Source organism: Bacillus sp. SN32 (assembly GCF_002837495.1).
GTDB lineage: Bacteria > Bacillota > Bacilli > Bacillales > Bacillaceae > Bacillus > Bacillus subtilis.
Genome location: NZ_PJCT01000002.1, coordinates 921,265 through 978,935 on the forward strand (window position 1 = coordinate 921,265; position 57,671 = coordinate 978,935).

At 43.7% G+C, this 57,671-nt stretch carries 57 protein-coding genes and 1 pseudogene (2 of these 58 only partly in view); 24 read left to right on the forward strand and 34 right to left on the reverse strand.

Annotated elements, in window-relative coordinates:
• The 6 genes from iolF to iolA all read right to left on the reverse strand — a co-directional run.
• Positions 1-160: the start of a myo-inositol transporter IolF gene (gene iolF, locus CW370_RS13010; RefSeq protein ID WP_032676943.1), read on the reverse strand. It extends 1,157 nt beyond the left edge of the window; the window shows 160 of its 1,317 coding nt (coding positions 1-160); it begins with the start codon at positions 158-160; its stop codon lies beyond the left edge, outside the window.
• A gap of 14 nt (positions 161-174) precedes the next feature.
• Entirely contained in the window at positions 175-1,068 is an 894-nt protein-coding gene (gene iolE, locus CW370_RS13015; protein WP_101169700.1) for a myo-inosose-2 dehydratase, read from the reverse strand.
• Between the two features lie 16 nt (positions 1,069-1,084).
• Positions 1,085-2,998 carry a 3D-(3,5/4)-trihydroxycyclohexane-1,2-dione acylhydrolase (decyclizing) gene (gene iolD, locus CW370_RS13020; protein WP_024572426.1) on the reverse strand — a complete coding sequence of 638 codons (1,914 nt, stop codon included), beginning with the start codon at positions 2,996-2,998 and terminating at the stop codon, positions 1,085-1,087.
• A 32-nt stretch (positions 2,999-3,030) separates the two neighbouring features.
• Entirely contained in the window at positions 3,031-4,008 is a 978-nt protein-coding gene (gene iolC / locus CW370_RS13025) for a 5-dehydro-2-deoxygluconokinase (protein ID WP_024572427.1), read from the reverse strand.
• Positions 4,009-4,031: 23 nt separating this feature from the next.
• The gene (gene iolB, locus CW370_RS13030; protein WP_024572428.1) at positions 4,032-4,847 is read right to left on the reverse strand and encodes a 5-deoxy-glucuronate isomerase; all 816 of its coding nucleotides are present in this window, start codon (positions 4,845-4,847) and stop codon (positions 4,032-4,034) included.
• 74 nt (positions 4,848-4,921) lie between these two features.
• Complete coding sequence (gene iolA / locus CW370_RS13035) at positions 4,922-6,385, reverse strand: methylmalonate-semialdehyde dehydrogenase (protein ID WP_003243682.1); 1,464 nt, start codon at positions 6,383-6,385, stop codon at positions 4,922-4,924.
• A 416-nt stretch (positions 6,386-6,801) separates the two neighbouring features.
• On the opposite strand from iolA, the gene iolR reads away from it, so the two are divergent.
• The 5 genes from iolR (at position 6,802) to CW370_RS13060 (ending at position 11,390) form a co-directional block, all read left to right on the forward strand.
• Positions 6,802-7,557 carry a myo-inositol utilization transcriptional regulator IolR gene (gene iolR / locus CW370_RS13040; RefSeq protein WP_003227050.1) on the forward strand — a complete coding sequence of 252 codons (756 nt, stop codon included), beginning with the start codon at positions 6,802-6,804 and terminating at the stop codon, positions 7,555-7,557.
• 53 nt (positions 7,558-7,610) lie between these two features.
• A complete protein-coding gene (locus CW370_RS13045; protein WP_003227049.1) occupies positions 7,611-8,543 on the forward strand; it encodes an aldo/keto reductase in 933 nt (310 codons plus the stop codon).
• 260 nt (positions 8,544-8,803) lie between these two features.
• Complete coding sequence (locus CW370_RS13050) at positions 8,804-9,454, forward strand: hypothetical protein (protein ID WP_024572429.1); 651 nt, start codon at positions 8,804-8,806, stop codon at positions 9,452-9,454.
• Between the two features lie 3 nt (positions 9,455-9,457).
• Positions 9,458-9,766, forward strand: a complete 309-nt coding sequence (locus CW370_RS13055) for a YxcD family protein (protein ID WP_003227046.1) — start codon at positions 9,458-9,460, stop codon at positions 9,764-9,766.
• 238 nt (positions 9,767-10,004) lie between these two features.
• A complete protein-coding gene (locus CW370_RS13060; RefSeq protein WP_024572430.1) occupies positions 10,005-11,390 on the forward strand; it encodes a sugar porter family MFS transporter in 1,386 nt (461 codons plus the stop codon).
• Between the two features lie 41 nt (positions 11,391-11,431).
• Here the strand turns inward: CW370_RS13060 and htpG are convergent, their stop codons facing one another.
• Both htpG and CW370_RS13070 read right to left on the reverse strand, forming a co-directional pair.
• On the reverse strand, positions 11,432-13,312 hold the full coding sequence (gene htpG, locus CW370_RS13065) for a molecular chaperone HtpG (protein ID WP_024572431.1): 1,881 nt from the start codon (positions 13,310-13,312) through the stop codon (positions 11,432-11,434).
• 167 nt (positions 13,313-13,479) lie between these two features.
• Positions 13,480-13,731, reverse strand: coding sequence for a hypothetical protein (locus CW370_RS13070; protein WP_014481429.1), 252 nt, complete (start codon positions 13,729-13,731; stop codon positions 13,480-13,482).
• A 116-nt stretch (positions 13,732-13,847) separates the two neighbouring features.
• Here CW370_RS13070 and CW370_RS13075 point away from each other — a divergent pair, with 116 nt between their 5' ends.
• A complete protein-coding gene (locus CW370_RS13075; protein WP_024572432.1) occupies positions 13,848-14,669 on the forward strand; it encodes an SDR family oxidoreductase in 822 nt (273 codons plus the stop codon).
• 29 nt (positions 14,670-14,698) lie between these two features.
• Here the strand turns inward: CW370_RS13075 and CW370_RS13080 are convergent, their stop codons facing one another.
• Positions 14,699-15,844: a TetR/AcrR family transcriptional regulator gene (locus CW370_RS13080; RefSeq protein ID WP_024572433.1), complete on the reverse strand. Its 1,146-nt coding sequence runs from the start codon at positions 15,842-15,844 to the stop codon at positions 14,699-14,701.
• A 142-nt stretch (positions 15,845-15,986) separates the two neighbouring features.
• Here CW370_RS13080 and CW370_RS13085 point away from each other — a divergent pair, with 142 nt between their 5' ends.
• Both CW370_RS13085 and CW370_RS13090 read left to right on the forward strand, forming a co-directional pair.
• Positions 15,987-17,324 carry an aldehyde dehydrogenase family protein gene (locus tag CW370_RS13085; RefSeq protein ID WP_101169701.1) on the forward strand — a complete coding sequence of 446 codons (1,338 nt, stop codon included), beginning with the start codon at positions 15,987-15,989 and terminating at the stop codon, positions 17,322-17,324.
• A 188-nt stretch (positions 17,325-17,512) separates the two neighbouring features.
• Positions 17,513-17,980, forward strand: coding sequence for an RDD family protein (locus CW370_RS13090; protein WP_024573137.1), 468 nt, complete (start codon positions 17,513-17,515; stop codon positions 17,978-17,980).
• A gap of 46 nt (positions 17,981-18,026) precedes the next feature.
• Here CW370_RS13090 and CW370_RS13095 read toward each other — a convergent pair whose 3' ends face one another.
• Positions 18,027-19,259 carry an outer membrane protein assembly factor BamB family protein gene (locus CW370_RS13095; protein ID WP_024572868.1) on the reverse strand — a complete coding sequence of 411 codons (1,233 nt, stop codon included), beginning with the start codon at positions 19,257-19,259 and terminating at the stop codon, positions 18,027-18,029.
• A gap of 100 nt (positions 19,260-19,359) precedes the next feature.
• Positions 19,360-19,785, reverse strand: a complete 426-nt coding sequence (locus tag CW370_RS13100; protein WP_024572867.1) for a DUF5391 family protein — start codon at positions 19,783-19,785, stop codon at positions 19,360-19,362.
• Positions 19,786-20,039: 254 nt separating this feature from the next.
• Between CW370_RS13100 and CW370_RS13105 the strand changes: the two genes are divergently transcribed.
• Entirely contained in the window at positions 20,040-20,495 is a 456-nt protein-coding gene (locus tag CW370_RS13105; protein ID WP_015250840.1) for an RDD family protein, read from the forward strand.
• A gap of 29 nt (positions 20,496-20,524) precedes the next feature.
• Here the strand turns inward: CW370_RS13105 and CW370_RS13110 are convergent, their stop codons facing one another.
• The 3 genes from CW370_RS13110 to yxaF all read right to left on the reverse strand — a co-directional run bounded on the left by CW370_RS13110 (position 20,525) and on the right by yxaF (position 23,522).
• Positions 20,525-21,733, reverse strand: a complete 1,209-nt coding sequence (locus CW370_RS13110; RefSeq protein WP_101169702.1) for a DUF418 domain-containing protein — start codon at positions 21,731-21,733, stop codon at positions 20,525-20,527.
• Between the two features lie 107 nt (positions 21,734-21,840).
• Positions 21,841-22,854, reverse strand: coding sequence for a quercetin 2,3-dioxygenase (gene qdoI, locus CW370_RS13115; protein WP_024572865.1), 1,014 nt, complete (start codon positions 22,852-22,854; stop codon positions 21,841-21,843).
• A 92-nt stretch (positions 22,855-22,946) separates the two neighbouring features.
• The gene (yxaF, locus tag CW370_RS13120) at positions 22,947-23,522 is read right to left on the reverse strand and encodes a transcriptional regulator YxaF (RefSeq protein ID WP_024572864.1); all 576 of its coding nucleotides are present in this window, start codon (positions 23,520-23,522) and stop codon (positions 22,947-22,949) included.
• Positions 23,523-23,652: 130 nt separating this feature from the next.
• Between yxaF and CW370_RS13125 the strand changes: the two genes are divergently transcribed.
• Positions 23,653-24,723 (forward strand): SDR family oxidoreductase, encoded by a 1,071-nt coding sequence (locus tag CW370_RS13125; protein WP_101169703.1) that lies wholly within the window; start codon positions 23,653-23,655, stop codon positions 24,721-24,723.
• Between the two features lie 56 nt (positions 24,724-24,779).
• Here CW370_RS13125 and CW370_RS13130 read toward each other — a convergent pair whose 3' ends face one another.
• Positions 24,780-25,211, reverse strand: coding sequence for a MarR family winged helix-turn-helix transcriptional regulator (locus CW370_RS13130; RefSeq protein ID WP_003243994.1), 432 nt, complete (start codon positions 25,209-25,211; stop codon positions 24,780-24,782).
• A gap of 226 nt (positions 25,212-25,437) precedes the next feature.
• On the opposite strand from CW370_RS13130, the gene CW370_RS13135 reads away from it, so the two are divergent.
• The gene (locus CW370_RS13135) at positions 25,438-25,842 is read left to right on the forward strand and encodes a CidA/LrgA family holin-like protein (RefSeq protein ID WP_009968420.1); all 405 of its coding nucleotides are present in this window, start codon (positions 25,438-25,440) and stop codon (positions 25,840-25,842) included.
• Positions 25,812-26,504: an LrgB family protein gene (locus CW370_RS13140; protein ID WP_024571490.1), complete on the forward strand. Its 693-nt coding sequence runs from the start codon at positions 25,812-25,814 to the stop codon at positions 26,502-26,504. The genes CW370_RS13135 and CW370_RS13140 overlap by 31 nt, the downstream gene beginning before the upstream one ends.
• Before the next feature lie 39 nt (positions 26,505-26,543).
• On the opposite strand, the gene CW370_RS13145 is transcribed toward CW370_RS13140, so the two are convergent.
• Positions 26,544-27,575, reverse strand: a complete 1,032-nt coding sequence (locus tag CW370_RS13145) for a polysaccharide pyruvyl transferase family protein (protein WP_024571489.1) — start codon at positions 27,573-27,575, stop codon at positions 26,544-26,546.
• Between the two features lie 92 nt (positions 27,576-27,667).
• Complete coding sequence (locus CW370_RS13150) at positions 27,668-28,816, reverse strand: glycerate kinase (protein ID WP_024571488.1); 1,149 nt, start codon at positions 28,814-28,816, stop codon at positions 27,668-27,670.
• Positions 28,817-29,011: 195 nt separating this feature from the next.
• On the opposite strand from CW370_RS13150, the gene gntR reads away from it, so the two are divergent.
• The 6 genes from gntR (at position 29,012) to ahpF (ending at position 36,650) form a co-directional block, all read left to right on the forward strand.
• Positions 29,012-29,743: a gluconate operon transcriptional repressor GntR gene (gene gntR / locus CW370_RS13155; protein WP_003243132.1), complete on the forward strand. Its 732-nt coding sequence runs from the start codon at positions 29,012-29,014 to the stop codon at positions 29,741-29,743.
• Positions 29,736-31,277 carry a gluconokinase gene (gntK, locus tag CW370_RS13160; RefSeq protein ID WP_024571487.1) on the forward strand — a complete coding sequence of 514 codons (1,542 nt, stop codon included), beginning with the start codon at positions 29,736-29,738 and terminating at the stop codon, positions 31,275-31,277. The genes gntR and gntK overlap by 8 nt, the downstream gene beginning before the upstream one ends.
• A 28-nt stretch (positions 31,278-31,305) precedes the next feature.
• A complete protein-coding gene (gene gntP / locus CW370_RS13165; protein ID WP_024571486.1) occupies positions 31,306-32,652 on the forward strand; it encodes a gluconate permease GntP in 1,347 nt (448 codons plus the stop codon).
• A 22-nt stretch (positions 32,653-32,674) separates the two neighbouring features.
• Positions 32,675-34,081 (forward strand): decarboxylating NADP(+)-dependent phosphogluconate dehydrogenase, encoded by a 1,407-nt coding sequence (gene gnd / locus CW370_RS13170; RefSeq protein ID WP_101169704.1) that lies wholly within the window; start codon positions 32,675-32,677, stop codon positions 34,079-34,081.
• A 462-nt stretch (positions 34,082-34,543) separates the two neighbouring features.
• Positions 34,544-35,107 (forward strand): alkyl hydroperoxide reductase subunit C, encoded by a 564-nt coding sequence (gene ahpC, locus CW370_RS13175; protein ID WP_015483942.1) that lies wholly within the window; start codon positions 34,544-34,546, stop codon positions 35,105-35,107.
• 13 nt (positions 35,108-35,120) lie between these two features.
• Positions 35,121-36,650, forward strand: coding sequence for an alkyl hydroperoxide reductase subunit F (gene ahpF / locus CW370_RS13180; protein WP_101169705.1), 1,530 nt, complete (start codon positions 35,121-35,123; stop codon positions 36,648-36,650).
• A gap of 111 nt (positions 36,651-36,761) precedes the next feature.
• Here the strand turns inward: ahpF and CW370_RS13185 are convergent, their stop codons facing one another.
• The 4 genes and pseudogenes from CW370_RS13185 to CW370_RS21575 form a co-directional block, all read right to left on the reverse strand.
• Positions 36,762-38,114 (reverse strand): polysaccharide pyruvyl transferase family protein, encoded by a 1,353-nt coding sequence (locus CW370_RS13185; RefSeq protein WP_101169706.1) that lies wholly within the window; start codon positions 38,112-38,114, stop codon positions 36,762-36,764.
• 287 nt (positions 38,115-38,401) lie between these two features.
• Positions 38,402-39,841 carry a 6-phospho-beta-glucosidase BglA gene (gene bglA / locus CW370_RS13190; protein ID WP_101169707.1) on the reverse strand — a complete coding sequence of 480 codons (1,440 nt, stop codon included), beginning with the start codon at positions 39,839-39,841 and terminating at the stop codon, positions 38,402-38,404.
• Positions 39,842-39,854: 13 nt separating this feature from the next.
• Entirely contained in the window at positions 39,855-40,157 is a 303-nt protein-coding gene (locus tag CW370_RS21570; protein ID WP_101169708.1) for a PTS sugar transporter subunit IIA, read from the reverse strand.
• Between the two features lie 106 nt (positions 40,158-40,263).
• Positions 40,264-40,344, reverse strand: a pseudogene (locus CW370_RS21575) (PTS sugar transporter subunit IIA); the annotation flags it as partial.
• Between the two features lie 155 nt (positions 40,345-40,499).
• On the opposite strand from CW370_RS21575, the gene CW370_RS13205 reads away from it, so the two are divergent.
• The 3 genes from CW370_RS13205 to fbp all read left to right on the forward strand — a co-directional run bounded on the left by CW370_RS13205 (position 40,500) and on the right by fbp (position 43,534).
• Entirely contained in the window at positions 40,500-41,210 is a 711-nt protein-coding gene (locus CW370_RS13205) for a GntR family transcriptional regulator (protein WP_101169710.1), read from the forward strand.
• Between the two features lie 28 nt (positions 41,211-41,238).
• On the forward strand, positions 41,239-41,400 hold the full coding sequence (locus tag CW370_RS13210; protein WP_101169711.1) for a hypothetical protein: 162 nt from the start codon (positions 41,239-41,241) through the stop codon (positions 41,398-41,400).
• A gap of 208 nt (positions 41,401-41,608) precedes the next feature.
• Positions 41,609-43,534 carry a fructose-1,6-bisphosphatase gene (fbp, locus tag CW370_RS13215; RefSeq protein WP_157829191.1) on the forward strand — a complete coding sequence of 642 codons (1,926 nt, stop codon included), beginning with the start codon at positions 41,609-41,611 and terminating at the stop codon, positions 43,532-43,534.
• 204 nt (positions 43,535-43,738) lie between these two features.
• On the opposite strand, the gene CW370_RS13220 is transcribed toward fbp, so the two are convergent.
• The 5 genes from CW370_RS13220 to CW370_RS13240 all read right to left on the reverse strand — a co-directional run bounded on the left by CW370_RS13220 (position 43,739) and on the right by CW370_RS13240 (position 49,455).
• A complete protein-coding gene (locus tag CW370_RS13220; RefSeq protein ID WP_101169713.1) occupies positions 43,739-45,508 on the reverse strand; it encodes an ATP-binding protein in 1,770 nt (589 codons plus the stop codon).
• Positions 45,501-46,709 (reverse strand): hypothetical protein, encoded by a 1,209-nt coding sequence (locus tag CW370_RS13225; protein ID WP_101169714.1) that lies wholly within the window; start codon positions 46,707-46,709, stop codon positions 45,501-45,503. The genes CW370_RS13220 and CW370_RS13225 overlap by 8 nt, the downstream gene beginning before the upstream one ends.
• A 20-nt stretch (positions 46,710-46,729) precedes the next feature.
• Positions 46,730-48,319, reverse strand: a complete 1,590-nt coding sequence (locus CW370_RS13230; RefSeq protein ID WP_101169715.1) for a hypothetical protein — start codon at positions 48,317-48,319, stop codon at positions 46,730-46,732.
• A 405-nt stretch (positions 48,320-48,724) separates the two neighbouring features.
• A complete protein-coding gene (gene rlmH, locus CW370_RS13235) occupies positions 48,725-49,204 on the reverse strand; it encodes a 23S rRNA (pseudouridine(1915)-N(3))-methyltransferase RlmH (RefSeq protein ID WP_085185321.1) in 480 nt (159 codons plus the stop codon).
• Positions 49,205-49,284: 80 nt separating this feature from the next.
• Positions 49,285-49,455, reverse strand: a complete 171-nt coding sequence (locus tag CW370_RS13240; protein ID WP_003236479.1) for a CxxH/CxxC protein — start codon at positions 49,453-49,455, stop codon at positions 49,285-49,287.
• 184 nt (positions 49,456-49,639) lie between these two features.
• On the opposite strand from CW370_RS13240, the gene CW370_RS13245 reads away from it, so the two are divergent.
• A complete protein-coding gene (locus CW370_RS13245; protein ID WP_024571980.1) occupies positions 49,640-50,050 on the forward strand; it encodes a hypothetical protein in 411 nt (136 codons plus the stop codon).
• Positions 50,051-50,083: 33 nt separating this feature from the next.
• Here the strand turns inward: CW370_RS13245 and fdhA are convergent, their stop codons facing one another.
• The 6 genes from fdhA to CW370_RS13275 all read right to left on the reverse strand — a co-directional run bounded on the left by fdhA (position 50,084) and on the right by CW370_RS13275 (position 54,434).
• Complete coding sequence (fdhA, locus tag CW370_RS13250) at positions 50,084-51,310, reverse strand: formaldehyde dehydrogenase, glutathione-independent (protein ID WP_101169716.1); 1,227 nt, start codon at positions 51,308-51,310, stop codon at positions 50,084-50,086.
• A 61-nt stretch (positions 51,311-51,371) separates the two neighbouring features.
• Positions 51,372-51,542, reverse strand: coding sequence for a hypothetical protein (locus CW370_RS13255; protein WP_041850289.1), 171 nt, complete (start codon positions 51,540-51,542; stop codon positions 51,372-51,374).
• 104 nt (positions 51,543-51,646) lie between these two features.
• Positions 51,647-51,895 (reverse strand): DUF2651 family protein, encoded by a 249-nt coding sequence (locus tag CW370_RS13260; RefSeq protein ID WP_101169717.1) that lies wholly within the window; start codon positions 51,893-51,895, stop codon positions 51,647-51,649.
• 15 nt (positions 51,896-51,910) lie between these two features.
• Entirely contained in the window at positions 51,911-53,074 is a 1,164-nt protein-coding gene (locus CW370_RS13265; RefSeq protein ID WP_101169718.1) for a hypothetical protein, read from the reverse strand.
• Positions 53,075-53,084: 10 nt separating this feature from the next.
• The gene (locus tag CW370_RS13270) at positions 53,085-53,822 is read right to left on the reverse strand and encodes a YiiX/YebB-like N1pC/P60 family cysteine hydrolase (RefSeq protein WP_101169719.1); all 738 of its coding nucleotides are present in this window, start codon (positions 53,820-53,822) and stop codon (positions 53,085-53,087) included.
• A 141-nt stretch (positions 53,823-53,963) separates the two neighbouring features.
• Positions 53,964-54,434, reverse strand: coding sequence for a GNAT family N-acetyltransferase (locus CW370_RS13275; RefSeq protein WP_101169720.1), 471 nt, complete (start codon positions 54,432-54,434; stop codon positions 53,964-53,966).
• 110 nt (positions 54,435-54,544) lie between these two features.
• On the opposite strand from CW370_RS13275, the gene rapG reads away from it, so the two are divergent.
• Together rapG and CW370_RS13285 are read left to right on the forward strand one after the other, a co-directional pair.
• Positions 54,545-55,642: a response regulator aspartate phosphatase RapG gene (rapG, locus tag CW370_RS13280; protein WP_017695778.1), complete on the forward strand. Its 1,098-nt coding sequence runs from the start codon at positions 54,545-54,547 to the stop codon at positions 55,640-55,642.
• Positions 55,643-55,759 carry a Phr family secreted Rap phosphatase inhibitor gene (locus tag CW370_RS13285; RefSeq protein ID WP_003226961.1) on the forward strand — a complete coding sequence of 39 codons (117 nt, stop codon included), beginning with the start codon at positions 55,643-55,645 and terminating at the stop codon, positions 55,757-55,759.
• Positions 55,760-55,793: 34 nt separating this feature from the next.
• On the opposite strand, the gene rocF is transcribed toward CW370_RS13285, so the two are convergent.
• Both rocF and CW370_RS13295 read right to left on the reverse strand, forming a co-directional pair.
• Positions 55,794-56,684, reverse strand: a complete 891-nt coding sequence (rocF, locus tag CW370_RS13290) for an arginase (RefSeq protein WP_003226959.1) — start codon at positions 56,682-56,684, stop codon at positions 55,794-55,796.
• A 73-nt stretch (positions 56,685-56,757) separates the two neighbouring features.
• Positions 56,758-57,671 carry the 3' portion of an amino acid permease gene (locus CW370_RS13295; protein WP_101169721.1) on the reverse strand. 490 nt of this gene lie beyond the right edge of the window, so only the last 914 of its 1,404 coding nucleotides appear in the window; the start codon falls outside the window, past its right edge; its stop codon occupies positions 56,758-56,760.

A 57,671-nucleotide genomic window follows, 5' to 3' on the forward strand; every position in this document is an offset into this window, starting at 1 on the left:
CGCCGAGCAGCCCGATTTGCGTATCGGATAGCTTAAGGTAACTGACCCATAATGATAAACCGGCGGAGCCTGCCACAATTGAACCGGCATCAATATAGTTGGCCAATGCTGCCGCGATTGTCCGTTTATTGAAGGCTGAATCTCCATTGGTATTGCCCATATGTTCATTCCCCATTAAGCCAGATCCAACAACTGCTGATCAATATAGTTTCTCGCAATCAATGCATACTCCAGCGGGTTTGCAACATCGGGGTCCTGTTCAGCTTCAATGACAATCCATCCGGAATAACTGTGCCTCAACAGCAGCTGATATACTTCTCTAAAGTCAATGCAGCCGTCACCGGGAACCGTAAACATGCCTTTTAAAAATGATTGCCGGAACGATTGTCCTTCGAGCCTGCATTGTTCCATGACATTCAGGCGGGCATCCTTAAAGTGCACATGCTTAATGCGGCCGATATGCTTCTCAAGCATCCCCATGTAATCGCCGTCAGAAATATACGCATGGCCTGTATCATAGAGGAGGTGTACATGCGCAGGGTCTGTTCCTGCCATCAGGCGGTCCACTTCTTCCGCTGTTTGGACACCAGTGCCGAGATGATGATGATAGACAAGCTTCAAGCCATGCTGAGCGGCAATTTCGCCAAGGTGATTCAGCCCTTCGCAAAGCCGCTCCCATTCATCATCCGTAAAGTGCGGCTTCTCTGTGAACACATTTTTCTCCAAGCCTTGCACGCTGTACGTTTGTTCAGAGACAACTGCGACATCCGCGTTTACTTGCTGCAAATACTCACAATGCAGGGTAAATGTCTTTGCCGCTTCACCAAGTCCGTCACGCAAAATAAAACTGCTGAACCATTTTCCTGCAATGCGTAAGTTCCGAAGCTTCAGCTCTTTGTTCAGGATGGCAGGTTCGGGGAAAAAGCCCCCGACCTCCGTGCCTTGAAAACGTGCGACAACGATATCACTTAACAAATGCTGAAGTGTATTTCCCGCTCCAATTTCAGGCATGTCATCATTCCGCCACCCAATGGGAGCGATTCCCCACAGGATTTCATTTTTGCCCATCTATGGTGCCTCCCCTCTAATACTGCTTCGCAGATTCCAGCTTTTTCTCTTTTGCTTCGTATGCTTTCTGAACGCTTTCTTGTTCAGATACCTCTGCCACCCCGACATGCCACCAGCTGTCATAGCCGTCCGTCATTGTTTTTGGCAGAACTTTCATTTCAATTAATGTTGATACATTCTGTTTCTTCGCATCCTCTAACGCCGCTTTTAATTCTTCTACTGTGTTTGCACGGTAGGTTTTCGCGCCGTATCCCTCAGCGACTTTCGCGTAATCGACATTCAGGATTTGGTTGTCATCTGTGCGGAACTCGCAATAGTAGCTGCCGCTGCCGTGATCCATTTGCAGGTTGTTGATGCATCCGAATCCTGAGTTGTCAAAGAGCAGCACATTGATTTTCTTGTTGTATTGAATCGCCGTGATCAATTCAGAATGAAGCATCAGGAAGCTGCCGTCTCCGACGATTGAATACACTTCTCTGTCAGGGTGGGCCAGTTTAAGACCGAGTGTCCCGGACACTTCATAGCCCATGCAAGAATACCCATACTCCAGGTGATACGTATTCGGAACATTAGAATGCCACAGACGCTGCAAATCTCCTGGGAGTGAGCCTGCTGAACAGATGATGACACTGTCTTCAGGAATCGTCTCGTTGATTGTCAGCAATGCCGTTGTTTGCGGAAGCTCCGTATTCAACGCGTCAGCATATTCATTCAGGACCTCTTGAGAAAAATGATTTTTGATTTCCGGATCAAATGCTTCCCGCTTAAACGTCACTTTGCTGAGACGCTCGCGTTCAGCTAGCCATTCGTCCTTCAGCTCCCGAATCGTTGTGCCGAACTCGCTCTCATAGCCTTCAAGCAAGCCATGCAGTTTGCCAAGCGTCACTTTCGCATCCGCTACCACTTGGAATGCATCAAGTTTATACGCCTGCATTCGGCTGACGTTAATGTTCAAAAACTTCGCTTTATCAAAATCAAAAGCGGTCTTAGAGGATGTCGCAAAATCCGTATACCTTGTGCCGATGCCGATAATCAAATCAGCTTGGCGGGCCGCTTTGTTTGCCGCAAGTGTACCTGTGATGCCCATTCCGCCAAGGTTGTTTGCAAAATCTGCCTCAACAGTAGACTTTCCTGCCTGCGTTTCAACTAACGGAATGTTATAGGCTTCAGAAATGGCAACCAATTCATCGCGCGCACCGGAATATTTTGCGCCTCCGCCGACGAGAATCACAGGTTTTTTGCTGGATTTAATCAGCTCCGCCGCACCTTGAAGCTCGCGCTCGCTCGGCTGCATGCGATCAATATAGTGAACCCGTTTGACGAAGAAACTTTCATCAAAATCGTATGCTTCCCCTTCAACATCCTGAGAAATACAAATCGTTGCCGGACCTGCTTTTGCCGGGTCAGTCATGACTTCAAACGCGCGCAGCAAACTGCTCATCAGCTGTTCAGGGCGCGTAATGCGGTCCCAATATCTCGATACAGGTTTCAATGCATCGTTTGTTGTAATCGCCGCACTGTATTCTTGCTCCATTTGCTGCAGTACAGGGTCTGGCTGTCTTGTCGCAAATGTGTCTGCCGGAATCAAAAGAACTGGGATATTGTTTGCCAATGCAGTGCCGGCTGCCGCCACTAAGTTAGCCGCTCCCGGTCCGACGGATGTAGACACCGCATATATTTTTCTTCTCAGCATTTGCTTGCTGTACGCCATGGCCGCATGCGCCATTCCTTGTTCATTTTTCCCTTGATAGACTTTCAAATGGCCTGCATCCTGCTCAAGCGCCTGCCCGATCCCTAATACGTTTCCATGACCGAAAATCGTGAAGATCCCTTCGACAAAAGGCTCTTCCTTTCCATCTACATGGATGTACTGCTGGTTTAAGAATTTAATCAGCGCCTGCGCAGTTGTTAAGCGAATTTTCTTACCCACAAACGATCCCACCTTTACTCGATCTTTTTCAATTATGACTGTGCTTCAATAAGCTGTACGATTTCATCCGCAGTCGGCATCGCTTCTGACGAACTGTGCTTGCTCACCACAATGGAAGCTGAAGCACTGCCGTATTTCAATGCCGTTTCGATGTCTTTTCCGGTGACAAGGCCATAGATAAAGGCTGACGCATAGGAGTCACCGGCTCCAAAAGTTTTCAGCACTTTTGTCTTGTACGCTTGAGCGCGGAATACCTCGCCGGATTTGCTGTATGCGTAAGAGCCTTCGACGCCGTGTTTGATGACAACGAGGTCGGCTGAATGGCCAAATAAATGATTGACGGATTCCTCATTGCTTCCGCCTGTGCGGTTTTCCATCACATCAAATTCATCGCGTGTGCCGATGACGATATCAGACTGCTCGGCAACCAAAGAATAATAAACGGCTGTTTCATCTGATGACTGCCACGTATACGGGCGGTAATCCAGTTCGAACACCACTTTAACCTGATGCTTCTTCGCGTATTGAACAGCTTTTAATACCGCTTCCCGTGACGGGCTTTTGGCGAGCGCTGTCCCGGAAACAAGCAGCATTTTCGCATTTGCGATGTAGTCCTCGCTTACCTCTGAAGGCGCAAGATAAAGATCCGCCACATCATCGCGATACATTAAAATGCTGCATTCTTCAGGGCTGAGGATTTCTGTAAATGCAAGGCCTGCTTTGTGTCCATCTTGATCAACAACCATCTGTGTTGTATCAACGCCGGTCTTTCTCATATAGGACTCTATGAATCTTCCATGCTGGTCATCCGGAATTTTGCCGATGAAGCCCGCTTTTAAGCCAAGCTTCGCGCTGCCGATCGCGATATTCGCAGGTGAACCCCCAACGTATTTGGAAAATGTCATCGTCTCTTCCATTGGGCGGTTGTATTCGACTGCGTTCAGGTCAATACATGCCCGGCCGATGGCAACAATGTCAAAAGCCTTCTCTTCATTGAATGTATACTTCATCGTAAACAGCCACTCCTCACTTGTTAGCGTTCTAAAATCCACTCATGCGCCGGGTCGTTATGAAACTTCCATTTTCGCGTCGGCCCTGCCATGACATTTAAATAGTAGGATGTGTATCCGTCCGGAACGCCTACCGGGTGGTATCCCGCAGGAACGATGACAACGTTTTCATTTTCTACAGTCATTGTCTCATCAATAGAACGGTCATCTGTGTATACGCGCTGAAACACAAAGCCCTGCCCCGGGTCTAACTCATGGTAGTACGTTTCTTCTAAGAAAGATTCTTCCGGCAAGTTGTCTTGATCATGTTTGTGAGGCGGGTAGCTGGACCAGTTGCCGCTGTCTGTATAGACTTCAACTACTAATAGGCTGTTAGCTGAAGGGTCTGAATCCGGAAGAATGTTATGAACAGTACGTTTGTTTGAAAACTTCCCGCGATGCTCAATTCCGTTGTCTTCCGCTTTGATTAGCTTTGTCGGCAGCTGTTTTTCCGATGGAGAATAGCAAAGCGCCACTCTTGCGTCGCTGACCGCTGTAATCTCAAATGCACGGTCATTTGACATATAGACGCTGTCTGTCGGTTTTCGTTCAAATACGCTTTCACGCGTACCGATATTCTCAAAAGTCGACTCATGGTCCGTCACTGTAATTTTTCCCGTTACCGCCACAATACAGATTTCTTGTTTATTCAATTCTTCTGCATAGCTGGAACCGGAAGCTAGATCTAACACCTTAAACTCTATATAATTGAGATCAGAGTTGGATTTCGTTACTTCGTGCACCAGTTTGACCCCATTAGACACTTCATGCGACTGCGGCTTACGCAACAAATAACTCATAGAGAAGCCCTCCTCTTTCTATTGGCAGAATGAGTCCGAACAGCGCACATGGACGCCGTTCGGCTGTTCGTCGTTTAGTTGAAATCAGGTGCCGGATATCTTGCCGTCACCACTTTTTTACGTGTATAGAAGTCGACGCTGTCTTTTCCGTTCGCATGCAGCGTTCCAAAGAATGAAGATTTCCAGCCTGAGAATGGGAAGAACGCCATTGGAGCCGGCACACCAAGGTTGATGCCTAGCATTCCCGCATCAATGTTTTCACGGAAATAGCGGATTGCGTTTGAGTTGGATGTGAACAAGCAGGCGCCGTTCGCAAACTCAGACTTATTGGCGATTTCAATCGCTTCTTTCAGGTTTTTCACACGGATGACAGATAAGACCGGAGCGAAAATTTCATCTTTCCAGATCGTCATTTCTGTTGTGACATTGTCAAAGATCGTCGGGCCGACAAAGTAGCCGTCGTCAGACACATTTTCACGTCCGTCACATACGAGTCTGGCACCTTCTTCAAGACCTTTTTCGATATAGCTGAGCGTGCGCTTCTTGTTGTCTTCGCGAATCACCGGTCCTAAGAACACGCCGTCATCAAGGCCGTTACCGATTTTAATGTCCGCCACTTTTTCCTGCAGCTTCGCCATAAATTCATCGGCGATTCCTTCTTCAACCGTCACAACCGCACAAGCCATGCAGCGTTCACCGGCAGAACCGAAGGCAGCTCCGACGATGTTTGTGACCGTGTCTTCAAGATTCGCATCGTTCAAGACAATCGTATGGTTTTTCGCACCAGTCAGAGATTGAACGCGTTTTAAGTTTTCGCTTCCTTTTTTGTAGACGTATTCGCCGACTGGCTTGGAGCCTACAAATGAAATCGCTTTAATTTCGGGATGCTCGAGGATGCCGTTCACAACGTCATGCGCACCGTATACGACGTTGAATACCCCTTTCGGAAGGCCCGCTTTTTCAAAAAGCTCAACCAATTTCTCTGTTAACAGCGGAGTCCGCTCAGATGGCTTTAAAATAAATGTGTTGCCGAGCGCGATCGCCATCGGGAACATCCAGCAGGGAACCATCATCGGGAAGTTGAATGGCGCGATTCCGCCGACAACTCCGATTGGGTAACGGTAGTTCGCCGCTTCAACGTCCGTTGCGATGGAAGCAAGTGAGTCACCCATCATCAGGGAAGGAGCTCCAGCGGCGAACTCTACGTTTTCAATCCCGCGTCCCACTTCACCTAAAGCTTCTTTTGTGTTTTTTCCGTTTTCAATGGTAATCAGATGAGCCAGTTCTTCTTTATGCTGAGACAGCAGCTGCTGGAAGTTAAATAGAATTCTGGCTCGGCGCGGAACCGCCACCTTTGACCATGTTTTAAATGCTTCAGCCGCCGTTTGCGCTGCGTAATCAATATCCTCTTTTGTAGAAATCGGCACTTGGCATAGCACTTCTTTCGTCGCCGGATTGACGACATCTTCATATTGATCTGTTTTGCTTTCAACCCATTCACCGTTGATATAGTTTTTTAATTTTCTGATTTCTGCCATTCTTATTGCCTCCTTCATTAGTAAACACATACACTTGTATGGATGGTTCAGGATAGATTCATATCAATATCCACTTTTCAGTAAGCCAAGAATTAAACGCTTTCAAAAAAACCAAAAAAATAAATGGCGGATGCATATTTACATACAAGCAACCATTTCATGCACAACAGGTTACTTTTTGGTCATTTCTTGGTTATATTCTAATCGCATAATACCCATAAGTCAATCATAAACACTAAATTTTTTCATTATTTTTATTATATTAATCTTTTAATCAAGTAAGAGAGGTAAGAGAAGGCCGTCCAATCTTGCAAAAGATATACACCGATGTTATCATTTTTTAAGCAACTATTGATTAACTTTTGGTTTTTATTATATATTTATGTTACGTAAAGATTCAAGAAGGAGTTTTTTATATGAAACTGATGCGGATTCAGGAAATGGAGGAGTACATTTTATCGCATGGCACTGTTTCCTTAGATGAGCTGTGCCAGGTGTTCAATGTCTCCAAAAACACAGTCAGACGTGATATCAACAAGCTAACAGAAAAGGGTGCGATTGAAAAAGTATACGGCGGCGTAACATCTATTGAAAAAACCGCATTAGTTCCTTTTGAAAATCGCACCATTCAGCACCAGGATGAAAAAACAAAAATCGCCCATTATGCTTCCCGATTTATTGAAGATCACGATTTGGTCTTCATTGATTCAGGAACGACGACAAAGTCTATTCTTGATACGCTTGATCCAGCCAAAAATGTCACCATCTTAACCAACAGTTTAGACATTATCAATGCGGCGTCAGCTTTGAAGAATATCAACTTAATCATTATCGGAAACAACTATAAGAGAAAAACCCGCTCCTTTGTCGGCATGGACGACCCGGCTATGCTTGATAAGTACAATATCAACAAAGCCTTTATGTCCGCTACCGGAACGACGCTGACTCACGGATTGACCAACTCGGATCTGCTGGAGTATGAAATTAAAAAGAGGATTTCGGAAAAAGCAAAAGAAGTGTATCTATTGGCTGACCATTCTAAATTCGGAAAATCAACGCTTCTGACGTATGCACCGTTTGACAGGCTGCATTGCATTGTGACCTCTCAGCCATTAGACGACGAGTACACGCAGTACTGCAATGAGCATCAAATCGGCATTCATCTGGCCTAACGTTTACAATAGTGTTGAGAGTCTATCATCCATTTTATTCTAGGAGGCAGATCATGAAAAAAGCGAAGCTCGGAAAATCAGACTTGCAGGTATTCCCTATCGGATTAGGAACAAATGCTGTCGGAGGACATAACCTCTACCCGAACCTAAATGAAGAAACCGGAAAAGAATTGGTGCGCGAGGCGATCCGTAATGGCGTGACAATGTTAGACACCGCTTATATTTACGGGATCGGCCGTTCCGAAGAATTAATTGGTGAAGTGCTGCGTGAATTCAACCGTGAAGATGTTGTCATCGCGACAAAAGCCGCTCACAGAAAACAAGGCAATGACTTTGTCTTTGATAATTCACCAGAATTTCTTAAAAAATCAGTTGATGAAAGCCTGAAGCGCTTGAATACCGATTATATCGATTTGTTCTACATTCACTTCCCTGACGAACATACGCCTAAGGATGAAGCTGTTAACGCGCTGAATGAGATGAAGAAAGCCGGAAAAATCCGCTCCATCGGTGTATCCAACTTCTCTTTAGAGCAATTGAAAGAAGCAAACAAAGACGGTTTGGTAGATGTATTGCAAGGCGAATACAACCTGTTAAACCGTGAAGCGGAAAAAACATTCTTCCCGTATACGAAGGAGCATAATATTTCATTTATCCCTTACTTCCCGCTCGTATCAGGTTTATTGGCAGGAAAGTATACAGAAGATACAACGTTCCCAGAAGGCGACCTGCGAAACGAACAGGAACACTTCAAGGGCGAGCGTTTCAAAGAAAATATCAGAAAGGTCAACAAGCTTGCGCCGATTGCCGAAAAACACAACGTGGATATCCCTCACATCGTATTGGCCTGGTATTTAGCAAGACCGGAAATTGATATTTTAATCCCGGGAGCAAAACGTGCCGATCAGCTGATTGATAACATCAAAACAGCTGACGTGACGCTTTCTCAAGAGGATATTTCATTTATTGATAAGCTGTTCGCATAAGAAGAAAACAGCCTTCTCCAATGGAGAAGGCTGTTTTTTTGTGCGATAAATTCCTAGAAGCAAAATCTTACAAAAAGAGCCATACATCCGATAAAATAAAGGTAGTTGAATCTCAGAAAGAAAGTGATGAAAAAGCAAAAGCATGCAATGTTAATCTCACCTAGAAATATAGACTCATATCAATCAAAAAAGCTGATCCAACTTCTTTGATTCGCAACTCAGAATAGCGGGCCGTTTCGGCGGTCTATGGAGGAAACAGAATGAAACTTAAATATGTAAAAGCCTTAGTCGCAGTAATTGTTGCTTTAGGTGTACTGCTGCCATCAACGATTTCTCATGCAAAGAGCTTTAGCGGCCGCTCATCATCTAGTTACAGCAGCCGAAGTTCAAGCTCGTCATACAGCGGAAGCTATAAATCAAGCCCGAAATCAAGCTACAGCTCAGGATCAAGCTCTTCTAGCAAGAAATCCAAGACGTCTGACGATTCATCATCATCGATTTCGCTTAAAAAGAAGCCTTCGGAAAAGGCAAGCTCATCAAGCTCTAAAAAATCGTCAGGGACCTTTTCCGGCGCTACATCAAAAGTAACCGGAAAGACATACAGCGGAAAAACGTCTAAAGCTTATGTTGGCGGACGTTATGTTTCAGTCAATCATTACTATCACGCAGGTTTCGCGCCATCAGGATGGTTTGGATATTATAGCGGATTTACAATGGGTATGTTCATGATCAGCATGATGCACCCATGGGGTTACACCTATCATCCAGTCGGAGGCCCAGGCTATGTTTCGTATGGCGCTTCACCCATTGCCTGGATCGTTGATATCATTGCTTTGATCATTATTTTAATCATTGTCATCGCGTTGATTCGCGCATTTAAAGCACCGAAGACGTACAGAAGGAGATTTTAGGCAATGAGATTAATATTAAATGAGCAAGAAATTGTAGACGGAATTTGCGTGTATATTTCCAATGAAGAAGATATCTACCCTGAAGACGTTGAAGTAAAAGAACTATCGTACAACAAGCGTACAGGGTTCTTCGCTGAAGCCACATTTGGCCTGCACCACAAGCAGCTTATGTCAGATGACATTTCAGAAGGCATTATTCAGTTCTTAGAGGAATACCACAACTTCAATCCGGACGTTACCGTCGTTGAATTGCAATTTGATAAGAAAAAAGGCTTCTCCGCCTTGGTTTTCGTCAACGAAGCAGAAGAATAAAAATGTCTTAATCAAAACCTTACTCCGCGCGGGTAAGGTTTTTTATAATGGTTTCTCTGAGCATAAAGTTATTTCGTTTTTCCCAAACTCAGCGGATCTGTGATCATCTCTTTTGGCTTTAATGTTTCCGTTTTTTCAAAACAAATGTTTCAAATGAGATAGGAAATGGGTACTAATCTATTAACTTTGTTACACATTTTAGATACTCATTGGCTCAACAACTGAGGAGGAGACATTTGTGAAGAAAGACACAAGGAAATATATGATCTACTTTTTCGGCGCTTTAGGGGGACTGCTATATGGTTACGATACAGGCGTTATCTCAGGAGCACTCCTGTTTATCAATAACGATATTCCTTTAACGACATTGACAGAAGGATTGGTTGTCAGCATGCTGCTCCTTGGCGCGATTTTCGGTTCTGCCTTGAGCGGCACATGCTCAGACCGCTGGGGCAGGAGAAAGGTTGTATTTGTCCTTTCCATCATTTTTATTATCGGTGCGCTCGCTTGTGCATTTTCTCAAACAATCGGCATGCTGATTGCATCTAGGGTGATACTCGGGTTGGCCGTCGGCGGTTCAACGGCACTTGTGCCCGTGTATCTTTCCGAAATGGCACCGACGAAAATTCGCGGGACACTCGGCACAATGAACAACTTAATGATTGTCACCGGGATTTTGCTCGCCTATATCGTTAACTACCTGTTCACACCGTTTGAAGCGTGGCGCTGGATGGTCGGTCTGGCCGCAGTGCCTGCCGTGCTTCTATTAATCGGCATCGCGTTCATGCCGGAATCGCCAAGATGGCTCGTGAAGCGCGGCCGTGAAGAAGAAGCGAGACGCATCATGAACATCACTCATGACCCCAAAGACATCGAAATGGAATTGGCAGAGATGAAGCAAGGGGAAGCGGAGAAAAAAGAAACGACACTCGGCGTGCTGAAAGCCAAATGGATTCGCCCCATGCTTCTGATTGGCGTCGGCCTTGCCATTTTCCAGCAGGCGGTCGGCATTAACACGGTCATCTACTACGCGCCAACCATTTTTACGAAGGCCGGTCTTGGCACATCAGCTTCGGCGCTCGGCACAATGGGAATCGGCATCCTCAACGTCATCATGTGTATCACTGCCATGATCTTAATTGACCGTGTCGGCCGCAAAAAACTTCTGATTTGGGGAAGTGTCGGCATCACACTGAGCCTTGCTGCTTTATCAGGCGTGCTCCTAACGCTCGGACTTTCCGCATCAACAGCGTGGATGACAGTAGTCTTTCTAGGTGTCTATATCGTCTTTTACCAGGCGACATGGGGTCCGGTAGTGTGGGTGCTCATGCCTGAGCTCTTCCCATCCAAAGCACGCGGAGCCGCGACAGGGTTCACGACTTTGGTGTTATCGGCGGCTAACCTGATCGTTTCGCTTGTCTTCCCGCTGATGCTAAGCGCAATGGGCATCGCATGGGTCTTTATTGTTTTCTCAGTCATTTGTCTTCTCTCATTTTTCTTCGCTTTCTACATGGTGCCGGAAACCAAAGGGCGAAGCTTGGAGGAAATTGAAGCAAGCCTGAAAAACCGGTTTAAAAAGAAGAAAAGCACACAAAACCAAATGCTGAATGAGCGTACATTATAAAAAAAGGAATCGTCTCCTTATGGGACGATTCCTTTTTCTGTTTACACCATGACCTTGCAAATATTGTTCGTAAATTCCACAGGGTCCTGAATCGGCAGGCCTTCGATGAGAAGCGCCTGATTGTACAGAAGGTTTGTGTACAGGCTCAGCTTCTCTTTATCTTGTTCAAACGCGTCCTGCAGCGTTTGGAATACCTCGTGATTCGGGTTGATTTCCAGCACTTTTTCCGCCTTCACATTTTGGCTGTCAGGCATCGCGTTTAAGATTTTTTCCATCTCAATTGTCACTTCGCCGTCAGCAGCAAGGCAGACTGGATGTGATTTAAGCCGTTTTGAGATTCTGACGTTTTTCACTTTGTCTGACAGAATGTTTTTCATTTCCTCAAACAGATCCTTATACTTGTTTTCCTCTTCCTCGGACTGCTTTTGATCCTCATCCGTGTCTATGCCAAGGTCTCCGCTTGATACGGACTTGAATTCTTTTTCCTGATAAGAAGCCAGCATTTTAATTGCAAACTCATCGATGTCCTCAGTAAAGTAGAGGATTTCATAGCCTTTGTCCGCCACCATTTCCGTTTGCGGCAGTTTCTCAATGCGGTCGTAAGAATCACCGGTCGCGTAATAAATGTATTTCTGCTCCTCTGGCATTCTGGAAACATACTCGTCTAAGCTGACCAGTTTTTTCTCTTTTGAAGAGTAGAATAATAGGAGATCCTTCAATTGATCCTTATTCGCGCCAAAATCATTGTACACGCCGAATTTCAGCTGTCTGCCGAACGACTTGTAGAACGTCTCGTATTTCTCGCGGTCTTTTTTCAACAGGCTTTGCAGCTCGCTTTTGATTTTCTTGCTGATGTTTTTCGCGATCAGCTTCAGCTGGCGGTCATGCTGCAGCATTTCTCTGGAAATATTCAGCGATAGATCCTCAGAATCGACCATGCCCTTCACAAAGCTGAAGTGGTCCGGTAGCAGGTCTGCGCACTTATTCATGATCAGCACGCCATTGGAATACAGCTCCAAGCCTTTCTCATATTCCTTGGAATAGTAGTCAAACGGCATGTTTTCAGGGATGAATAGAATCGCGTTGTAGCGAACGGCTCCATCCACACTGATATGAACGTGTGTGAGCGGTTTATCAAACCCGTAATGCTTTTCAGCATAGAATTTTTCATAATCCTCATCTGTCAGCTCGCTTTTGTTTTTTCTCCAGATTGGCACCATGCTGTTGACCGTCTGCTCTTCCTGCACCTCTTCAAATTCATTTTCGCTGCCTTCCTTCGGCTTATTAATGGTGGTATCCATTTTGATCGGGTAGCGAATGAAGTCGGAGTACTTCTTGATGATCGCTTTTAAACGATATTCCTCTAAAAACTCGTCATAGCTGTCATCTTCTGTGTTCTCTTTGATTTTCAGGATAATGTCTGTACCGACAGAATCCTTTTCACACGGCTCAATCGTATAGCCGTCTGCACCCGCAGACTCCCATTTATAAGCCTCTTCGCTGCCAAGCGCTTTACTGATGACTGTCACGACATCGGCAACCATAAATGCCGCGTAAAAACCGACACCGAACTGCCCGATAATGTCATGTCCGTCTTTCAGCTCGTTTTCCTTTTTAAACGCGAGGGAACCGCTTTTTGCAATTGTTCCAAGATGCTGTTCAAGCTCATCCTTTGTCATTCCGATCCCCGTATCAGAGATGGTTAATGTTCTCGCATCTTTGTCAGCTGCGACCTTTATGTAGTAACTGTCTTTATCAAACGTAAGCGCATCGTCCGTAAGCGCTTTGTAATAGATTTTGTCAATCGCATCACTCGAATTGGAGATTAACTCGCGCAGGAAAATTTCTTTTTGGGTATAAATGGAGTTAATCATCATATCCAGCAAGCGTTTAGACTCTGCTTTAAACTCTTTTTTCGCCACTCTTGATCGCTCCTTTACCATTATGTAAACCCTTTTCAGCATCTATTTATCACATAAGATGACAATTGTCAATTAGATTGATAGATGCATATATATGTAAATTTAACATTAGTTGGATTTGTTTTCACTCTTTTTCTCACTCATTCTCATAAAAAAGAGAGGCTTCATCATCCTCTCTTTTTTTCTGTGTCATTCCAGCGGCCAAACTCCCGCTTCATCCATATATGCACCGGGTAGAAAAACAAACCGAACGGTATTAAAAACAATAGATTATGCCATGAAGCATTCAGAAATGCGCTTGCAGTCACCGGAAACGTAATCTCTTGCAATAAAAAAGAGATGACAGTCAGCACAACAAATGCAGATGGAATGGTAATGAAGCAATAAAACTTGAGCTCCTTCTTATGCTGTACCTTCAAACATACAAACCTCCCAACAATTTCTAATTCATCTTAACATATGCTGGCCTTTCTTTTCTCGCATGTTTATCACTGCACATAGCGGGAAGACAAATAGAAAAAGGAGGTCTCGTATCATGGGAAGACTTGAAAACAAAACAGCAGTGATCACAGGCGCCGCGACCGGCATTGGTCAAGCGACGGCAGAGGTTTTTGCCAATGAAGGCGCGCGCGTGATCATCGGAGATATCAATACAGATCAAATGGAAGAAACAGTGGACGCAATCAGAAAAAACGGAGGACAGGCCGAATCCTTTCACCTCGATGTGTCAAATGAAAACAGTGTGAAAGCTTTTGCTGATCAAATCAAGGATGCATGCGGAACGATTGATATACTGTTTAATAATGCCGGCGTTGATCAGGAGGGCGGAAAGGTGCATGAATATCCGGTTGACCTGTTTGACCGCATTATCGCCGTCGACCTGCGCGGTACGTTCCTTTGCAGCAAATATCTGATTCCGCTCATGCTCGAAAATGGAGGCTCCATCATCAACACCTCCTCCATGTCAGGCCGTGCCGCGGACCTTGACCGCTCCGGCTACAACGCAGCAAAAGGCGGCATCACCAACCTGACAAAGGCAATGGCAATCGACTACGCACGAAACGGCATCCGCGTCAATTCCATTTCACCGGGTACGATCGAAACCCCGCTGATTGACAAACTAGCAGGCACCAAAGAACAAGAAATGGGTGAAAAATTCCGCGAAGCCAACAAATGGGTCACGCCGCTCGGCCGTCTCGGCCAGCCGAAGGAAATGGCAACAGTGGCCCTGTTCCTCGCGTCAGACGACAGCTCATACGTCACAGGAGAGGACATCACCGCAGACGGCGGCATCATGGCATACACATGGCCAGGGAAAATGCTGATTGATGAGAAATGGAAGAAAGAAACGAAATAAGAGAGGGGATGTCCCTCTCTTTTTGTCTTTCAAAGCAATACAACCTTATACTTTTTCACATCCAAAAACTGCAAAAATTCCCTCGCCAGCACTTCAGGCGGATGCGTCTTTCCTTCATCCAGCCGATACAAAAGCAACCCGATAATCATTGCGGATACATAATGGGCATAAAGCTTTTTCTCTGCGTGAATATCAGTTTGCTGATGCAGATAAAACGATTCCAGCGCTTTGAACATATCAGGTATCACATGAGGAACACCCCATTCCCGATTGAGAAAATGGACAATGGGCATGCGTTCCGATAAAGCAGAAAGCAGACTGGTGAGCGCTGTCTCTGCTTCCTCTAAGGAAAGCTCATTCGGATTGGATGCAATCGTCAGGTGTTCAATGATCTCTGTACACGACTGCTGAATCATGGTTTGCAGCAGTTCCTCTTTACTGGCATAGTGATCATAAAAGGTTGCACGGCGGATATTGCTTTTCCGGGTAATGTCAGAAATCGTGATGGCCGTGTAGTCTTTTTTCTCCTCCAACACGTCCAGCAAAGCCTTCTGCAGCGCCTCTCTCGTTCGAACCACCCGCCTGTCGATTTGCTTCTCCTTCTCTCGCTCTCCTGGCACAGCTTTTCCAAACAGCCAATAAAACCGCTTTTGAGAAACAAGCTCCCATACCTTCTGGCTGATGGCTTCAGGAGACGCGGCCGCATCCTCATTCAGCCAATACAGGATAATCGCGTACGTGTACAAGGCCCGATAATGTCCATAAATGTCCCGTTCAATCGGCGTTAAATTCACATGGATCGGAGCCAGCAGCACATCCTGCTGAAACACATCCTTAAAAAAACGATGAAAATGTCCTCTGTTCATCATCACAGAAAAAAAGGAACGATGCTCATGAACAAAGGACAGCGTCGGATGCACCGTTTGCCGTTTTTTGTTCAAATGAAGGGTATCCATATGACTGAAGGCGTCAAAAAGCGCTTTGCCCAGTCCTTCCCTCATGTCTTCGATCACATCCTCAATGATTGAAAACTTATCCTCATAATAAAGGTAGAGCGATCCGCGGCTAACTTTGGCCTTCTCAGCGATTTCTTTCATTGTGATGTGTTGAATATCTCTTTCTTTCAATAAAGCCAGCAGCGCCTCTTTCACTTGAGCTTCGGCAGATTCCGGCACAAAAGACACCTCCAATCATTAGACAGATCTTAGATATATGTACGGTAACGTATAGATGGTTCACCGTTGTCTTTCTTACAGAAAAGGTACCACCTTATAATAGGTCCGAGAAAAGAAGAAAGCAAATGAGGGGGATTTTACAATGGAACAGCAAGTAAAGGACGACATCCAGCGTGTCTTTCAGCTTCAGAAAAAACAGCAAAAAGCCTTGCGCGCTTCAACAGCGGAACAGCGGAGAGAAAAGCTTCAACGCTTTTTAGATTCCGTCATCGCCCATGAAGAAGAAATCATCGAAGCGATCCGCAAAGACGTCCGCAAACCATATCACGAAGTCAAAAAAGCGGAAATCGAAGGAACAAAAAAAGCGATTAGAGATAATATGAATAACCTGGAACAATGGATGGCGCCTAAAGAAGTCGGTTCATCGTTAAGCCCTGACGCAAACGGAATTCTTATGTACGAGCCTAAAGGCGTCACACTCATCCTCGGCCCGTGGAACTATCCGTTTATGCTGACGATGGCGCCGCTTGCCGCTTCTCTCGCAGCCGGAAACAGCGCGATTGTGAAGCTGTCCGATTTCACGATGAACACGAGCAACATTGCCGCTAAAGTGATAAGAGACGCTTTTGATGAAAAAGAAGTCGCGATTTTTGAAGGAGAGGTTGAGGTGGCAACCGAACTACTTGATCAGCCGTTCGACCATATTTTCTTCACTGGAAGCACAAATGTCGGGAAAATCGTCATGACAGCGGCTGCCAAACACTTGGCATCTGTCACACTTGAGCTTGGCGGCAAGAGCCCGACGATTATTGACAGTGAATACGATCTGATGGACGCAGCGAAAAAGATCGCCATCGGGAAATTCGTAAACGCCGGCCAAACCTGCATCGCACCTGATTACCTGTTCATTAAAAAAGACGTTCAGGACAGGTTCGCGGGGATTTTACAAACAGTCGTCAACGCTGGATTTATGGAGGATGATCATACCCCAGACCGCAGCAAATTTACGCAGATCGTCAATGACCGCAACTTCAACCGCGTCAAAGATCTGTTCGACGATGCCATCAAAAAAGGGGCGGAAGTGGTGTTCGGCGGCGTATTTGATGCCAGCGACCGCACGATCTCGCCAACCGTTTTGAAAAACGTCACGCCTGACATGAAAATCATGCAGGAGGAAATCTTCGCACCGATTCTGCCAATGATGAACTATGAAGACATCGACGAGGTCATCGATTACGTAAATGACCGCGATAAACCGCTTGCACTTTATGTGTTCAGCAAAAACCAAGACCTGATTGACAACGTCCTTCAGCACACGACATCAGGAAATGCCGCCATCAATGATGTCGTCGTCCATTTCAGTGACGTCAACCTGCCATTCGGCGGCGTCAACACAAGCGGAATCGGCTCCTATCATGGGGTATACGGATTCAAAGAGTTTTCTCATGAGAAGGGTGTATTTATTCAAGCCTTTAAATAATCGTAATGAAGAGAATCTGCATCATCTTGCAGGTTCTTTTTTTATCTTTATAACACCTAAATAAAGTGATTAAAAGTGATAAAATACCATTTTTATTACGAGACCAAATTCCTCTAGTCTATCTCATTGAAACCCTGCAGCCTCTAACGTATAATATCCCAGAAAACTTCAAAGGAGTAAAATGATACATGGAAAAACCGCAGGGTTTTTTGAATCGGGCAGCAGCCTCTATTATTGATGTATTCATTATAGCTATATTCTCTTTCATTATGATTTTCATTAACACCTTCATTGTGTTGCCACTCATTGATGCAGCAGGTACACACATGTCAGAAGCCCAATATGAGTTTTTCATGTTGATCATTGGCACAATCCCTGTTTTGGCCATCATATTTATTTTCGCTATTCTTTACTATAGCTTGCTGACTTCCTCAAACATGCAAGCAACATTGGGAAAAAAACTCAGGGGCATCATCGTTGTCAATCAGTATGGCGAGCGTATTTCTTTTTGGCACAGCTTCTGCCGTTTCTTCGCTTACACATTATCTAAGATCTTATATATCGGTTTTATCATGGCGGCCTTTCCCTCTAAACTGGCATTACATGATTATATTTGCGGGACAAAGGTTCTCTATAAAAATAAATATCTTGATTGATCAAAAAAAAACAGGCTGGCGAGGTTAACCTCGCCAGCCTGTTTTACTATTTCCCAAAAGCCATCAGCTTCGTATAACTTCCAATATAAAGCGTTCCGTCCTCAGCGAGCTGAGGAGAAGACACGACGTTGCTGTCGGTTTGATAGTTCCATAATTCATTGCCGTTTGCGTCTGCCGCATAAACCTTCATATCATCTGACCCGAAATACACCGTTCCCTTCGCGTCAATCAGCGGCGCCGTTCTGACAGGGCCGTCTGTATAGAATGACCAGTTCATATCCCCGTTTTTGCTGATGGAAAACAGCTCGCCGCTTCCTGAGCCGATGTAGATATTGCCATTATGATCAATCGCAGGAGATGAGCTGGAGAACCCGTTTAGCGGGAATGTCCATTTCAAACTGCCTGTTGATGTATAAGCATACAGCTGTCCATCTTGGTTGCCGGCATAAATGTTTCCGTCCTTATCAATCACCGGATATCCTTTAAACGCATTTGACGTCGTTCTGGACCATTTCACCTGTCCGGTTCCGGAGTTGATCGCATAAAACACGTAATTATATGTGCCGACATACACGGTGCCGTTTTTGGCAAGCACCGGCACAGAGCTGACGACACCATTTGTTTTCAACTTCCAGCGCTCTGTCCAAGTTGATTTTGACGTCGGTTTGATCGCGTGAACATAATTATCAAGTGTTGAGAAATACAACGTCCCGTCTGAACCGATCACCGTTTCAGAGCTTGGCCCGCCGCTTAACGGAACCGTTGTTAAAATTTCTCCCGTTTCTTTGTCAATAAAATAAATCTTTTTGTCATAGGATGCCAAATAGATAACGCCGTTGGTCCCAAGTACAGGAGATTGCGTATATGTTTTTCCAAGATTGCCCGTCACCCATTTGACTGAGCCGTCTGGATTAAAGGCTTTCATTTCCCCGTCTCTGGAATGAAGATATACTGTGCCGTCTCCGTCAATCACAGCCCCCGCTCCATTTTGCGGAGTCGTTCTGATGTCGTTTTGCCATTTCAGCGTCCCGTCTGTATTTCCGGCGAACCGGCTTTCGCGTGACCAGTTAAACATGGCAGGCGCCATCGCTTGTACATCATATCTTCCTGTCAAAAAGCCAGATGCTCCATTATTTTGAGAAAATACCGTTTCCGCCGCATAAGCAGCTGTCGGCTGAAGCACTTTGGCAGCGGGCACATCAGAAACAGCGCCGGCCAAAACAGCCGCCGCCACCGCAGCTCCCGCAATCAAAGCTTTCATACGAAATGACTTGACCATCATTGAGACCCCCATTATATGTAACTTCTAATTTGTGATCATCATAACATATTCATCCATTTTATAAATCTATTTCACAAAAACATCACAAACTAGAAAACTATGTAAGAGTATTCACGGACGTTTTTTCAGCACCCGGCCGAAATGCAGCCACGAACCAAATGACGTTGACAGCAGCCGCAGCGAGACTAATTCCGAAAACAAAGATCACCTCAGAAAGCAGATGGTCACTAAAGAAACTAAACATCAAGATAAAACCGGCCGAAGACAAATGAATCAAAAGCCCGAAGCCGCAAAGCACCGCCATGACATACCTCATTGCATCGACTCCGAGCATATAAACGAGAAATGGAATGAAATACAATACAAGGATCATACCGACAGCTGACCACATGCCAACCGAATTAAACTGATTGGCCGCCGCTCCCGTTCCGGCCAGCGGCGAAAGTGAAGCCGCCACAATCACGGCGCAAAAAAGAAACGCAGAAATGGTTGTCATGATCGCCACGCTATTTTTTTTAGACATCAAACTCCTCCTTTAATAGAAATATTAACCTTTTTTATTATAAGTAAGTTGAAAGTTATATTCATTATATTTTTTAAAAAATCCAGAACATACAGAAATGATATGATTATTTCTAGTATATTTATATAGTAAAAAACAAAGGATAAAAGACTCATTTTTCTGTAATATCAGGATTTTATCACCATACCATATTGCATGTACTTGTTTTTCAAAGTATACTATTCCAGATTAATTCAGAGGAGAGAGAAAAATACATGGAAAAACCAGCAGGATTTTGGATTCGTTTTTTAGCTTATTTTATTGATGGCATTATTGTATCTGTTCCTAGTTATATTATTCTATTTGTGATCAATTCTGTTTTTGTAGCTGGGGCTGTGGCAACAAACCCTTACATGACGGAAGAAGAGTATTTAGTGAAATACATGACGCTTGCATTTTTGCCTACTATGCTGATCATGATCGTCATCAGCGTGTTATATTACGGGCTGCTCACAGCTTCTAAAATGCAAGGCACACTTGGCAAAAAAATTCTTGGCCTGAAAGTGGTCAATGAACAAGGTGAACGGGTTTCTGTCGGACAGGGAATTGGCCGTTACTTTGCCTATATCTTATCTGGAATCATCTTTTATATCGGGTTTATCATGATCGCCTTTGGAGAGAAAAAAGGCCTGCATGACATCATTTGCAAAACACGTGTCGTGTATAAATAATAGAAAAAAGTCTAGACGCCAATAGGCATCTAGACTTTTGTTTTCTTTACAATAGGCTGCCACGACAGATACGTAGCGCTTCTCCACAACCACTCAAACGGCCCCATCCGAAAGACACGAAGCCAAAGGTGGCTGAAGACCATTTGAACGGCACAAACAGCAATTGTAATGAGCACACCGGCAGCAGGGTACACTTTTCCATACAGGCCCAAGCCGTAATGATAAAAAATCCAAGTACATACAATAGACTGCATCAGATAATTGGTAAATGCCATCCTCCCAACAGCGGAGAATGATTGCAGCACTGTTCTCACTCTTGTTTTATGATAAAGATAGACAACCGTTGTAACATAGAAAAACATGAGGAAAGGCGCGCCAATCAGCAAACATATTTCTTTATCCGTTACACTGTACAGCACCTGGGCGCCGATGCCGATGACAAGCCCAGCCATCCATAATCGTTTTAATCCTTTGCGATGCTTTTCTGGTTCATGCAAGTACCGAGATTTCGCTGCCGCAGCTCCCAGCAAAAACATGCTGAAGTATGGAATGGATGCAAAGAAGAAGTTGAGCGGATTATACGTAAGCATGCCATTCGAAGACATGTAAACAAGACGGTCGTGGATCCGCTGTTCTGCAATATCCTTCAGGCTGCCGCTTCCATAAACATGAATCGCTTGTTTTGCCTGCTGTGTTACCACTTGTACCCATTCCTGTCCGTTTGATTGATCAAAACTTGTCAACATGAACGGAATGGAAAACAGAAGATACAAAGAGACCGCCCATATCAGCAGTGTTTTCGGCTTTGCTTTTCGAAACAAGAGCAGGACAAATCCGAGCAGGGCATATTCTGTTAAAATATCCCCGTCCCATATCAAAAAGGCATGAATCGTTCCAAACAAGAGAAGCGCCATTAACCTTCTCACATATAACGGAACAAACCGTTTCCCTTTGTTTTCTGCTCTCTCCATCATGACAACCATGCCAAATCCAAATAAAAAGGAAAACAATAAAATACATTTTGTTTGAATGAAGAATTTCAGTATGTCTGCGGCGGCAAAATCAGCTTCAGACCACTTATCCATGAAAAAATTCTCTTTTCCAAGCATAGACAAATACATATCCGGATAACTGAAATGTGCCAGATTGACAAATAAGATGCCGAAAATCGCCATTCCTCTCAGCACATCAAGCACACCGATCCGCTCATTTGCCAAAGTCGGCTGTAATGAAGACATGGCCATCACGCTCCTTTTTTCTGTACCTTAAGGGTATGAAAAAATGAAGCGCGGAAACATCGATTTAGGTGTCAGGCCGGCATGAAAACCTTACAATCTTGTCATCTTTATGGTTTCATCACCTTTAAATCTAATGCTTCGATATTCTGCAAAACGCGATCAAAACGCAAAGCCTGAGGCTCACATGGGACGATGTGGCCTTCATACGGGTCGCCCAACGTCCGGAAAAACGGTTCAAATAAACCAGGAACCAATACGCCCACCATCTTAGTATAGTGAGAATCAAGGCGATAGGAGTGAACGGTATTTGCAGGGACATGCAGGAAATCTCCCGGATTCAGCTGAATTTCCTGGCCATCTGCCCACATCGTCATCTGGCCTTCAAGGCAATAAAATGTTTCTGTATGATGTTCATGGTAGTGATCAACGATTCGGTCACCTTTAGGGCCTTCAGAGGATACGACGATAAACTGGCCATCTGTATTTTTTTGTGCAGCCACAATGCGGTGAAGCTGATCTCCAGTCAACAGGCGATCTCCTTCTCCAGATTCAAGAACGTATGGAACGGCTCCATCTGGCAGCTCTGTAAGTTCCGCTAATTTGGCCGAACATGCAGGCTTTTCTTCATCTAGAAATACAATGTCCGCTACAGCGGCTGCTTCTGCAAATCGCTCGTTTGAGACTTCTTCGCTTGCGTACGGCGGATGTTCAGCGTGATCATACGGATTCCCAATAACGGAATACAAGTGCGCTACGTTTCCTTTCATCGTGTAAGATACCAGTCTTGTTCTGTGGCTCTGCATCCGGTAGCTGTGCGGTGTTCCCGCCGGAATGTTCGCATAATCACCTGATATTAATAAATAGCGTTCACCATCAAGTGTCAGTTCCAGTTTCCCGTCCAAAACGAGAATTCCTTCATGTGTGTCCTTGTGGACGTGAAGCGGAAAGGCATCTCCTTTTCCCCCGGAAAGAAGCACGATCTCAAACAAATCACCTGTGCTTCTCCCATTCGCCATCACCGTGGCAACCTGTCTGCCGAACAGATAGCGCTCGCCTTCTCCGCTCCGGAGCAAATAAGGCATTTTTTCTTTAGGCAATGAATGTGTACATAATGTTTTCATATTATCGCTTCCTCCAATTTAGACCAGTCTATATATTATCATTATTTGTCTAGACCGTTCTATATAATTGTAGGAGAAAGGATAACAAAATGCTACCCTTTTTTTCTCACCAGCACTGGTATTTGTTCGGCAATGAGAAGAAGGGGCGTTTTGTCTTTATTCGTTAACGAAAGCATGATGCCGCCCTCAATCATCGAATTAATCAGCGTTCCAAGCTGATTTGCTTCTTCTTCTGCAAATCCGTTTTCCATTAATTTTCTGGCAAAAACCGCTTCCCAGCTTTTAAACACCTTCATGCAAACCGTCCGCAGCGGTTCACTGATTAACGCTGTCTCACTCGCCAGCAAACCGACTGGAATACCTTTAATGCTTTCTGTGTTATCAAATTGGCTGGCTGTTTTTTTGATAAAAAGCTGAATCGCTTCTGTTGGATCAGAGGACTCATCCATGCTTTGCTGTATCAGATGTTCAATCAATTTCCCTGTATATGTAACCGCTTCAATTGCTAATTCTTCTTTGCCATTCGGAAAAAAGTGATAAAGCGATCCCTTAGGAGCACCGCTTTCCTTTACAATCTGGTTCAAACCTGTCGCGTGATATCCTTGCAGCTGGAACAGACGTGACGCCGTGTGAAGGATTTTTTCACGTGAATCTCCTCTGCTAGTCATTAAAACATTCCCTCCTAGGTATGGTAGAGCGACTTATATAATATAAAAAAGAACCCTGTGATTGTCAAAAGGGGTAAGACCCTTCCGGATGGGGTAATGTACAAAAACAGCGTCTAGGAGGGATCTCTCAATGACAATCGATCATTCAGTCACGAATACAGAACAGCTTGAACGACAAAACCCAGCCGTAAAAACAAAGCTCAAACTGAAAAAGCTTAAGGATCAGGTGATCGTCATTACCGGCGCTTCAAGCGGAATCGGACTTGTCACGGCGCGAATGGCAGCTGAAAAAGGCGCAAAGGTCGTGGCAGCAGCGCGAAATGAAGACGCGCTGAAGGAGCTCACTGATGAACTAAAGAAAAAAGGGCACGACGCCATATGGGTAAAGGCGGATGTCGGAAAAGAAGAGGACGTCAACCGCATCGCAGAAACCGCGATCAGCACATTCGGCCGCTTTGACACATGGGTCAACAATGCGGCCGTCTCGACTTTCGGACATGCCATGGACGTCACCGTCGAAGACATGAAGCGCATGTTCGACACAAATTTCTGGGGACCTGTTTACGGAACAAGAGCGGCTGTCAAACACTACACCGGCAGAGGTGTGCCGGGCGCACTCATTAATGTAGGAAGCCTGTTCGGAGACAGGGGAACAGTCATTCAATCCACATATGCGTCTGCCAAATTTGCGCTTCACGGCTGGACGGAAAGCATCCGAATGGAGCTTGAAAAGGAACAGGCGCCCGTCTCGGTAACGCTCATCCACCCGGGCAGAATTGACACACCATATAACGAGCATGCGCACAGCTACCTCGACAAACAGCCGGCTCATTACCGCTCCATGATCTATCCGCCGGAAGCGGTCGCCGAAGCGATCCTGTTTGCCGCCGAACACCCTAAGCGCGACATGTACATCGGCTCACAGGCCAAAGCCATCGCCATGCTGGGCGCGCTTTTTCCTCGTCTGACCGACAGACTGATGGAAAAAATCATGTATCACAGCCAGCATGCCGAAAGACCGTCCAAACCGCGAGAAGAAAGCGCTCTTTATGATGCGGGCTGCGGTATGCATCACAGAGGCACAAATAAAGGATGGATGAGGTCAAGAAGCTACTACACAAAAGCGACGAAGCGCCCCATTGTATCGGCGGCTGTTGTTGCCGGACTAGTGGCTTGGGCTGCCGCCAAACGATGCAGGTAATCTCTGACCATAAGAAAAACCCATGCTGTTCCAGCGAACCATGGGTTTTTCAGCTGTTAATCGATAAAAGCCTTGTTCATACGCTGCAGCAGCTCGCCGAACATCTCTTTTTCCTGTGTTGACCATTCTTTCAGCATCTGTTCATAACGTTCAAGGCGCTTTTGCTGATCGGCTTTTAATAGTTGTTTGCCGAGTTTTGTAATGGTAAACAGGCTTACTCTCCCATCAGATGGGTCTGAGAAACGATAGATGAGCTCCTTTGCCTCTAATGCAGCTGCTTGTCTTGAAAGAGTAGAAATATCAAGCTTAAACGATTCAGCCAATTCCTTAACACGAGCAGGCCCAAACTCATCCAATTGTCTCAGTAATAAGTACGAAGATCTCTCCAAATTCCCTGTTCTTTTCTCCGATTGATCCAGATAAACAGCTCTCCTGATAAAAGTCGTCAGCTCATATTCAATTAATTCAACTGGATTTTGATTTTGCAATCGCTCTCGCTCCCTATTCCAATCTCCGGCATTGACAACATCATATATACTTGTATAATACAAATGTACATTAACTGAATAAATACAAGTCGTTATATGACTAAATCAATTATTATACTTGTATAGTACAATCATATAAAAAGAAAGTAAAGCGATTCCTCAGAACCATCCTAGAAGCAAGCACCAGAAAGGAGGAAGCTGTTCTGATTGGAGAGCAGCACTTGATGTGAAAGTCATACGAATTATTTTGCAAGTGTTGATATTATATGTATTTTTTATGATCGGGGAAGCCATTCAGCATCTGTTTCATTTACCCGTGTCAGGAAGCATCGTTGGATTGGTATTGCTTCTGATCTGCTTGGGCCTCCGTATTGTTCCCGTCTCCATCATTGAAGACGGAGCAGGGTTTTTATTATCCTTCCTTCCATTGTTGTTCATCCCGGCAATGACAGGAGTGATAAACTATCCGTCTCTCATTTCATTCAATGGCCTGATGCTGCTGATTACAGTCGTTCTGAGCACCATCGTCACGATCATTGCGGCTGGATTCGCCAGCCAGCTATTAGAGAAAAAAGCAAAAAAACGGGAGGAGAAAGAGAAATGCAGCAAGCATGTATCGCGATCATTATAATTCTTTTAACAGTTGCCGCTTATTTAGCGATGGTCAAACTCTATAAGCGATTCCCGCTTCCATTTTTGATCCCCGTTCTCACAACGACCATTTTGATTGTAGCGGTTTTGATGATGTTTCATGTTTCCTATGAAGGCTATATGATCGGGGGGAAATGGATCAATTCTTTGCTTGGGCCGGCTGTTGTGGCACTGGCCTATCCGCTTTATAAACAATGGCATATCATTGTCAAACATTGTGTTCCCATTTTAGGCGGCGTCCTGGTCGGATTATGCATGGGAATGATCAGCGGGCTGATCTTCGCAGAAGCATTCGGGATTGATCATGATCTCTTATTATCCATTCTGCCAAAGTCGATCACAACCCCTGTCGCTATTCAGATCGCCGCCGGTCTTGGCGGCGTCCCTTCCATGACAGTCGTATTTGTCATGATTGCGGGCTTTTCAGGCGTCATCCTCGGGCCGCTTTTCCTAAAATGGCTTCGCATACGCAGTTCCCTAGGACAAGGCATTGCATTAGGCAGCGCCTCCCATGCACTGGGCACCTCCAAAGCATTGGAATATGGGGAACTGGCCGTATCCATGAGTTCCGTCTCCATGACGCTTTGTGCGGTGCTCGGCTCATTCTTCGGCCCGCTCGTCGTCTGGATGTTTCATATTTAACAAAGAAAGACTGCCCCGGGGGAGGGCAGTCTTTTTCGTTTAAGAAGCAAAAAAATCAATCAGCGGCTGAAAGTCCTTAGATAAATCAACGTCATTCGGTTCTGCTTGAAGCAGGCGGTCAATCATGTGCTCCAGTTCCTCAATATGATGTTGATCTGTATATTCAATGAAGTTTAAGCTTTCAAGCCAATCCCGATATGAATGTTTGGCTTTGCCATAGCTGTTTCCAAAGACAAGGCAAGGTGTTTTGGTGATAATCGAGAAAATCATCGCGTGAAGGCGGTCGGTAATCACCAATTTACTGGAACCGATTCGGTCTAGCATCTCCATAAAATGCTTTTCACGATCGGCGTAGTCGATGGTGTCGACCGTATCCAGCACCGTATCGGTACGCTCTGTGTAAGTTGTTTTTTCTGCCCATTGCTTCATCTGTGAAATAAAATCTTCGTCAGTTACTTTCTCCTTATCCGCTCTTAAAATAAAGAGAACGCCGTCCCGCTCGAGCTCTCGCGGCACAATATCCAAGGAAAGCACCATGTCCGGTGTAAAGATCACATTGGAGTTGAAGGTCTCCTTCACAACATCCAGTGTTTGCGTCTCACGCGCAGCAATCGTTAAATTTGTATTTTGATGGTACGCATCCTGTGTTTTTTTCTTTTCCTTCTGTCCTTCCTCTGTATCCTCAAAATAAACGGATTGTGGCAGAGAAATTGATTTGTAGTCTTTAAATGCCGAAAAGACCTTTCTTCTGTCTTCCTCAATATCGAGATAAAGGTTTCCTAAATTCCCTCCGCCTGTAAAGCAGACAATATCGTCTTCACGAATGATCTCCTTCACCAGTTCAATGCCCTCATCCGTCGCATAATCCATAATCTCAATGTATTCATAATACGGAAAATGATTTTTGATAAATTTCTCTTCCGCATACGCAATCGCTTGGTCGCCAATGTTTGTGTAACTAGGGGAACCAAACAAAAATACTTTTCGTTTATCATTTAACAGAGCTTCCGGCTCCACATTTGGCGCAATGCCTTTTACTAGTTTTTTTCCTTTGATTTCTTGTACAGTCATATCTGCGTCCTCCTTCTGGGATGAATTCCTCATTGTGTGTTAACTGTCTCTACCCAAAAAGAAGGATGGCTATGCATTGGCGTGTGCATCGGCTATATCAGAAACATCGTTTTCGCCAATTGGATAGACGCTGCAATGTCCCGCGCCGTTCTTTCCATATATTCCGCGGCATGTTCAAACGCATCTTCTAGCGGCACGGCTCCGGGAACGATGCTGAAAAGCGCATCGATCCCGTGTTGATAGACGGCATCACTGTCTCGTGATACTGATCCCGCAATACCGATGACGGGCACATCATATGATTTAGCCGCTTTGGCTACGCCGATCGGCGTTTTTCCATGAACCGTTTGGCTGTCGATCCGTCCCTCGCCGGTAATCACAAGATCTGCATCCTGAACGATACTTTCAAAATCAACCGCATTAAGGACAATATCAATGCCTCTTTTCAGGTCAGCCTGAAGATAAGTCAGCAGGCTCCATCCAAGACCGCCCGCTGCACCGGCGCCCTCTGTATCTCGGAAGGTTGATCCGAGCTCTTTTTCTGCCATATCAGCGAAATGGCTTACGTTCTGGTCTAGTACATCCAGCATGTCGGCCGTCGCGCCTTTTTGCGGCCCGAAAACAGCCGTAGCACCCTTTGGTCCTGTTAACGGATTGTCCACGTCACAGGCAACTTCCAGTTTGACATTCCGCAATCTGGAATCAAGCCCGCTAACATCTATTGATGCAAGCTGAGATAACGCGCCGCCCCCTGGGCCAATCTCGCTGCCTGAGTTATCAAGAAGCCTTCCGCCCAATGCCTGAATCATCCCGGCTCCCCCGTCGTTCGTGGCGCTTCCGCCGATTCCGATGATCAATCGCTCCGCTCCCGCATCAAGAGCTGCTCCGATTAATTCTCCCGTTCCCCTTGTTGTAGTGATGAGCGGATTTCGCTTATCTACAGGCACCAGATGCAATCCTGAAGCAGCAGCCATTTCAATCACAGCTGTTCTCCCATCTCCCATCATGCCAAAGAAAGCTCTCACCGGTTCCCCCAGCGGCCCTGTGACAACTTGCTCTATGATCCTTCCGTTGGTCGCATCGACCAGAGATTGAACAGTTCCCTCGCCGCCATCCGCCATCGGCAATTTTCTGTAATCAGCACCCGGAAAGACCGACTTGAAACCTCTTTCTATCGCGTCTGCGGCCTCCAGAGCTGATAAGCTTTCCTTAAAAGAATCAGGTGCAATGATGATTTTCATCCAAATCGCCTCTTTCAAAACATGATTCACTTATGCTAGTTATCTCCAATGTACCATATTCCATTTAGAAATAAATACCATAATGATTGGGAAAAATTTTATTAAAAATTAGAAATGAAAGTGTTTGCATAAAAGAAGTATTCACGTTATCATACTTGTATACAAGTATACTTCTTGAGTGAGGAAGGTGAGTGTATGCTAGACTCCAAAGACCTGTTATATCCCGCAAAATGGCTCTCAAAAGCGTCAACCGGGGTTCGTGTCGCATACGAGCTGAGAATGCGGATCGTTTCAGGCCTGATTGAAAGCGGTACCATTTTATCAGAAAATACAATCGCCGCCGAGTTTTCAGTAAGCCGTTCGCCGGTTCGCGAAGCGCTAAAAATACTCGCATCCGAAAAAATCATCCGCTTAGAACGAATGGGAGCGGTCGTAATTGGTTTAACTGAGAAGAAAATCGCGGAAATTTATGATGTGCGTTTACTATTAGAAACATTTGTCTTTGAACGGCTTGTCAAAATAGACATTGAGCCTTTAGTTAAGGATCTCAGCAAAATTCTTGAAATGATGAAAGTCTCAATCAAATATGAGGACGCTGACGAATTTTCATTTCAAGATGTGCTGTTCCATGAAACGATTATCCGAGCGATTGATCATTCATACATTCAGATGATCTGGAACAATCTAAAACCCGTCATGGAAAGCTTTATTCTTTTATCGATGCGGGTACGGTTAAAGGAAAAGTATGAAGACTTCACAAGGATTTTAGATAACCACGAGCTTTATATTCAAGCCATCAAAACAAAGGATAGGGCGCTGATGATTCAGTCTCTTCACCAAAACTTTGATGATGTGCAGGATAAGGTAGAAGACCTATGGCTCTCACAACAAATGCTGGCAAAAGGAGCTGAATACAACAATGACTAGTTATATGTTAGGAATCGATATCGGCACGACAAGCACAAAAGCTGTGCTGTTCAGTGAAAACGGCGATGTGGTACAGAAAGAAAGCATCGGCTACCCGCTCTATACACCGGACATCTCAACAGCTGAACAAAATCCGGAAGAGATATTTCAGGCAGTCATCCATACAACAGCGAAAATTACAAAACAGCATCCCGAAAAACAAATCTCATTCATTTCGTTCAGCAGCGCCATGCACAGCGTCATTGCAATCGACGAAAATGACAAGCCGCTGACGCCATGCATCACATGGGCCGACAACCGAAGTGAAGGCTGGGCGCATAAGATCAAAGAGGAATTGAACGGACATGAGGTGTACAAACGGACGGGAACACCGATTCATCCGATGGCACCGTTAAGTAAAATTGCCTGGATCACGAATGAAAGGAAAGAAATCGCTTCCAAGGCAAAAAAATATATCGGCATCAAAGAATACATTTTTAAACAGCTGTTCAATGAGTATGTCATCGATTACTCATTGGCATCAGCGACAGGCATGATGAACCTGAAAGGCTTGGATTGGGACGAAGAGGCACTGCGCATCGCAGGCATCACGCCGGATCACTTATCCAAACTCGTGCCGACAACCCAGATCTTTCAGCACTGCAGCCCTGAAATAGCGATCCAAATGGGAATCGATTCGGAAACGCCTTTTGTCATCGGGGCCAGCGACGGCGTGCTGTCCAACCTCGGCGTTAACGCCATTAAAAAGGGCGAAATCGCCGTTACCATCGGTACAAGCGGTGCCATCCGGACGATTATTGACAAGCCGCAAACCGATGAAAAAGGGAGAATTTTTTGCTATGCCTTGACGGACAAGCATTGGGTTATTGGGGGACCTGTGAACAATGGGGGCATCGTCCTTCGCTGGATCAGAGACGAGTTTGCCTCCTCCGAAATCGAAACAGCGACACGGCTGGGCATTGATCCATATGACGTGCTGACGAAAATTGCCCAACGCGTCAGACCCGGTTCTGACGGTCTGCTGTTCCACCCATATCTCGCCGGAGAACGCGCTCCGTTGTGGAATCCGGATGTACGGGGCTCATTTTTCGGCCTGACCATGTCGCATAAGAAAGAGCATATGATACGCGCGGCATTGGAAGGCGTCATTTACAACCTGTACACGGTGTTCTTGGCGTTAACTGAATGCATGGATGGCCCGGTAACCCGCATCCAAGCGACAGGGGGATTTGCAAGGTCAGAGGTTTGGCGCCAAATGATGTCGGATATCTTCGAATCAGAGGTTGTCGTTCCGGAAAGCTACGAAAGCTCATGTCTCGGCGCCTGTATTTTAGGCCTGTATGCAACAGGAAAAATTGACTCATTCGACGCCGTGTCCGACATGATCGGCAGCACATACAGACATACGCCGATCGAAGACTCAGCCAAGGAATACAGAACATTAATGCCGATTTTCATCAATCTATCAAGATTATTAGAAAATCAATATACACAAATTGCAGATTATCAGAGGGGCTTAATCACACACAAATAGTACATGACATGAAGGGGAGGGCATTACCATGCCGTTAATCATCGTTGCACTTGGGATCTTAGCATTACTATTTCTGATTATGGGCTTAAAATTAAACACATTTATTTCCCTGCTGGTCGTATCGTTCGGCGTGGCACTGGCACTCGGGATGCCGTTCGATAAAGTTGTCAGCTCCATCGAAGCAGGAATAGGGGGGACTCTTGGCCACATCGCGCTCATCTTCGGACTCGGTGCGATGCTGGGCAAGCTGATCGCGGATTCAGGAGGCGCACAGCGCATTGCGATGACGCTCGTCAACAAATTCGGTGAGAAAAATATTCAATGGGCCGTTGTCATTGCCTCATTTATTATTGGGATTGCGTTATTTTTTGAAGTAGGACTGGTTCTATTAATTCCGATTGTCTTTGCGATTTCAAGAGAATTGAAGATTTCTATTTTATTTCTCGGAATCCCGATGGTCGCGGCACTATCCGTCACACACGGTTTCCTGCCGCCGCACCCGGGACCTACGGCGATCGCCGGTGAGTATGGCGCAAACATTGGAGAAGTGCTGCTGTATGGCTTTATCGTTGCTGTTCCGACAGTGCTCATCGCAGGGCCGTTATTTACAAAGTTCGCGAAAAAAATCGTTCCTGCATCATTTGCGAAAAACGGCAATATTGCATCACTCGGCACACAAAAAACGTTTAACCTTGAAGAAACACCCGGCTTTGGAATCAGTGTCTTTACCGCAATGCTCCCGATTATCATCATGTCGGTCGCGACCATTATCGACCTGCTTCAAGAAACAATCGGGTTTGCAGATAACGGAGTTTTAGCTTTTATCAGATTGATTGGAAACGCATCGACTGCTATGATTATTTCGTTATTGGTCGCAGTCTATACAATGGGTATCAAGCGCAACATTCCAGTCAAAACCGTGATGGATTCTTGTTCAACTGCCATTTCACAAATCGGCATGATGCTTTTGATCATCGGAGGAGGCGGCGCCTTCAAACAAGTGCTGATCAACGGCGGTGTCGGCGATTACGTAGCAGACTTATTCAAAGAAACGGCATTATCGCCAATCATTCTGGCATGGCTCATCGCGGCGATCCTGCGCATTTCTCTAGGATCAGCGACTGTTGCCGCACTAAGCACAACAGGTCTGGTCATTCCGTTATTGGGCCATTCTGATGTTAACCTGGCGTTAGTCGTGCTCGCAACAGGCGCCGGAAGTGTCATCGCTTCACACGTCAATGACGCCGGCTTCTGGATGTTCAAGGAATACTTCGGATTAAGCATGAAAGAAACATTTGCCACATGGACATTGCTGGAAACCATTATTTCCGTTGCTGGACTGGGATTCATTTTATTGTTAAGTTTAGTTGTATGAAATTAAGAAGGAGCTGTAACACATGTTCAATACGATTGGTGTCATAGGCTTAGGCGTAATGGGAAGCAACATCGCCTTAAACATGGCAAATAAAGGTGAAAACGTCGCTGTCTATAATTACACCAGAGATTTAACGGACCAGCTTGTCCAAAAGCTGGATGGACAATCCCTCAGCCCGTATTACGAGCTTGAGGACTTTGTTCAATCGTTAGAAAAACCAAGAAAAATCTTTTTGATGGTCACAGCGGGAAAACCCGTAGATTCCGTCATCCAATCATTAAAGCCTTTGCTTGAAGAAGGCGACGTCATCATGGATGGAGGAAACTCCCATTATGAAGACACAGAAAGAAGATATGACGAACTGAAGGAAAAAGGGATCGGTTACCTGGGAGTCGGCATTTCCGGCGGTGAAGTCGGTGCATTAACAGGGCCTTCCATCATGCCGGGCGGAGATCGCGACGTCTATGAGAAAGCCGCTCCTATCCTGACGAAAATCGCAGCTCAAGTCGGAGATGACCCTTGCTGTGTCTATATCGGACCAAAAGGGGCAGGGCACTTTACAAAAATGGTGCACAATGGCATTGAATATGCCGACATGCAGCTGATTGCAGAAGCGTATACGTTTCTAAGAGAAACGCTTCATCTGCCGCTAGATGAAATTGCATCTATTTTTGAAACATGGAATCAAGGTGAGCTGAAAAGCTATTTAATAGAGATTACAGCTGAGATTTTACGCAAAAAAGACGAAAAAACAGGACAGCCTCTGATCGATGTCATCCTTGATAAAACCGGCCAAAAAGGCACTGGAAAATGGACGAGCATGCAGGCGATTGATAACGGCATCCCGTCCACGATCATCACAGAGTCCTTGTTCGCCCGCTACTTGTCATCCTTAAAAGAAGAACGGATGGCAGCTCAAGATGTATTAGCAGGCCCGGAAGCCGAAGAAAAACACTTGGATAAAGACACCTGGATTGAATACGTCAGACAGGCTCTTTACATGGGGAAAGTATGCGCCTATGCACAAGGCTTTGCCCAATATAAGATGTCATCTGAGCTTTACGGCTGGAATCTGCCGCTCAAAGACATCGCCTTGATTTTCCGAGGCGGCTGCATCATCCGCGCTGATTTCCTAAACGTGATCAGCGAAGCATTCAGTGAGCAGCCAAATCTGGCTAACCTGCTGATCGCGCCTTATTTCACAGATAAGCTCCATGCCTATCAAACAGGCCTGCGAAAAGTCGTTTGCGAGGGTATCAGCACCGGAATCTCTTTCCCATGCTTAACTACCGCGCTCTCTTATTACGACGGCTACCGCACAGGGCGTTCCAATGCGAACCTCTTGCAGGCACAGCGCGATTACTTTGGCGCTCACACGTACGAACGGACTGATATGGACGGCGTTTTCCATACGAATTGGTCTGAATAACCTGTCATCAAAAACACGGTCAGTTTTCAACTGAACCGTGTTTTTTTCTTCTATCCCAAACAACAGAAGACATAAGTTATGTTTTAAATATCATAAACAGTGATACAATAATAGCTAGAAACAATCCCCATCATCATGTGACAGCAGCTTGCTGTTCCGTTCTATTCTGCTCTTGGCCATTGTCCTTTGCCCTTGCCCATGGTGTCATAAAATGTTCAAATGCCAAAACGGCCTGTCATTCTGATTTACAAAAGTCCCTGAAAACCTTGTCTAATTGAGAATCAGCCTCTCATTTGTTATAAAAGAAATGCATAAATCCTACCTGTCACACCTTTAGTAAGATGAAAAAAAGTAGGTTATGGCTTGACAAAAAATATATATTAATTAATAATTCATATATAATTAGAATTATTATTGAAAGCGAATATGCTTTCTAATACATTTTTAGGAGGAATATACATTATGTCTTTAATCGGTAAAGAAGTACTTCCATTCGAAGCAAAAGCATTCAAAAACGGTGAATTCATCGATGTAACAAACGAAGATTTGAAAGGCCAATGGAGCGTATTCTGCTTCTACCCAGCAGATTTCTCTTTCGTATGCCCAACTGAGCTTGAAGATCTTCAAGAACAATATGCTGCTCTTAAAGAATTAGGTGTTGAAGTATACTCTGTTTCTACAGATACTCACTTCGTACACAAAGGCTGGCATGACAGCTCTGAAAAAATCGGCAAAATCACTTACGCAATGATCGGTGACCCATCTCAAACAATTTCTCGCAACTTCGATGTTCTTGACGAAGAAACTGGTCTTGCTGACCGCGGAACATTCATCATCGATCCAGACGGCGTTATCCAAACTGTTGAAATCAATGCAGGCGGTATCGGCCGTGATGCAAGCAACCTTGTAAACAAAGTAAAAGCAGCTCAATACGTTCGTCAAAACCCAGGTGAAGTTTGCCCGGCTAAATGGGAAGAAGGCGGCGAAACTCTTACACCTAGCCTTGATCTAGTAGGTAAAATCTAAGGAGTGCATTCAATTGGTACTTGATGCAAATATCAAAGCACAATTAAATCAATATATGCAGCTAATTGAGAATGACATTGTTCTCAAAGTTAGCGCAGGCGAAGATGACATTTCAAAGGACATGCTGGCTCTCGTTGATGAGCTGGCTTCCATGTCATCGAAAATTTCAGTTGAAAAAACTGAATTAAACAGAACGCCAAGCTTCAGTGTCAATCGTGTCGGAGAAGACACTGGCGTAACTTTCGCTGGTATCCCTCTGGGCCACGAATTCACATCATTAGTGCTGGCGTTGCTCCAAGTGAGCGGCAGACCGCCTAAGGTAGACCAAAAAGTCATTGATCAGGTGAAGAAGATCAGCGGTGAATACCACTTTGAATCTTATATCAGCCTGACATGCCACAACTGTCCTGATGTTGTACAGGCTTTAAACATGATGAGCGTGCTGAATCCGAACATTACGCACACGATGATTGACGGTGCAGCATACAAAGCAGAAGTTGAAAGCAAAAACATCATGGCAGTGCCGACCGTTTACCTGAATGGCGAGTCCTTCGGAAGCGGCCGTATGACGCTTGAAGAAATCCTTGCGAAAATGGGCAGCGGCGCAGATGCATCTGAGTTTGCTGACAAAGAGCCGTTTGACGTTCTTGTTGTCGGAGGCGGACCTGCTGGTGCAAGTGCAGCGATCTACACTGCACGTAAAGGCATCCGCACTGGGGTTGTCGCTGAACGCTTCGGCGGACAGGTTCTCGACACCATGAGCATCGAAAACTTCATCAGCGTCAAAGCGACGGAAGGACCGAAGCTTGCGGCAAGTCTTGAAGAGCATGTGAAGGAATATGATATTGATGTTATGAACCTTCAGCGTGCGAAACGCCTTGAGAAGAAAGATCTGTTCGAACTTGAACTCGAAAACGGCGCTGTTCTGAAAAGTAAAACAGTGATCCTTTCAACAGGTGCACGCTGGCGCAATGTCAACGTACCTGGTGAACAAGAGTTCAAAAACAAAGGTGTCGCATACTGCCCGCACTGTGATGGGCCATTGTTTGAAGGCAAAGACGTAGCGGTTATCGGCGGAGGAAACTCTGGTATCGAAGCAGCAATTGACCTTGCAGGTATTGTCAATCACGTTACCGTGCTAGAATTTGCGCCGGAACTGAAAGCAGACGAAGTCCTGCAAAAACGTCTCTACAGCCTGCCTAACGTCACAGTCGTGAAAAACGCACAAACAAAAGAAATCACAGGTGATCAGAGTGTTAACGGCATCACATATGTAGACCGCGAAACAGGCGAAGAAAAACACGTTGAACTTCAAGGTGTATTCGTCCAAATCGGTCTCGTGCCAAACACAGAATGGTTAGAAGGAACGGTTGAACGCAACCGCATGGGCGAAATCATCGTCGACAAACATGGCGCAACAAGCGTACCAGGCTTATTTGCTGCCGGCGACTGCACAGACAGTGCGTACAACCAAATTATTATTTCTATGGGATCAGGTGCAACTGCCGCCCTCGGCGCGTTTGATTACCTAATCCGTAACTAATATAAGAAAGCCGCAATATTGCCAGATTGGCAGCATTGCGGCTTTCTTTTTTATTCCAAAAATATTGCATGTTTTATACAACTGTAATATAGTTGTAATGTTAGTGAATGGTCACTTCACACTCAGCATATTTGCTGTTTTTAAAGCGATACGCACTGATTTTCTATTTAACGTGCCCTGATACTTTTTGACCTTTTTTTTCAGATCTTTAATGGTTTTTTCCTTTTTGGCATTTTCTAATGCCACTAGCGTTTCCCAGCGTTTCGCTGTTTCTGTGGAACTGCAGCCGCTAACTGTAGTCACAGCCGGAAGAAGCTTCGTCTTAGATAGTTTTTCGTCAAAAGGAACGGTATCAGGAATCGCTTTCTCTTTATAAATATGGTCTAATTCATTTTGATTCAAGAAGCTGATGAAATGGTCAAAGTTTTGCGCTTGCCGTTTCTCAGGCTGATGAAAATCAAGTGTTTCAATTAATTCTGACAGTTTTGTCTGATCGGTTATCTCATTTGCCATGACATGCGTTAATTGATGGTACTCAGCTAATTCACGCATTCTGGCATCTTTCGGAAGCAACAGGCTCGGTGTACCGGCAATCGTCGCTGCGATATTTCCATGCAGCCTTGCGCCAAAGCTCAAATCGGCTTTTCTCAGGAAATCCAGCCAAGTCGGCACATTTAAAAAGAATCGGACTCTATCATTCTGATAAGCCGGGTCTTCCATGCTGACCGGATAATTATCAGCAGGCTTCGCTAGCGCAGGCGCACCCGCATACGTCAGAATCATTTCTTTTCGCCATTGCGGGATAAAGTAATGATTCGGGAACTCTTTCATGCTTCTCGTAATGAAGTCCAGCACATGCTTTGGAGACAGTCTTGATGAGTTAACCGTCACCATAGATTCTGTTGTGATATTAGTTTCTCTTATCTTCAGTTCTCTGCCAAACGCATACATAGAAGGACACCCAATCACCGTATGGTCAATGCCTTCACGGAAGCCTAATCTGGAAAGGTATTTCGCTGTAATTTCACCGCGGACACCGATCATATTTGATCTCTCCAGCACAGCACTTACAAACGCTTTTACATCCTCATCAAAAGGAAAACCTTCATTTAATTTTGGTTCAAACGGAGCACGCAAACCAACACCAATCACAACAACCGGAATGGTTAGTTTCTTAATTAATTGGGTATATTTCCGTAAAGAAGGCACGAAATCCTCGCGGAATGCATCTGCCAGCGGAATAATATACATATCATAATTTTTATTAATTTGTTCAGCATCCGCTGGATTAATCCGATAATAATCAGGAGTAATCGTCGTTCCTTCTGACATCAGCGTGCGAAACACACTGTAGGCATATACTAGGTTTCCTACGTTGCCGCCAATGGAGTTGCGAACAATCATTTCAGCTGCATTAAATGTATCAAATGGTGATATGCCAGCTCTTATTAAAATGTTTTTCAATGTGATGTTGCCCCTTCCTCGCCAAATTTTTTTCAGGAGATTTGCTTAGGGAACTCTATCATGATCTTAAAACTTCAGCCGGACACCCGCTTTCATCCCTTTTTACTCACAAACTCTCTCCCTTTCTTCCATTCTAATATTAAATTATACAAAAAAGGATCTTACAGGTGAAATCATAACATACAATCAGCGCTAGTAATCTATTCCCATTATTGGATATCGGGTCGGATCATATCAAAAACCCGAACCAGGCACTCCGGTAAAAGTGCTCGATTCGGGCCAGCTTCTTATAGTTCCTCTCCGTTCGTTTGAATGACATTTTTGTACCACTCAAAGGAGTTCTTCTTATACCGTTTCATGGATCCGTTTCCTTCATTGTCACGATCAACATAGATCATGCCGTAGCGTTTTTTCATTTCGCCAGTTGTGAAGGAGACAATATCAATAATGCCCCACGGCGTGTAGCCAATTAAATCAACACCATCGTACGTGACCGCTTTTTCCAATGCTTCAATATGCGATTTTAAATATTGAATGCGTTCCGGATCATGAACCTTGCCGTCCTCCTCCAGCGTATCCACTGCGCCAAAGCCATTTTCAACGATGAATAACGGGATTTGGTATCGGTCATAAAAACGATTTAACGTATATCTCAGCCCGGTTGGATCAATCGCCCATCCCCAGTCACTCGAAGTGATGTACGGATTTTCGACACCATTCGGCAAGCCGCCATTGACAATATCGCCAGTGTTATCATTTTTCACATCGCTTTTCACAGTTGTTGACATGTAATAGCTGAAGCCTAAGTAATCGACGGTTCCGTTTCTTAAAATCTCATCATCGCCGTCTTCGAATGTGATGTTGTAGCCTTCGCGTTCAAATTCCTTCAACGCGTAGCTTGGATAGTACCCGCGAACCTGCACATCCGGGAAGAAATAGCGCTGCCTCATTTCTTCTTCAGCCAGCATCACATCTTCAGGATTGGAGGAGAAAGGATAAATCGGCACGTGTGATACCATGGCCCCGATCTGGAACTCTGGATTGATGTCTTTTCCTTTTGCCACTGCTAATGCGCTCGCCACTAGTTCGTGGTGTGCCGTTTGATACATGACCTCCTTGGCGTTTTCGTTTTCGCCAACCACAACACCTGAATTCGTCCATAGGAACAACGGATTGTTCACATCCATTTGGTTGTTAATCTCGTTAAATGTCATCCAGTACTTCACTTTATCTTTGTAACGGCTAAAGCAAGCATCTGCAAAGTTGACGAAGAAGTCCACGACTTTCCGGTTTCTGAAGCCGCCATATTCTCTTGCCAGGTGCAGCGGCATTTCAAAGTGAGACAGGGTAATGACCGGCTCGATCCCATGCTTCAGCAATTCATCAAACACATCATCATAAAACTGCAAACCAGCTTCGTTCGGTTCAGCCTCATCGCCTTTCGGAAAAATCCGGCTCCAGCCGATGGACGTCCGCAGACATTTTAATCCCATTTCCGCAAACAAAGCGATATCTTCCTTGTATCTGTGATAGAAATCAATGGCTTCATGGTTTGGATAAAATTCGTTTTCTTCAATCGTGTCAGTGATTTTTCTCGGCACGCCGTGCGCACCCGCTGTCATCACATCGACGACACTCGGCCCTTTACCGCCTTGATTCCATCCGCCTTCAAATTGGTGGGCAGCTAAAGCACCGCCCCATAAAAAATCCTTTGGCATGTTTCCCATGTTTAATTCCTCCTCAGCTTACGACTGTAAATATTTTTTGATGTAATGCACTTTCCTTAATCTCTTCAATCAGAATTTCCTGGTACGCATGTGAATTCGTGATGATGACAGGGGTAATCGTTGTTAACCCTTTCTCTTTAATGAAAGCTTTATCAAACTCAACAAGCACTTCGCCTTTTTTAACGGTATCGCCTTCTTTTACCTTCAAGGAAAAAGGAGTGCCGCCTAATGTCACCGTATCCAGCCCGATGTGCGCAAGCAATTCGACGCCGGACGCTGAACGCAGGCCAATCGCATGCTTTGTAGGCGTAACCATGACAACCGTAATGACGCCGGGATGGTAGCATCGATTTCACGATATCCTTCGCTTTAGGGGTAGACCGCTTCAGCACCAATCGAAGTCTGGTAGCGCAGCGAGAAGCCCCAATCACATTCTCTTCCCCGCCTACGGCCTCTAAAATGTCTTTTGCTAGTCTCGTATAATCTCTCACTTTCCCCGACATTTCACCCACCCCTTTGTTTTGGTTGCGCTTTCATTATAATTGTACCGGTATAATATATCAATACCGAAACAAAATATTTACGCACTAACTAACATTGTAAGCGGTTTATGCTATAATTTTGGCAGTGAAACTAAACGAATAAATGAGGAATGCGTATGTTAAAATACCAGCAAATCGCAGCGGAAATTGAAACATATATAGAAGAACACCAGCTTCAGCAGGGAGACAAACTGCCAGTCCTAGAAACCCTCATGGCCCAGTTTGAAGTCAGCAAAAGCACAATCACAAAGTCCCTCGAGCTATTAGAGCAAAAAGGCGCGATCTTTCAGGTCAGAGGAAGCGGCATTTTCGTCAGAAAACATAAACGAAAAGGCTATATCAGCCTTTTGTCGAATCAGGGATTTAAAAAAGACCTCGAGGATTTCAACGTCACCTCAAAAGTCATCGAACTGGACGTGAGAAAGCCAACACCGGAAGCGGCGGAAAATCTGAACATCGAAATAAACGAAGACATCTACTATGTCAAAAGGGTCCGCTACATCAACGGCCAGATTCTTTGCTACGAAGAGTCTTACTACAACAAATCGATCGTGACGTATTTAAACAACGAAATCGTCTCCCACTCCATCTTCCATTACATCCGGGAAGGACTGGGGTTGAAGATTGGTTTTTCTGATTTGTTTCTGCACGTGGGCCAGCTTAATGAGGAAGAAGCGGAATATTTGGGATTAGAGGCTGGACTGCCGAAGCTGTATATAGAAAGTATTTTTCACCTGACAAATGGGCAGCCGTTTGATTACTCGAAGATTTCGTATAATTATAAGCAGTCGCAGTTTGTGGTGCAGGCTAATAGTTTTTTATTATAGGGCTGCTTCACTATGGAAGGTGATCGACATGTACAAAATTATCATTCCTGCCATACTAGCCATCTTTGCGCTCTGGATACTCTTACAGATTTCACTAGAGATGAGCATCGTTAAAAATCCAATGAACTACTTTATCGTATTTATTATCTTTTTCCTTTTTATAAAGATGGTGAAAGAAAAACAACAATAGTTTGCTTTGAACGGACATAGGAAACCAGATTTGACATCTGGTTTTTTGTGTTTCACTTTATTCATCCGTTTCAATTGTCTCTAAAAGCAGTTATGCGGTACTATCATATAAAGGTCCAATGTTTAAAAATAATGTCATACTTTTAAATTCACCTTATCATGCACATGCTCATAAAGAGGGGTTTATTCTAAAAAGGGGATGGACGGTTTTGGAAAGCAAGTACCTAGATCTACTCGCACAAAAATACGATTGTGAAGAAAAAGTGGTAACAGAAATCATCAATTTGAAAGCGATACTGAACCTGCCAAAGGGCACTGAGCATTTTGTCAGTGATTTGCACGGGGAGTATCAGGCATTCCAGCACGTGCTGCGTAATGGTTCAGGACGAGTCAAAGAGAAGATACGAGACATCTTCAGCGGTGTCATTTACGATAGAGAAATCGATGAATTAGCAGCATTGGTCTACTATCCGGAAGACAAACTGAAGTTAATCAAACATGACTTTGATGCGAAAGAAGCGTTAAACGAGTGGTATAAAGAAACGATTCATCGAATGATTAAGCTCGTTTTATATTGCTCCTCCAAGTATACCCGCTCCAAACTGCGCAAAGCACTGCCTGCCCAATTTGCTTATATTACGGAGGAGCTGTTATACAAAACAGAACAAGCTGGCAACAAGGAGCAATATTACTCCGAAATCATTGATCAGATCATTGAACTTGGCCAAGCCGATAAGCTGATCACCGGCCTTGCTTACAGCGTTCAGCGGCTGGTGGTCGACCATCTGCATGTTGTCGGCGATATTTACGACCGCGGACCGCAGCCGGATAGAATTATGGAAGAACTGATCAACTATCATTCTGTCGATATTCAGTGGGGAAATCACGATGTCCTTTGGATCGGCGCCTATTCCGGTTCCAAAGTGTGCCTGGCCAATATTATCCGCATCTGTGCCCGCTACGACAACCTGGATATTATTGAGGACGTGTACGGCATCAACCTGAGACCGCTGCTGAACCTGGCCGAAAAATATTATGACGATAATCCAGCATTCCGTCCAAAAGCTGACGACAACAGGCCAGAGGATGAGATTAAGCAAATCACAAAAATCCATCAAGCGATTGCGATGATCCAATTCAAGCTCGAGAGCCCGATTATCAAGAGACGGCCGAACTTTAATATGGAAGAGCGGCTGTTATTAGAAAAAATAGATTATGACAAAAACGAAATTACGCTGAACGGAAAAACATATCAGCTGGAAAACACCTGCTTTGCGACGGTTAATCCGGAGCAGCCCGATCAGCTATTAGAAGAAGAAGCAGAAGTCATAGACAAGCTGCTATTCTCTGTCCAGCATTCCGAAAAGCTGGGCCGCCATATGAATTTTATGATGAAAAAAGGCAGCCTTTATTTAAAATATAACGGCAACCTGTTGATTCACGGCTGTATTCCTGTCGATGAAAACGGCAATATGGAAACGATGATGATTGAGGATAAACCGTATGCAGGCCGTGAGCTGCTCGATGTATTTGAACGATTCTTGCGGGAAGCCTTTGCCCACTCGGAAGAAACCGATGACCTGGCGACAGATATGGCTTGGTATTTATGGACAGGCGAGTACTCCTCCCTCTTCGGAAAACGCGCCATGACGACATTTGAGCGCTATTTCATTAAAGAAAAGGAAACACATAAAGAGAAGAAAAACCCGTATTACTATTTACGCGAGGACGAGGCAACCTGCCGAAACATCTTGGCAGAATTCGGCCTCAATCCAGATCATGGCCATATCATCAACGGCCATACACCTGTAAAAGAAATCGAAGGAGAAGACCCAATCAAAGCAAACGGAAAAATGATCGTCATCGACGGCGGCTTCTCCAAGGCTTACCAATCCACAACAGGCATCGCAGGCTACACGCTGCTATACAACTCCTACGGCATGCAGCTCGTCGCCCATAAACACTTCAATTCCAAGGCAGAAGTCCTAAGCACCGGAACCGACGTCTTAACGGTGAAGCGATTAGTGGACAAAGAGCTTGAGCGGAAGAAAGTGAAGGAAACGAATGTTGGTGAGGAACTACTGCAGGAAGTGGCTATTTTGGAGAGTTTGCGGGAGTATCGGTATATGAAGTGAGGAAGTATAGAGTTCAGAGTTGAAGATATGCTCCCCTAAAGGTAGACAGATGGAAGAGAAATCTGTTTGTCTTTGGGGAGTTATTTCAAGAAAGGACAAACGAAGTAACCACCTTACCAGACCCGTTTCCTTCTTTTTTAGAAGGACATTTTTTACACTTACTTGTTAATGATATGTTTTTTAAATTTTTCATTTCTTATGTTACTAAACTTCCTCTTCTTTTCGCCACCTCCTTATAATTTCACTAAAGGTTACTTCTTTCCATGATAAATCCCATTCCTTTTTAAAATTTACACTTTGTGATTTTGGCTCAGGGTTTGGTTTTTCCATTTTTACTATTGTTGGCATAACAACAGAATCACCAACAATTATACTTTCACCTATCCCTAAATTAGGTAATATTTCTCCAATTCCTTTAGTGCTATCTGGCAATAAACTTTTTATGTATTTTTGGTCATTTTGATTAGTGAGCCTTAATGCTACAAAGTTATTACATTGTGCGAAAACTGTCTCTGAAACTTCAGAAGGTCTTTGACTAACGACCATTAAACTTATCCCATATTTTCTTCCTTCTTTAGAAATCCTTTCAATTGACTTTTTAGATGAATTATATTCAGCACCGCCTGTGCGCGGGATATAATTATGAGCTTCTTCGCACACAATCATGACTGGAATATTATTCAATAATTGTTTTTCATGTTGTATTTTAGAATAGTGAAAACTAAAATCAAATACTAATCTAGAAATAAGACTTACTGTTATACTAAGTACTTCAAAGGGTACTCCACTCAAGTCAACAATAGTAATATTCGATTTATTTAAATATCCTAGAAATTGTTTCATAATTTCTTCAAAGTCATCCGTCAAGTAAGTACTGCCATCTTCTTTTTTGGGTTTTAATAAGAAGTTTAATCTTTTATCTGAAAGTTTTGCTTCTAATCTGGATAAAAATCTATTAAATTCTCCATAAAAAGGACCGTTCGAAGCTTTATTTGCAGCAGCATTGGATTGTGATACAAATTCCAGTACTGAATCAAAATAGAATTGTTTACGATCTCTAATTAAAGTACTATCTGATAATTTGGGACAATTTTCATTAGTTAGTTTACTTATAACTTCTCTATTCATATTTTCGATGTAATTATAGACTTCCTTTATATCAAAATAAACAGGTGTATCATAGGTTATTTCATTAATAGTAGGGTTATGTTTCTCCTTATTTAAAATAACTGCTGATTTAAACATTGCAATTTGATTATATGAATTATTTTCATTACTTTCGATGAACAATGACTCAAGCTCTTCTGAATTCATTAGCCAATATGGAAGTTTCATTTTGTCAACTGATAAATTATTCAAAGTAAAGTTTTGTTCATTAGGTAATGTAAATGCAGACGAGTATTCTGAATGAATGTCAAATATAATAATATGAGAATTCTTTTGCTCTTCAATATTGATGTTTTCGTTATTTTTAATACCAACTGTATCTTGTAATATTTTTGCTACGGTACAAGATTTTCCAGCGCCAGTAGATCCAACAATAGCAACATGTTTTCCAAAAAACTTATCCCCATTAACTTTAACCTCAATTTGATTATTTTGTGCAAGTGCACCAATGGGGAAGTTATATTCTGTATTGATAGTAAAAATCATATCCAACATTTCAGCACTCAATATATATACAGGTTCAGTTGGAACAGGTAGATTTTTTGTTCCTCTTTGAAAGTAATCATCAACTATAGTTCCAATTGGTTGGCTATCAATAACTAAATTTAGGTTATCAAGAATGTTATAGTCCAATACTTTAATATTATTTATAACAGTAACTATAAAATTATTATTTCCATCAGCAATTTTCAAATATTGTCCAATTTGTAATTTTTCTTTGTGATCTTCTAGTATTTTAAGGTTATCTATTGAAATCACGATTGAGTTTGGAGAACTAGACATTACCTTTCCAATAATATTACTCATAAGTATCGATCATCCCCATCACAAATTTTATTTGGTTGATTTCCTTTAAATCTATATGTTCTACGTTTACATCTTGATAATCTATTTCTGGGAGTTTAGAAGAAAACAAGAAAAAGTCATCACCTTTAATTTCATTTAAAATACTGATAGTTGAAGCATTAAAGTGTAAAAGCTTAATATCATATTCTCTATGAAAAGAATTCCCTATTTTCGCTATTATCGGATCTGATAGGAATTTTTTACTATCGAAGAATTTATCTGTAACTAAACCATCATTATATTTAATATTTTTCTTATGTAACCTTACACGAATATCATTGAAAACTTCTGACGAACACTCAAAACAAAATAGAGGTGTTTTATTATGGATTTCCTTAAAATGGTACTTGCTTATATAATCAGTTATAAAATTAACAATTTCCTCATTAAAATTCTTAATAGAAGATTCAGATAAAAAAAAGTAACGAGATCTTGAATTTTTATCAAGGTTAACCTTCAGTTGTCTTTTTCTCGTCATTAATATCTCTTTTAATGTTAGTAATGATCTAGTCCATCTTGTTACTGCTGTTTTCCTTTTGTGTTGTAGTTCATGTAGTAAGGATGACTTTTTTATTACTCTTTGTTCAGCATCATGAAGTATGCTAAGATCAGCAATTTTCTGAATTGCATTTGGATAAAACAATGTATCAATCTCATCTCTAGCTAACCCATTTTCCTCCAAAGCATGGAATACGCTATCCATCAAATTAGAAAGAGAGTCACCAAATTCTAGGGTGAAATTTTGAAGGAAATCTTGAATATTAATTTTATCCTTAATATTTTCAACCAGTTTTTTTAACCTTTTATCCTCAGTTTTCAGAATTTCATTAATGTGTTCCTCTTTCATTTCATATATTCGACTTGATTGCTCACTTGGGAAATAGGCATATAATCTATATTCAATACTTTTATTATTATTTTCTAAATAATGATTCATCATCTGGAGTATAGGTTTATATACCTTACTTAGAGTGAAGCTTTCTTGTTCTTCATGATATTTACATTGTATTGCTTTTGTGGTCATTGCCGTTGACACTTCAATATCTTCAATAATACCTTCAACAGATATAGTGGAATCTTCCATATCATTTAACACTTCTAATAATGTCTTATTAAATTGGTAAATAAATCCCTGAATAGTGTAATCAGCACTTCTCGACAATATACCCCTCTCCTTTATCCTTAATTTTCTAATAATTCTATGTTATGATTTTTTTTTAACATAAAGCTGTACTCGGGTATCAATATTTTATAGCCTGAAAGAGAGAATCTACTATATCTCTTGCTTTTTTCAAGAGGAAGCTTTTTATCACTACTATTTAATACAGTTCTTACTAATTCCATACCATTTCTTTGTTTCATCAATTCAATATAGTGATCTATAAGAAGAATTGGACTTGGCGTAATATTATTTATGCCTGTCCCAATTGAGTAGTTTGTCAAAACAAAATAGTCAACTTTTTTAGGCTCTGTCCCTATATATGGTTCTCCAAAGTATTCTTCTAATAATGTACCTATACGATCTTTAGTCAGCCCCTTAGCAATTTCTACTTGTTTATATGCCTTGTTTAACATTTTATCTAAGTTGTTAATATCAAGTGTAGATTCAACAGGAATCTTATATTTTAATTCTATAATATGTAGATGCTTTTCTTCAGGATCATAGACCACTAAGTCAATTCCAGGAATGTTTTTTTGCGATTTATCAATACCATAACTCGTTAAATATTTATTTCCAATACTCTCTATAATGCTTACTCTTTCCTCCATCTCAAAATTATTTTGAGCAGAATCATAATTAGAGGACCTTTTTTTTGCTAATAAGCGCATTGCATTAACTCCCGGTCTTGAAAGATTATGTACTGCCTCAGATACAAGTAAATATTCATTTGACAGTGACACAAAATATGATAAAGAAATATCACTCTTTGGATTGGAAAAATCGTATGTAAAAAAATCTATGATCCTTCCTATTTTTTTATTATTAAGGTTTGTTTGAGTAGATATTTCATAAATCCATTTCTCTTTTTTATAAATTAATATTCCTTCATTTCCCGGATCAATAATGTAGTTTCCTTCAATACTATTTTCTAACCTTTTCTTTGTTAAAATTTCCGTAAGTGCTGTAGAAAACATTTTGTAATCTTCTAGATTGAATTGATCAAATTCTATGTTAAAAGAACAATTAAAATCTATTTGATGTGCAAAATTCATAGCTTGTATCAAGTTTTCATTACTTATTTTCCCAAATATATCTAATTTCTCTAGATTTTTAGCTTGCTCGATTTCTTTAAAATAAGATTCATATAATAGATGAGTTATATATGTCTCTTCTTGGTGATAATCAAAAGTAATTTTGTTTCCCCTTTTGTTGTATTTGACCTTCTTCTGACTATGCATCTCCCACATATTAACGAACCTGTCATATGAATAAGCCTTCCCCATAAGATTATATATATCATCTGCTAGTATGTCTTCTTTATTAATTTTAGACTCACCTCTACAATTGCTTGAACACCATCGTATAATCCACTTTAATGATTCTTGTATAAAAGAAATTTCATTTATCTCTGAAGCATTTGTTTTAACTAGCTTTTTAATAACTTCCTGCACCTTTTCATATTCGGCTGTATTTAAAAGTGTGTAAAAAACACCTAACTTCTCAAAAATTACAATGACTGCGTCATGAATTGATAAATCAAAAACTTTACTTTTGTTAATGTTTAATTCTAAATTTTTCTTTATATTATATAATTCCTCATACTCATTCAAAGTAAGATCCTCCTTCGAAAAATTTTCAAATGACTCTTTTTTGTTTGGATGAAATCTATTTACCTTATAACAGATAAATAATTAAATATATAATGTAAAGTTAAAATTGAGAGAGGATATAGTGTTACATAGGAATTCATAACCAATATTTTATTGTGTAAAAAGAAAAAATCATCTTAACCTTTAATCTGTTTTATGAACTTATACCTACTCTTTATGATTAATAATATTTTAATTGACTCTCGAAGGGTGCATAGAATAGCCCTAGAGCTATTTGACATCCTTTTTTTCTAATATTTGTGTCAAAATAAAAGAAATTCTTTCAAATCCATTTGTTAATTAATGGTGTGTAGGTTTTCAAAGCGTAACGATGATACAAAAAGGCGTACCATGTTTATGGTCGCTTTATTTATGATAAGGCTCCCCACGATTAATCCGAAAAGCCCGATAAATCTGCTCGACTAGTATGAGACGCATCAACTGATGAGGAAACGTCATTTTCGAGAACGACAGCTTCTCGTCCGCTCGCTTCATCACTGCGTCACTCAATCCGAGTGATCCGCCGATGACGAAGGTGATTTTGCTTTTTCCATATGTAGCCAGCTTATCTATTGTATCGGCTAGTTCTTCGGATGTTTTCATTTTTCCTTCGATGGCGAGGGCGATGACGTGGGCGTCGGGGCTGATTTTTGATAGGATGCGGTCGCCTTCTTTGTCTTTTATGATTTTCATGTCCTGGTCGCTTAGGTTTTCCGGCGCTTTTTCGTCCGGGAGTTCGATGATGTCGATTTTTGCGTAGGCCGAAAGTCGTTTGGTGTATTCTTCAATGCCTTGCTTGAGGTATTTTTCTTTTAGTTTTCCGATTGTCACAATATTGATATTCACAGGTCATCCCCACTTTAAAAACAAGTTATTCATATATGTTGTCCACAATTGTGGATATCTTTTCTGTATTTTGTGTAAGATCATTCGTTCCCCACTATATATACTGCGGGGTCTCCACATAATTCACAGGCTGTGGATAAACTGTTAGTATGTTCGATTTTTCTGATTTCGGGCGGCAGCTCGTGGTCGTCTATGTACATATCCAGCACCGTTTCGATGTGTTCTTCACAGGAATAATACGTTTGTTTCATGTTCAAATCCTCCGATGTTTTCTTCCATTTTTACAATTGTTCTCTTCTCAATATAACCTATTTATTCACATGTTAGTAGTGCTTCGGGCTGAGTTTTATCCACAATTCGACAAACAAGCTGTTGATGACTCTATTTCGCCCGTATGTTAGTCTGGATGTAACCGATGTGTGGGGAGGTCTACATTTGCAGCTCAAATGGGTTTGGCTTTTTGTGATCATGTTGCTGCTTGCTGGGTGTCAGCCGTCTTATTGGGTGTTGGAGAAGGATCGAATCGGTGAAGGCAGTCCAGACTTAGAAATATACGCTACTTATCTCCAAATGCATGATGACGTGAAAGGATATCAAGTCTTCACCATTTCAGAAGGGAGAAAGATGGTTATTGTGTCTCTCGGAAGCAGCGAGAAAGATAAGAAGCTTGAGGTGTCAGACGTCAAATTCTCACCTAAAGAAACGATTGTAACTGTGAAACGAAAACCTGCTCTTACGGTAAATGAGAAAAACCCTTATATTTTGATTGGACTGGACAAAATCGGGGAATTCATCGTACAGGATGAAACGGGAAACCGCTTTGAAGAAACAGATTATCAGCAATAAAGCCGGCGTTCTGAGAACGTCCGGCTTTTTCTTTTACTTCAATGTCCCATGCGGGTCGATGACGAATTTTTTGGCTGCGCCTTTGTCAAAGTCGCTGTAGCCTTTTGGCGTGTCGTCCAGAGAAATGACGGTGGCGTTGACGGCTTTTGCGATTTGCGCTCTGCCGCTCAGGATCGCTTTCATCAAATTGCGGTTGTATGTCATGGCGGGTGTTTGTCCGGTGACGAAGGTGTGGGCTTTGGCCCAGCCGAGACCGAAGCGGATTTTTAGTGAGCCTGTTTTGGCGTCCGCATCCTTTGCGCCGGGATCTTCGGTCACGTATAAGCCTGGAATGCCAAGGCTGCCTCCGACCTGGGTGACGTCCATGATTGAGTTCAGCACGGCGGCTGGCGCTTCTCCTTGATTGCCGTGCCCAGATGCTTCAAAGCCGACACAGTCCACTGCGGCATCAACGGTTGATTCACCTAGTATTTGTTCAATTTGTTCGCCAAGGCGGTCGTGTTTTTGCACGTTGACCGTTTCACAGCCGAAGCTTCTTGCCTGTGCCAGTCTGTCTTCGTTCAGATCGCCGACAATGACGGTGGAGGCGCCTAGGAGCTGAGCGGAGTGTGCAGCTGCCAAGCCAACAGGCCCCGCTCCCGCGATATAAACGGTTGAACCTGTTTGCACGCCCGCTGTGTAAGCTCCGTGGAAGCCGGTCGGGAAAATGTCGGACAGCATGGTCAAATCGAGAATCTTTTCTAACGCCTGTTCTTTATCAGGGAATACCAAAAGCTGAAAATCAGCGTATGGCACCATGACATATTCAGACTGGCCGCCGACCCATCCGCCCATATCGACGTAGCCGTAAGCCGATCCGGGCCGGTCCGGATTGACATTCAGGCACACATGCGTTTTCTGCGTTTTGCACATCACACAGCGTCCGCAGGCAATATTGAAAGGAACGGATACGATATCGCCTTTTTTGATAAATTCAACATCACGCCCCGTTTCAATGACTTCTCCCGTAATTTCATGCCCGAGCACCAAGCCTTCTGGCGCCGTTGTGCGGCCTCTGACCATATGCTGGTCGCTTCCGCAAATGTTGGTTGTAATGACTTTGAGAATAACCCCATGCTCACATTTTCGATTCACATTCGCCTTCGGAACACCGGGCCCGTCCCTCAAGATTAACTCCGGATAACCGATATCCTCCACCGCTACAGTCCCTTTGCCTTTGTACACAACCGCTTTATTTCCTGTCAACGCCATTCCTCCCATTCATGTGTTTGGACTCTCGTCCTTGAACATGACTTCGGTTCGGCATGACTCTTTCCCTTTCTCACGACTGTTTTTTCTGTATTCTTACAACAACAAATATGCCAAGAAAGCAGCCAATAATGGTTCCGGCTATGTCTAAAAAGTCGACTTTACACCCATTTAACAGGAACACAGTAATGGCCGAAACCAGGCAGATCATAACTGCCAGAAGAATAACCCGTTTGGTGCGCATGTAATTCCTCCTTTAGATTCGTTTCTAAAACATACCCAAAATCCTCTGTAAACTTCGGCTCAACAAAAAAAGAGACTTCACACCAGTCTCTTCATAATTAGAGATCAATTAAAAAATTTCCTGAGAAATAATGTGACAATACTGGTTACCAACGCAATCGCCGTATACATAACAACCCAAAACATGAATGAGCTATTGCCCGAAGCTAACGTAACTAACAATATCAAGCTCGCGATAAGGACGATGAGCGGTGCCACCCAAAACCTCTTAAATAAAAAATGACCCGCTATACCAAATACACCTGCGATGAGCGGAAAACCAAAAACGATAAATAAAACGGCGATGGCTCCCATACTAACCTCCTTGCCTTAAAACCTCTTCATCACCTCAACATCATACAGCTTCAAATGACTCTTCGGCGTCACGACATCCTTTACCTTCCTAATCTCTTTTTCTTTCATTTTCTTTCCGGTTTTCAGACTGTACTGTTCAATGTAGGCAGGCTTGTTATACGTGTATGTGAAGAAATAGAGGCTGCTGCCTTTTTGGGTGATTTCTTTGAAATCGGCTTTCATTTTGTCCTGGGAAAGGGTGAAGGCGATGTTTGTTTTTCCTGTCTTGGCATCGATTTTGTGTACCTTTCCGAAGCCGTCAATGAAATACAGGTTCCCGTCATAAGGGAAAAAGCTGTTTTTAAAGCTGAAGGGCATGGAGCTGTATATCGTTTGTTCGTCGTTTTTGTATTCGGCGATGTCATGCAGCTCTACTTTGCCGCTTTTTTTGTTGATCTTGACCATTTGATAGAGATTGTGGGCTTTTTGGCCGCGAACCATGACATACACAGCTTGGTCGTCCACTGCAAGCTGGGATTCGACTGAGGCTCCTTCCCGGTACTGCCATTCCGTTATCTTGTGGTAAGTGAGCTTCTTTTGATCTGCTTGAATCTGAAGGAGCTCATAGCCTTTTTCGTCATCTGTCGGGACGAGTGCGTAAATGGCGCCGTCATGGAAACCGGAGGCTCGGATGTAGTAGGAGATGACGTCTTTTTTCCACTCACCGTCCATCTGCCGGTACAGCTCTGAGCGGTATCCGTCTTTCTTTTTGTCGTAGCCGGAGTTGTATAAGGTGTAAAAGCCGTCCGTGTTTTGCAGAAAGCCTGCGCTGTCGCCTGTGTGCTGATAGGCTCTTTTATGGGAGCGCAGGCCGTTTTTGATCGTATAAATCGTGTTTTTGTCCTCCAGCATCACGCTGTCACCGTGAACCTTTGCTGAGCCCAGCTCAAGGCCCTTCATCTGAAAGGAAGACAGCGTCCCGTCCTGGCTGATAAACAGGGCGTAGCTTTTCCCGCCGCCAAATGCATCTTGATCCGCAGAGGATGAGAAATACAGCAGGACTTCTTTGTCATCCAGGAAATCGGGGTTTCTGAGATCCTGCTGACTTACGGTTTTATGGCTTTTGAGAGGAGAAATGAAGACAAATAGTGCGATTCCTGCGAGAATCAGCATGGCGATGGTAATCATCCACTTTTTCATATCCTTCTCCTTAGTAAATGGTCATGATGGTTGTCGTATACGAAGAACTTGTGATGTCGCGCGGATACACGCCTAAGCCTCCGTTGCTGTCTATATCAATCCCTGCTTTTAGCAAAAAGGCAGACCATAGGAGCTTTGAACAGTTTTTGGCGCCGTCATGGCCCGTATTTCTGTTATTGACGAAGTTAAATGAGTATGGGTCGCCGACTTTTGATACCGCCCAGTCGGCAGCAGCTGTTTTTTGAGATGAGGATACGCTGACGGTTTGCACAATGGAGTTGTCTTCCACGTCTCTGGCATTATAAGCGATCTGCCTGACGCCGTCGCTCGGGACAGATTCAACAATTTTGTCAGCAGCGGAGTACATGCCGACGTGGCCGTGATTGTAGTAGGCTGTGTAGGAGTTCGTGTAATAGATATTGCCTTTCGCGCTTGTCGGGAGTTTTTTCGTGCCGGACGACCCGCCCATGATAGACATGCCGCTTTCCTTGGCGAGCCGGTCTCCTTCTGCTTTATCAGCCGTGATTTCCTTATAGAACTGTTTTAGGATAACGTCCTGCTTTACGTGCTGCTGTTTGGCAATCTGGCTGGCAGATTTCATGATTTCTTCCGGTGTCGTGCCTGGCTGCAGTGCGGCGATTTCTTCAGCATAATTTGTGGTCTTTACGGCTTTGGCGGGAGAAACAAACAGGCCGCCGCACATTGTAAGCGCTACCAAAAGCATCGACACCCGTTTCTTCAACTTCATTACATCTCCTCTTTTCTTGTGAGTGTAGGAAAGGTAATTTCCTCACCCACATTATATTAGGAAAATAAGGAAAGTAACTAGGTTATTTACAGAATTTTTAGAAATCGTTTACAGAAAAAGGCCTTTATCAGGCCCTTTTCGTTAAATCTTCTTGCTCATCACTACGTCTGTTTCTTGAAATCCGGTTTGCTCATATAGCTTTCGCGCCGTCTGATTATGGGCAAAGACATGAAGGGACAGCTTGCGGATTCCCATACTGCGTGCCGTTTGATCTAATGCCGCCAATGCTTGCTTTGCGTAGCCCTTTCCCCGATACGGTTCATATAACCCGAAATCATAAATAAACGCTTCCTGCTGCGGATGCTCCGGTTCAGCATGTATCCAGAGCCAGCCAACGATATCCTTTTCATTCAGCTTGAGGCTCCACAAATGGTGATGGGGTGTTTCCAGCCCTCTCGGAAGCAGATCAGTAAACGCCTGCTTAGACAAAAGCTGTGCATCTTCAGGCAGCCATGTTCCCGCTTTTACCTTTTCTTTCGCGTAATGCTTTGTTGTGTATGTGAGATAAGACCGAAATTCTTCTGTCTGCATAGAGGTCAGCATAATTGTCATATCATCTCTCCTTCATATATTGACTAGAGGATTTTACATAAAATAGAAAGAGGTGTTACTATCAGAATAAGCAACTGAGATTGATAAGTCACTAGAGAAAGGAGTTTCACATGAATAAGATCGCACCCGCAGAAATCGCTAGCATGCTCAATGATTGGTACCTTGCCATCAAGAAACATGAAGTTGAAGAATCCTCCCGTTTATTTGAAGAAGTAAAGCCTTTATTGGATGACATGGAAGAGGATCAGGAGGTGCTGGCCTACTTCTCCTTATTGGAACTGCGCCACAAGGTTTTGCTTCACGAGGCGAGAGGACAGGGCTTTCAGCATGAGGAGCCTTCTCATATGAATGCTACGTCTGACATGCTGAAATATTACTTTTTTCTGTTTGAAGGCATGTATGAGGCCTATAAGAATAATTATGACATTGCCATTGGGCTGTATAAAGATGCAGAGCAATATCTCGACAACATTCCCGATCCGATTGAGAAAGCCGAATTTCACCTGAAGGTCGGAAAGCTCTATTATAAGCTGGGACAAAATATTGTATCCCTCAATCATACACGGCAAGCGGTCAAAACGTTCAGGGAAGAGACCGATTATAAAAAGAAGCTGGCTTCAGCCCTGATTACCATGTCAGGCAATTTTACAGAGATGAGCCAGTTTGAAGAAGCTGAGGCTTACTTGGACGAAGCAATTCGGATCACAAGTGAATTAGAGGATCATTTTTTTGAAGCCCAGCTTTTGCATAACTTCGGCCTTCTTCATGCGCAAAGCGGCAAATCAGAAGAAGCGGTTTCGAAATTAGAGGAGGCTCTACGGAACGATGAGTATGCCCGCTCCGCCTATTATTATCATTCTGCCTACTTGCTGATACGAGAGCTGTTTAAGATCAAAAAGAAAGAACAGGCCTTATCTTATTACCAAGACGTGAAGGAAAAATTGACTGCTGAGCCGAATAGAATATGTGAGGCAAAAATAGACATTTTATATGCCATTTATGCAGAAGGGGGTCATGCGGAAACGTTTCACTTATGCAAACAACATATGGATGACTTGTTGTCCGAGAAAGAGTATGACAGTGTAAGAGAACTTTCCATTTTGGCTGGCGAACGGTATAGGGAACTTGAGCTTTACAAAGAAGCTGCCCACTTTTTTTATGAAGCATTACAGATTGAAGAACTGATTAAACGAACGGAGGTTATATAAATGAAAAGATTTCTGATTGGCGCAGGCGTCGCAGCGGTGATTTTATCAGGTTGGTTTATTGCAGACCATCAAACCCATTCACAGGAAATGAAAGTCGCTGAGAAAATGATTGGATAAATGAAAAACCCCCGCGGGTGCGGGGGTTTTCTTATTATAGCAGCTTCTTCCCTAGCAGGGATTCTACGAGCTCTACTGCTGTTTTACCCGTTTTGTTTTTGTGATCAAGGATCGGGTTAACCTCAACGAATTCGGCTGAGGTAATGATGCCTGCGTCATACAGCATTTCCATAGCCAAATGGCTCTCCCGGTAGCTGATGCCGCCGACGACAGGGGTTCCGACACCCGGTGCGTCGTTCGGATCAAGTCCGTCCAGATCAAGGCTCAGATGGACGCCATCACATGCTGATAAATAATCAAGGGTTTCTTCAATGACCTTTGTCATGCCAAGACGGTCGATTTCGTGCATTGTGTACACCTTCATGCCGCTTTCCTTAATGTACTTGCGCTCCCCTTCATCAAGTGACCGGGCGCCAATGATGACGACGTTTTCCGGTTTGATTTTAGGCGCGTAGCCTTCAAGGTTAACCAGTGACTCGTGGCCAATGCCGAGGCTGACCGCGAGCGGCATGCCGTGAATATTGCCCGATGGTGAAGTTTCAAGTGTATTCAAATCTCCGTGCGCGTCATACCAGATGACGCCGAGATTATCGTAATGCTTCGCTGTGCCTGCAAGCGTGCCGATCGCAATACTGTGGTCACCGCCCAGGACAAGCGGGAATTTTTTCTCTTCAATGACTTTGTTGACCTTTTGCGCGAGTTTTTCATTTCCCGCCAAAACGGAATTCAGGTTTTTCAGTTCCTCGTCATTTTTGATTTTTTCACGGTTGATCGGAATATCTCCAAGATCTTCAACCGTATATCCCATGTCTGACAGCCTCTCGATCAGATGAGCGTACCGGATGGCACTCGGGCCCATATCCACTCCGCGTCGTGCTTGTCCTAAATCCATTGGCATTCCAATAACCGAAATCGTTTTATCCATCTGTGATTCCACCTCAACATTTAAGATAATGTCCTATGCGGGTTCTAACAAAGATGACTTACGGACAACGTTTTTAAAGCTCTAGCTGACGATTCGCCTGCTGGCGTTTTTTAATGACGACATGATAAATGATGTAGCAAATGATCATAAACGGTACGCCGCAATACAGCGCGATACGCTGCTCCGGATCAAATGCAAGACTGATAAGCACGACCGTATTTAACGTTAGGCCGATCAGCGGAAGCACCGGGTACAGCGGTGTTTTAAATTTCAGATCTTCTATCTTCCCGCCCTCACGGATATATTTGCGTCTGAACATGATTTGGGAAAGCGAAATCGCGATCCAGCCGACCTGCGCACTCATGCCCGCCAATGATAACAGCACCATATATACGGTTTCAGCCGCCGCTACTTTTGACAGAAGCGACAGGCAAGCCACAGCCATCGTTACAATTAACGCGTTTAGCGGCACACCGCGCTGATTTGTTTTGCCGAGCGCTTTGAAGGCCTGTCCTTCATTCGCCATCGCGTACAGGATACGCGTTGATGCGTATAAACCTGAATTCGCAACAGATAACAGCGCGATTAAAATAACAAAGTTCATGATATCAGCTGCATATGGGATTCCGATTTGTTCAAATACGGCTACAAACGGACTTTCCACGACACCCGCCTGTTTCCACGGAATCATGCCGGCAATGACAATGATTGAAAGCACAAAGAAGACAAGCGTTCTCCATACTGTCTGTTTGATTGACCGTGGAATCGTTTTTTCAGGGTCTTCACTTTCTCCGGCTGCAACCCCGATCAGCTCAGTCCCCTGGAACGCAAAGTTCACGGTAATCATCGTTATCAATATGGCCTTTATGCCGTTCGGAAATAACCCGTCTTCATAAAAATGTGTCAAAAACGGCGCCTGCTCTCCGCCCTTCAGATCAATCAGGCCAAACATGGCAGCTCCGCCGAGAATAATAAATAAGAGGATAA

Bases quoted from the DNA above. Each gene is read 5' to 3' on its own strand.
- iolE (WP_101169700.1), bottom strand. From the start codon at position 1,068: ATGGGCAAAAATGAAATCCTGTGGGGAATCGCTCCCATTGGGTGGCGG.
- iolC (WP_024572427.1), bottom strand. From the start codon at position 4,008: ATGAAGTATACATTCAATGAAGAGAAGGCTTTTGACATTGTTGCCATC.
- iolB (WP_024572428.1), bottom strand. From the start codon at position 4,847: ATGAGTTATTTGTTGCGTAAGCCGCAGTCGCATGAAGTGTCTAATGGG.
- iolA (WP_003243682.1), bottom strand. From the start codon at position 6,385: ATGGCAGAAATCAGAAAATTAAAAAACTATATCAACGGTGAATGGGTT.
- iolR (WP_003227050.1), top strand. From the start codon at position 6,802: ATGAAACTGATGCGGATTCAGGAAATGGAGGAGTACATTTTATCGCAT.
- CW370_RS13045 (WP_003227049.1), top strand. From the start codon at position 7,611: ATGAAAAAAGCGAAGCTCGGAAAATCAGACTTGCAGGTATTCCCTATC.
- CW370_RS13050 (WP_024572429.1), top strand. From the start codon at position 8,804: ATGAAACTTAAATATGTAAAAGCCTTAGTCGCAGTAATTGTTGCTTTA.
- CW370_RS13055 (WP_003227046.1), top strand. From the start codon at position 9,458: ATGAGATTAATATTAAATGAGCAAGAAATTGTAGACGGAATTTGCGTG.
- CW370_RS13075 (WP_024572432.1), top strand. From the start codon at position 13,848: ATGGGAAGACTTGAAAACAAAACAGCAGTGATCACAGGCGCCGCGACC.
- CW370_RS13085 (WP_101169701.1), top strand. From the start codon at position 15,987: ATGGAACAGCAAGTAAAGGACGACATCCAGCGTGTCTTTCAGCTTCAG.
- CW370_RS13090 (WP_024573137.1), top strand. From the start codon at position 17,513: ATGGAAAAACCGCAGGGTTTTTTGAATCGGGCAGCAGCCTCTATTATT.
- CW370_RS13095 (WP_024572868.1), bottom strand. From the start codon at position 19,259: ATGGTCAAGTCATTTCGTATGAAAGCTTTGATTGCGGGAGCTGCGGTG.
- CW370_RS13100 (WP_024572867.1), bottom strand. From the start codon at position 19,785: ATGTCTAAAAAAAATAGCGTGGCGATCATGACAACCATTTCTGCGTTT.
- CW370_RS13105 (WP_015250840.1), top strand. From the start codon at position 20,040: ATGGAAAAACCAGCAGGATTTTGGATTCGTTTTTTAGCTTATTTTATT.
- CW370_RS13110 (WP_101169702.1), bottom strand. From the start codon at position 21,733: ATGTCTTCATTACAGCCGACTTTGGCAAATGAGCGGATCGGTGTGCTT.
- qdoI (WP_024572865.1), bottom strand. From the start codon at position 22,854: ATGAAAACATTATGTACACATTCATTGCCTAAAGAAAAAATGCCTTAT.
- yxaF (WP_024572864.1), bottom strand. From the start codon at position 23,522: ATGACTAGCAGAGGAGATTCACGTGAAAAAATCCTTCACACGGCGTCA.
- CW370_RS13125 (WP_101169703.1), top strand. From the start codon at position 23,653: ATGACAATCGATCATTCAGTCACGAATACAGAACAGCTTGAACGACAA.
- CW370_RS13140 (WP_024571490.1), top strand. From the start codon at position 25,812: ATGCAGCAAGCATGTATCGCGATCATTATAATTCTTTTAACAGTTGCC.
- CW370_RS13145 (WP_024571489.1), bottom strand. From the start codon at position 27,575: ATGACTGTACAAGAAATCAAAGGAAAAAAACTAGTAAAAGGCATTGCG.
- CW370_RS13150 (WP_024571488.1), bottom strand. From the start codon at position 28,816: ATGAAAATCATCATTGCACCTGATTCTTTTAAGGAAAGCTTATCAGCT.
- gntR (WP_003243132.1), top strand. From the start codon at position 29,012: ATGCTAGACTCCAAAGACCTGTTATATCCCGCAAAATGGCTCTCAAAA.
- gntK (WP_024571487.1), top strand. From the start codon at position 29,736: ATGACTAGTTATATGTTAGGAATCGATATCGGCACGACAAGCACAAAA.
- gntP (WP_024571486.1), top strand. From the start codon at position 31,306: ATGCCGTTAATCATCGTTGCACTTGGGATCTTAGCATTACTATTTCTG.
- gnd (WP_101169704.1), top strand. From the start codon at position 32,675: ATGTTCAATACGATTGGTGTCATAGGCTTAGGCGTAATGGGAAGCAAC.
- ahpC (WP_015483942.1), top strand. From the start codon at position 34,544: ATGTCTTTAATCGGTAAAGAAGTACTTCCATTCGAAGCAAAAGCATTC.
- bglA (WP_101169707.1), bottom strand. From the start codon at position 39,841: ATGGGAAACATGCCAAAGGATTTTTTATGGGGCGGTGCTTTAGCTGCC.
- CW370_RS21570 (WP_101169708.1), bottom strand. From the start codon at position 40,157: ATGGTTACGCCTACAAAGCATGCGATTGGCCTGCGTTCAGCGTCCGGC.
- CW370_RS13205 (WP_101169710.1), top strand. From the start codon at position 40,500: ATGTTAAAATACCAGCAAATCGCAGCGGAAATTGAAACATATATAGAA.
- CW370_RS13210 (WP_101169711.1), top strand. From the start codon at position 41,239: ATGTACAAAATTATCATTCCTGCCATACTAGCCATCTTTGCGCTCTGG.
- CW370_RS13220 (WP_101169713.1), bottom strand. From the start codon at position 45,508: ATGAGTAATATTATTGGAAAGGTAATGTCTAGTTCTCCAAACTCAATC.
- CW370_RS13240 (WP_003236479.1), bottom strand. From the start codon at position 49,455: ATGAAACAAACGTATTATTCCTGTGAAGAACACATCGAAACGGTGCTG.
- fdhA (WP_101169716.1), bottom strand. From the start codon at position 51,310: ATGGGAGGAATGGCGTTGACAGGAAATAAAGCGGTTGTGTACAAAGGC.
- CW370_RS13255 (WP_041850289.1), bottom strand. From the start codon at position 51,542: ATGCGCACCAAACGGGTTATTCTTCTGGCAGTTATGATCTGCCTGGTT.
- CW370_RS13260 (WP_101169717.1), bottom strand. From the start codon at position 51,895: ATGGGAGCCATCGCCGTTTTATTTATCGTTTTTGGTTTTCCGCTCATC.
- CW370_RS13265 (WP_101169718.1), bottom strand. From the start codon at position 53,074: ATGAAAAAGTGGATGATTACCATCGCCATGCTGATTCTCGCAGGAATC.
- CW370_RS13270 (WP_101169719.1), bottom strand. From the start codon at position 53,822: ATGAAGTTGAAGAAACGGGTGTCGATGCTTTTGGTAGCGCTTACAATG.
- CW370_RS13275 (WP_101169720.1), bottom strand. From the start codon at position 54,434: ATGACAATTATGCTGACCTCTATGCAGACAGAAGAATTTCGGTCTTAT.
- rapG (WP_017695778.1), top strand. From the start codon at position 54,545: ATGAATAAGATCGCACCCGCAGAAATCGCTAGCATGCTCAATGATTGG.
- CW370_RS13285 (WP_003226961.1), top strand. From the start codon at position 55,643: ATGAAAAGATTTCTGATTGGCGCAGGCGTCGCAGCGGTGATTTTATCA.
- rocF (WP_003226959.1), bottom strand. From the start codon at position 56,684: ATGGATAAAACGATTTCGGTTATTGGAATGCCAATGGATTTAGGACAA.